53 protein-coding genes, 1 pseudogene and 1 riboswitch (2 of these 55 only partly in view) are annotated in these 57,671 nt (G+C 31.3%); of the genes and pseudogenes, 4 read left to right on the top strand and 50 right to left on the bottom strand.

The window, feature by feature from the left end:
• The 19 genes and pseudogenes from acsB to CLAU_RS07850 all read right to left on the bottom strand — a co-directional run.
• Positions 1-1,655, bottom strand: partial view of an acetyl-CoA decarbonylase/synthase complex subunit alpha/beta gene (gene acsB / locus CLAU_RS07760; protein WP_023162339.1) — the 5' portion only. It extends 472 nt beyond the left edge of the window; 1,655 of the gene's 2,127 nt are visible here — the first part of the coding sequence; it begins with the start codon at positions 1,653-1,655; its stop codon lies beyond the left edge, outside the window.
• A gap of 45 nt (positions 1,656-1,700) precedes the next feature.
• Complete coding sequence (gene acsE / locus CLAU_RS07765) at positions 1,701-2,486, bottom strand: carbon monoxide dehydrogenase/acetyl-CoA synthase methytransferase subunit (RefSeq protein ID WP_013240360.1); 786 nt, start codon at positions 2,484-2,486, stop codon at positions 1,701-1,703.
• A gap of 110 nt (positions 2,487-2,596) precedes the next feature.
• The gene (gene acsC / locus CLAU_RS07770; protein WP_023162340.1) at positions 2,597-3,949 is read right to left on the bottom strand and encodes an acetyl-CoA decarbonylase/synthase complex subunit gamma; all 1,353 of its coding nucleotides are present in this window, start codon (positions 3,947-3,949) and stop codon (positions 2,597-2,599) included.
• Between the two features lie 38 nt (positions 3,950-3,987).
• On the bottom strand, positions 3,988-4,932 hold the full coding sequence (acsD, locus tag CLAU_RS07775; RefSeq protein ID WP_013240362.1) for an acetyl-CoA decarbonylase/synthase complex subunit delta: 945 nt from the start codon (positions 4,930-4,932) through the stop codon (positions 3,988-3,990).
• An 18-nt stretch (positions 4,933-4,950) separates the two neighbouring features.
• Positions 4,951-5,724, bottom strand: coding sequence for an ATP-binding protein (locus tag CLAU_RS07780; RefSeq protein WP_023162341.1), 774 nt, complete (start codon positions 5,722-5,724; stop codon positions 4,951-4,953).
• Positions 5,725-5,862: 138 nt separating this feature from the next.
• A complete protein-coding gene (gene lpdA / locus CLAU_RS07785) occupies positions 5,863-7,245 on the bottom strand; it encodes a dihydrolipoyl dehydrogenase (protein WP_029170175.1) in 1,383 nt (460 codons plus the stop codon).
• Between the two features lie 34 nt (positions 7,246-7,279).
• Positions 7,280-8,161: a methylenetetrahydrofolate reductase gene (locus CLAU_RS07790; protein ID WP_023162343.1), complete on the bottom strand. Its 882-nt coding sequence runs from the start codon at positions 8,159-8,161 to the stop codon at positions 7,280-7,282.
• 23 nt (positions 8,162-8,184) lie between these two features.
• On the bottom strand, positions 8,185-8,835 hold the full coding sequence (locus tag CLAU_RS07795; RefSeq protein ID WP_013240366.1) for a methylenetetrahydrofolate reductase C-terminal domain-containing protein: 651 nt from the start codon (positions 8,833-8,835) through the stop codon (positions 8,185-8,187).
• A gap of 27 nt (positions 8,836-8,862) precedes the next feature.
• Positions 8,863-9,717 (bottom strand): bifunctional 5,10-methylenetetrahydrofolate dehydrogenase/5,10-methenyltetrahydrofolate cyclohydrolase, encoded by an 855-nt coding sequence (locus tag CLAU_RS07800; protein WP_023162344.1) that lies wholly within the window; start codon positions 9,715-9,717, stop codon positions 8,863-8,865.
• A 102-nt stretch (positions 9,718-9,819) separates the two neighbouring features.
• Positions 9,820-10,452, bottom strand: coding sequence for a cyclodeaminase/cyclohydrolase family protein (locus CLAU_RS07805; RefSeq protein ID WP_013240368.1), 633 nt, complete (start codon positions 10,450-10,452; stop codon positions 9,820-9,822).
• 21 nt (positions 10,453-10,473) lie between these two features.
• Positions 10,474-12,150, bottom strand: a complete 1,677-nt coding sequence (locus tag CLAU_RS07810) for a formate--tetrahydrofolate ligase (protein ID WP_023162345.1) — start codon at positions 12,148-12,150, stop codon at positions 10,474-10,476.
• Positions 12,151-12,927: an ATP-binding protein gene (locus CLAU_RS07815; RefSeq protein ID WP_029170176.1), complete on the bottom strand. Its 777-nt coding sequence runs from the start codon at positions 12,925-12,927 to the stop codon at positions 12,151-12,153.
• Between the two features lie 298 nt (positions 12,928-13,225).
• Positions 13,226-15,121: pseudogene (gene cooS, locus CLAU_RS07820) on the bottom strand (anaerobic carbon-monoxide dehydrogenase catalytic subunit).
• Positions 15,122-15,653: 532 nt separating this feature from the next.
• A complete protein-coding gene (locus tag CLAU_RS07825; protein ID WP_023162348.1) occupies positions 15,654-16,064 on the bottom strand; it encodes a universal stress protein in 411 nt (136 codons plus the stop codon).
• A 217-nt stretch (positions 16,065-16,281) separates the two neighbouring features.
• Complete coding sequence (locus tag CLAU_RS07830; RefSeq protein WP_013240373.1) at positions 16,282-16,629, bottom strand: NifB/NifX family molybdenum-iron cluster-binding protein; 348 nt, start codon at positions 16,627-16,629, stop codon at positions 16,282-16,284.
• Positions 16,630-16,716: 87 nt separating this feature from the next.
• Positions 16,717-17,172: a DUF134 domain-containing protein gene (locus tag CLAU_RS07835; RefSeq protein WP_029170177.1), complete on the bottom strand. Its 456-nt coding sequence runs from the start codon at positions 17,170-17,172 to the stop codon at positions 16,717-16,719.
• A gap of 317 nt (positions 17,173-17,489) precedes the next feature.
• Positions 17,490-18,320, bottom strand: coding sequence for an Mrp/NBP35 family ATP-binding protein (locus CLAU_RS07840; RefSeq protein ID WP_023162350.1), 831 nt, complete (start codon positions 18,318-18,320; stop codon positions 17,490-17,492).
• A gap of 111 nt (positions 18,321-18,431) precedes the next feature.
• Positions 18,432-18,653 carry a hypothetical protein gene (locus CLAU_RS07845; protein WP_023162351.1) on the bottom strand — a complete coding sequence of 74 codons (222 nt, stop codon included), beginning with the start codon at positions 18,651-18,653 and terminating at the stop codon, positions 18,432-18,434.
• Positions 18,654-18,756: 103 nt separating this feature from the next.
• A complete protein-coding gene (locus CLAU_RS07850; protein WP_023162352.1) occupies positions 18,757-19,629 on the bottom strand; it encodes a LysR family transcriptional regulator in 873 nt (290 codons plus the stop codon).
• A 107-nt stretch (positions 19,630-19,736) separates the two neighbouring features.
• On the opposite strand from CLAU_RS07850, the gene CLAU_RS07855 reads away from it, so the two are divergent.
• Both CLAU_RS07855 and CLAU_RS07860 read left to right on the top strand, forming a co-directional pair.
• Complete coding sequence (locus CLAU_RS07855; RefSeq protein WP_023162353.1) at positions 19,737-20,732, top strand: YeiH family protein; 996 nt, start codon at positions 19,737-19,739, stop codon at positions 20,730-20,732.
• A gap of 503 nt (positions 20,733-21,235) precedes the next feature.
• Complete coding sequence (locus CLAU_RS07860; protein ID WP_023162354.1) at positions 21,236-22,096, top strand: 4Fe-4S binding protein; 861 nt, start codon at positions 21,236-21,238, stop codon at positions 22,094-22,096.
• Positions 22,097-22,188: 92 nt separating this feature from the next.
• Here the strand turns inward: CLAU_RS07860 and CLAU_RS07865 are convergent, their stop codons facing one another.
• From CLAU_RS07865 to CLAU_RS20860, 7 genes are all read right to left on the bottom strand, one after another.
• A complete protein-coding gene (locus tag CLAU_RS07865) occupies positions 22,189-23,109 on the bottom strand; it encodes a SufB/SufD family protein (protein ID WP_023162355.1) in 921 nt (306 codons plus the stop codon).
• Positions 23,110-23,841: an ABC transporter ATP-binding protein gene (locus tag CLAU_RS07870; RefSeq protein WP_023162356.1), complete on the bottom strand. Its 732-nt coding sequence runs from the start codon at positions 23,839-23,841 to the stop codon at positions 23,110-23,112.
• Between the two features lie 279 nt (positions 23,842-24,120).
• Entirely contained in the window at positions 24,121-24,537 is a 417-nt protein-coding gene (locus CLAU_RS07875; RefSeq protein ID WP_023162357.1) for an MOSC domain-containing protein, read from the bottom strand.
• Positions 24,538-24,777: 240 nt separating this feature from the next.
• Entirely contained in the window at positions 24,778-25,596 is an 819-nt protein-coding gene (locus tag CLAU_RS07880; protein ID WP_023162358.1) for a class I SAM-dependent methyltransferase, read from the bottom strand.
• Between the two features lie 5 nt (positions 25,597-25,601).
• Positions 25,602-26,465, bottom strand: a complete 864-nt coding sequence (modD, locus tag CLAU_RS07885) for a ModD protein (protein ID WP_023162359.1) — start codon at positions 26,463-26,465, stop codon at positions 25,602-25,604.
• A 361-nt stretch (positions 26,466-26,826) separates the two neighbouring features.
• The gene (locus tag CLAU_RS07890) at positions 26,827-28,281 is read right to left on the bottom strand and encodes a hypothetical protein (RefSeq protein ID WP_023162360.1); all 1,455 of its coding nucleotides are present in this window, start codon (positions 28,279-28,281) and stop codon (positions 26,827-26,829) included.
• A 188-nt stretch (positions 28,282-28,469) separates the two neighbouring features.
• Complete coding sequence (locus CLAU_RS20860) at positions 28,470-28,637, bottom strand: hypothetical protein (RefSeq protein ID WP_023162361.1); 168 nt, start codon at positions 28,635-28,637, stop codon at positions 28,470-28,472.
• A gap of 161 nt (positions 28,638-28,798) precedes the next feature.
• On the opposite strand from CLAU_RS20860, the gene CLAU_RS20865 reads away from it, so the two are divergent.
• Positions 28,799-28,945, top strand: a complete 147-nt coding sequence (locus CLAU_RS20865; RefSeq protein WP_023162362.1) for a hypothetical protein — start codon at positions 28,799-28,801, stop codon at positions 28,943-28,945.
• On the top strand, positions 28,942-29,547 hold the full coding sequence (locus CLAU_RS07895; RefSeq protein ID WP_023162363.1) for an HDIG domain-containing metalloprotein: 606 nt from the start codon (positions 28,942-28,944) through the stop codon (positions 29,545-29,547). Before CLAU_RS20865 ends, CLAU_RS07895 begins: the two co-directional genes overlap by 4 nt.
• A 197-nt stretch (positions 29,548-29,744) precedes the next feature.
• Here CLAU_RS07895 and CLAU_RS07900 read toward each other — a convergent pair whose 3' ends face one another.
• The 24 genes from CLAU_RS07900 to CLAU_RS08005 form a co-directional block, all read right to left on the bottom strand.
• A complete protein-coding gene (locus tag CLAU_RS07900; protein ID WP_023162364.1) occupies positions 29,745-30,977 on the bottom strand; it encodes a hypothetical protein in 1,233 nt (410 codons plus the stop codon).
• A gap of 21 nt (positions 30,978-30,998) precedes the next feature.
• Positions 30,999-31,083, bottom strand: a riboswitch (cyclic di-GMP riboswitch).
• Positions 31,084-31,235: 152 nt separating this feature from the next.
• Positions 31,236-31,589, bottom strand: a complete 354-nt coding sequence (locus tag CLAU_RS07905; protein WP_158453201.1) for a CPBP family intramembrane glutamic endopeptidase — start codon at positions 31,587-31,589, stop codon at positions 31,236-31,238.
• A 313-nt stretch (positions 31,590-31,902) separates the two neighbouring features.
• Positions 31,903-32,454: an AAA family ATPase gene (locus tag CLAU_RS07910; protein WP_023162366.1), complete on the bottom strand. Its 552-nt coding sequence runs from the start codon at positions 32,452-32,454 to the stop codon at positions 31,903-31,905.
• 726 nt (positions 32,455-33,180) lie between these two features.
• Complete coding sequence (locus CLAU_RS07915) at positions 33,181-34,200, bottom strand: hypothetical protein (protein WP_023162367.1); 1,020 nt, start codon at positions 34,198-34,200, stop codon at positions 33,181-33,183.
• A complete protein-coding gene (locus CLAU_RS20735) occupies positions 34,200-34,361 on the bottom strand; it encodes a hypothetical protein (RefSeq protein WP_023162368.1) in 162 nt (53 codons plus the stop codon). The genes CLAU_RS07915 and CLAU_RS20735 overlap by 1 nt, the downstream gene beginning before the upstream one ends.
• A 44-nt stretch (positions 34,362-34,405) precedes the next feature.
• A complete protein-coding gene (locus tag CLAU_RS07920; RefSeq protein ID WP_023162369.1) occupies positions 34,406-34,660 on the bottom strand; it encodes a DUF1653 domain-containing protein in 255 nt (84 codons plus the stop codon).
• Positions 34,661-36,223: 1,563 nt separating this feature from the next.
• Positions 36,224-36,766 (bottom strand): hypothetical protein, encoded by a 543-nt coding sequence (locus CLAU_RS07925; RefSeq protein WP_023162370.1) that lies wholly within the window; start codon positions 36,764-36,766, stop codon positions 36,224-36,226.
• A 122-nt stretch (positions 36,767-36,888) separates the two neighbouring features.
• Entirely contained in the window at positions 36,889-37,125 is a 237-nt protein-coding gene (locus CLAU_RS07930; RefSeq protein ID WP_144289724.1) for a hypothetical protein, read from the bottom strand.
• Between the two features lie 409 nt (positions 37,126-37,534).
• Positions 37,535-38,017 (bottom strand): hypothetical protein, encoded by a 483-nt coding sequence (locus CLAU_RS07935; RefSeq protein ID WP_023162371.1) that lies wholly within the window; start codon positions 38,015-38,017, stop codon positions 37,535-37,537.
• Positions 38,018-40,000: 1,983 nt separating this feature from the next.
• Positions 40,001-41,443 carry an ATP-binding protein gene (locus CLAU_RS07940; protein WP_023162373.1) on the bottom strand — a complete coding sequence of 481 codons (1,443 nt, stop codon included), beginning with the start codon at positions 41,441-41,443 and terminating at the stop codon, positions 40,001-40,003.
• 422 nt (positions 41,444-41,865) lie between these two features.
• Entirely contained in the window at positions 41,866-44,562 is a 2,697-nt protein-coding gene (locus tag CLAU_RS07945; RefSeq protein WP_023162374.1) for a phospholipase D-like domain-containing anti-phage protein, read from the bottom strand.
• 21 nt (positions 44,563-44,583) lie between these two features.
• Positions 44,584-47,529, bottom strand: a complete 2,946-nt coding sequence (locus tag CLAU_RS07950; protein ID WP_023162375.1) for an anti-phage-associated DUF1156 domain-containing protein — start codon at positions 47,527-47,529, stop codon at positions 44,584-44,586.
• A gap of 17 nt (positions 47,530-47,546) precedes the next feature.
• Complete coding sequence (locus tag CLAU_RS07955) at positions 47,547-48,116, bottom strand: DUF3780 domain-containing protein (RefSeq protein WP_023162376.1); 570 nt, start codon at positions 48,114-48,116, stop codon at positions 47,547-47,549.
• Positions 48,116-51,217 (bottom strand): DUF499 domain-containing protein, encoded by a 3,102-nt coding sequence (locus CLAU_RS07960; RefSeq protein WP_023162377.1) that lies wholly within the window; start codon positions 51,215-51,217, stop codon positions 48,116-48,118. The genes CLAU_RS07955 and CLAU_RS07960 overlap by 1 nt, the downstream gene beginning before the upstream one ends.
• A 20-nt stretch (positions 51,218-51,237) precedes the next feature.
• Positions 51,238-51,471, bottom strand: coding sequence for a TIGR04540 family protein (locus CLAU_RS07965; RefSeq protein ID WP_029170161.1), 234 nt, complete (start codon positions 51,469-51,471; stop codon positions 51,238-51,240).
• Positions 51,472-51,658: 187 nt separating this feature from the next.
• Positions 51,659-52,339: a peptidoglycan recognition protein family protein gene (locus CLAU_RS07970; RefSeq protein ID WP_023162379.1), complete on the bottom strand. Its 681-nt coding sequence runs from the start codon at positions 52,337-52,339 to the stop codon at positions 51,659-51,661.
• Positions 52,340-52,391: 52 nt separating this feature from the next.
• The gene (locus CLAU_RS07975) at positions 52,392-52,631 is read right to left on the bottom strand and encodes a DUF2922 domain-containing protein (protein WP_023162380.1); all 240 of its coding nucleotides are present in this window, start codon (positions 52,629-52,631) and stop codon (positions 52,392-52,394) included.
• A 34-nt stretch (positions 52,632-52,665) separates the two neighbouring features.
• A complete protein-coding gene (locus tag CLAU_RS07980; protein ID WP_023162381.1) occupies positions 52,666-52,890 on the bottom strand; it encodes a DUF1659 domain-containing protein in 225 nt (74 codons plus the stop codon).
• 83 nt (positions 52,891-52,973) lie between these two features.
• Positions 52,974-53,138, bottom strand: a complete 165-nt coding sequence (locus CLAU_RS20025; protein WP_023162382.1) for a YvrJ family protein — start codon at positions 53,136-53,138, stop codon at positions 52,974-52,976.
• A 40-nt stretch (positions 53,139-53,178) separates the two neighbouring features.
• A complete protein-coding gene (locus CLAU_RS07985; RefSeq protein ID WP_081650150.1) occupies positions 53,179-53,715 on the bottom strand; it encodes an RNA polymerase sigma factor in 537 nt (178 codons plus the stop codon).
• A gap of 427 nt (positions 53,716-54,142) precedes the next feature.
• The gene (locus CLAU_RS07990; RefSeq protein ID WP_023162384.1) at positions 54,143-55,096 is read right to left on the bottom strand and encodes a hypothetical protein; all 954 of its coding nucleotides are present in this window, start codon (positions 55,094-55,096) and stop codon (positions 54,143-54,145) included.
• A gap of 416 nt (positions 55,097-55,512) precedes the next feature.
• Entirely contained in the window at positions 55,513-55,851 is a 339-nt protein-coding gene (locus CLAU_RS07995) for a hypothetical protein (protein ID WP_023162385.1), read from the bottom strand.
• 202 nt (positions 55,852-56,053) lie between these two features.
• Entirely contained in the window at positions 56,054-57,286 is a 1,233-nt protein-coding gene (locus CLAU_RS08000; RefSeq protein WP_023162386.1) for a hypothetical protein, read from the bottom strand.
• Between the two features lie 198 nt (positions 57,287-57,484).
• Positions 57,485-57,671, bottom strand: the final stretch of a protein-coding gene (locus CLAU_RS08005) for a hypothetical protein (RefSeq protein WP_023162387.1). Its footprint extends 281 nt past the window's final position; the window shows 187 of its 468 coding nt (coding positions 282-468); its start codon lies beyond the right edge, outside the window — the gene reads right to left on this strand; its stop codon occupies positions 57,485-57,487.

Raw genomic sequence — 57,671 nt, forward strand, 5'->3', positions numbered from 1 at the left:
TTTGAAACAGTTTCATTTACTTTTTCCCAAATACCTAAATTTTCATCAACCACGCCTTCTTTTGGAACGGCCTGACATGGTCCTGTAGGATTTAATTCAAGTGTAGCTTTAGCATCAAGCCATGAAACTGCACCGCAAAGTCCAAGTCTTTCAGGAGTTACTATACATACATGTGCAGGTGCAAAGGATTGACACAAATTACATGAATAGAAAGTATCAACTTTTTCATCAACTAATGATTCAAGTCTTGCATCTCTTTCTTTATATCTTGGTACAGCATATTTGCCTTCCAATTCTTCAGCCTTACCTGGATCAGTTATTATAGTTACTTCACATTTATCTACAACTGAACCAAATTCATCTAACATTTTAGCATATATTACTTCACCAAAATGTTTCAATCTAAATCCCTTTTCAAAAGCTTCCTTACCTATTCTTACCCAAGTAAGATTTCTCTGACCAACATGCATTACTCCTTCTATATAGTTTAAGAAGTAGTGAAGTCTTCTTTCAAGCACTGGCTCAAAATCCTTCTGCATATTTGTTCCACTTACTTTAATAAGCATTCCAAGAGGCATTCTTCCAGGAGCCTTATCTATAGTATCTATATCTGGTCCTATAACTTCTATCTTGTGATCTTCAACTTCTCCCTGATCTGCACACATAACTAATTCCCAAGCTTTAGTCTTATTTCCACCAAACTCTGCAAGCATATCATTCTTTCTTATTCTTTCACCTTCAAATGCTGCTGCAAAGGAAACTGGAATTGGGATCTCAGTTATCTTTATCTTTATATTTCTAGCTTCTAATGAAGTTTTAACCATTTTATCATAATCTTTTTGAGTTAACAACAATGTAGGAACTTCTGGTACAACCTGATCAGTTAATACAGGGAATCCAAGTGCTATAGCTCCTGCACCAGCTGAAACTACAAGTTCACTTAATGGTCCAAATGCATTTACAAAAGCAGGTACCCTTTCTGCTGTATATTTCAATATGTCATTTAACTGACCACCCTTAATTCCTCCGAATATAAGTGCAGCTCTTATAGCTATAGTTACAACGTGAATTACAGATGTAACATCATATCCAAGTGGAATAACTCTGAGGTCAAGACCCATCTTAACTTTTCCTTCTATTGCCTGATCAATTACTTTTCCAACTAAGCATGTTAAAAGACCTTTTGATTGATAATCCTTTATAATTTTAGCTGCGGTTTCTGAATCTGGACATTCTCCTAATATAACTGCTACACCTGGTATATCTCCGGTAACAAGTGGTACACCAAGAGAACGAATTATTGGGTCAGATATAAATCCTACACATGGTTCTGCATAAGGAGCATCGGAAAGAACATACTTTGCAGCTTCTATAATTTCTGCTGCAACAGCTGTTGCAAGTCCTGAATTTAAAAGCTTATCAAGCATTTCCTCCTCAACTATCAAACTTCTTACTATATCTAATGCACCTTCTAATTCTCCTACATTAGTTATCTTTTTTCCTGTAGCTGCAAAAATTACTGGTAATGAATATGCAGTATCAGGAAATGCTACTTTATAGTCTCTACCCTTCTCGTCAACAGCTTGCTTAACTATGCCTTCAGCAGCTGCTAAAGCTTGCTTTGAACCAGTGAATACAGTTTGAAATAAATTCATTTTTAGCCCCTCCTAATTTAAAATATTATATATTATAACTCTAAATTACAACTCTAAGTAAGAATCTGCATATAAAACAGCACCATTTACAACATCACAAGTCTTTATTGTCTCCATTAATCTCTTATCACATGGATTCATTATTGCAGAAGTAAGACCACATTGTATTGCCATAGCTGCAAAAGTTGCATCCATTATTGGTCTTATTTCCTTAGGTGCTCCATTTGAAACATTACTTAATCCACAGCAAGTTCTAAGACCCATATCACTTATTAATTTAATAGCCTCTAATACTTCTTTTTGTTTATCCTGCATGCCCTTTATTACTAAAAATAATGGATCAAACAGTAAATCTGTAGGCTCCATTCCAAGACCCATACCTTTTTCAAGCATTTCTGTACAATATGCTATTCTTTCATCATTGTCTTTTGTTATTCCTTCTTTTGCACAAAGTGCTATGCTCATAGCATCATACTCTGCAGCTAAATCTATATTTCCAATTCTTTCTCCTGCATCTGCAGAATTTATGATAGGTTTTCCTTTTTCTCTATTGTAAACTTTAAGTCCTGCTTCTATAGCCTTCTTATTTGTTGTATCAAGTGCTAGTGGAACATTGTCAAATTCACTTTGAAGAGCCTTAACGCCCCACTGCATTATTTCTTCTCCATCTTTTCTTGCTGGTCCTATATTAAAATCTAGATAATTAGCTCCTGCATCCAATTGTTCTTTTGCTCTTTTAAATATTGGTTCAGGATTTCTCTCCTCAATAGCCTTCCTTATAGATGGAGATATGCAGTGAATTCTTTCGCCTATGATCATAAATTTATCCATGTTCAGATGACCTCCTATTTACCTTAATCTTTATAAACTAGTATTAATTTATATTGTCAGGCAATAATTAAAAATTTTTAATTATTGCCTATTTTTTACTTAAATAATTCTTACTTAGCAGTTAACTCTTTTAATAACTTAGGAATAAACATAGCTTCTGTACTACTAATTACTATATTCCAGTCTGGAAGAAGTTCCTCTAATTCACCTTTCAAAACTGCAACCTTTCCTGGGATTAAAAGAGTTCTGTTCTTAGTCTTCTCTGCTATTCCACATTTCTTTATTTCATCAGCTATTGCAGCACCAGTAAATTTACCTGCAGCCCAAGATGTAAGAACAGAATATCCGCCTGCATCTGGTATAACCATCCATACTGGAACTTTAGATCTCTCAACTTCTCCTGAAACTAGGAAGTAAGTAAGAGCAAAGTCAACAGTACATAATACTGGTGAGTTTTCATCTGGGTTGTTAATTCCATGTATACCCAAATCAACTGTCATTGGTTTTTGTGGATCTGTAAATACATTCTGTCTTATACTATAAAGAGGAAGTGCTCTTGAATAATCCATATCACTTAAAACAAGTAATGAACCATATTTCAAAGTAAATAATGTAGATAAAGCTACTTCCATAAATTTATCAGCTTTAGTAAGTTCATCTAGGAATATTATAGAAGGATATCCAAAAGTTCTATCCTGACCTTCAATATTTATTCTTCTAATTTGAACTGTATTTTCAAAAGCTTCTTTAATGGATTTTCCACCTGGATCAAGTACTAAGTTCTTATATCCTAATTTTTGTATTTCTTCTACTAAACCATAAAGAGCTTCCAATCCGTCTGCCTTTACACCTAAAGCTAATTTATCTCCTTTTACAAGTTCAACCATTTCTTTAAAATTATCTTTATTAGCTCCATAAACTAATGGATTTTCATCTTTAACTAGTGGAAGAGCTTCTTTCATTACTGCTACATCTTCACAAACTAGGGCATAAGCTACTTTTACTCCACTTGCTTTTATTTTGTTTATTAAAGCAAGATATTTGTCTTTATTTCCTGCATATTTTATTGCAGCAAATTCGGTTTTCATTTGTTCACCGATTCTAACATAATCTACATCTTTTATATGTTGGATCTTAGCATCTACTTCTGCATCATCCATACTATCGGAAAATGCAACTGCAAATCTATTTCTATTTACAAAAGTTTTTTCATGACGGAATAAAACAGTTTCTCCACCTAATTTATATTCATTATCTCCCTTACCAATAGTTATTGTCTTCATAATTGGTGCAGTAGCTTCAGCTAATTTTTCCATTGCCTCGTCACTCATATGAGGACATTTTCCTATTTCCACAGCTCCTGCTGCTACTTTCATTGAAAAAGCTAGACAAGTAGGGAAACCACAATCCTTACAATTCTTTTTTGGTGTTAATTTAAATATATTTAATCCTGTTAAAGCCATTTTTAATCCTCCTTATTTAATCCCAGTATAAATTTTAATTAACCTAATAATTCCTTAATAAAGTTTCTAATTACTTCTACAGATTTTGGATGACGTAATATTACAGCATCTGTTCCTGATGCTAATACTCCGGATGCTGTTGCAACTTCCATGGAAACTGTTCTGTCTTCCTGACTTCCCCATTGTGGTGAATCTTCTTCTGAATCCATTGCTTCTTTTACTTTGCAAGCTTCGAAAGAAACAGGGCTTATTATAGGAACTTGAAGAGTTTTATCATCTTGACCAAGTGCTGCAAGCTTTACTCTGTCTAAAGTTGATATAACATATTCATAACCATATCCACCTGCTGCACATCCTACGTTGTCAACAAACTTTGTATTGTCTATTCCAAGTTGATTCATTAAAATATTTATTTGTTTTGCAAGGTTTATATCAACTGAAGATTCAGCTACAACTTTGTCATTATAAGCCATTACACCTGCAGCTCCTACTGACTTATAGTTATCTTCTACTGCTGACATTAAAAGTATATTGTGTCCTTCAGTTTCCTGAGCAACTTTTTCAAATAATTTTGCATCTTTTTCATGATTTCCTGTACCTGCAACTACTAATGGAGTTTTTATAGCTTCAACTACTGCTTTAGCTGTTTTAGCACAATCTTCTGGTGCAGCATCTGTACCGTTTGGATCAGCACTTATAAGTCTTAGGCATATAAAATCTGGACTATATTTTTCTTCTACAAATTGTGCCCATTTAACAGGGTCTTTTGCAACATCCTTGTATATGTCCTTTAAAGGATCTATCCAGTCTTCTGGATATACATCTAAAATTTCCATACCTACTTTTGGGGTATTTCCTGTATCTCCATCAAAAGTATAAAATGGTAATACTGATTCTCCTCCTAATTTTAATGCTTTTTCTCCTGTTCCAATTTCAACTTCACCAATTTTGCCTGAAAATTTTTGTGTTGGTTTTTTGAACATAATGTATGCCTCCTTAATTTAATTTTCAAATTGAATTTTTGATAGTATTTCATTCAATGCTTTTCTGCATGAAGAATCCTCTGGCAGCTCTACTAATGCTTTTCCATCTGAATCAAATTGATAGACCATTTGGTCCATCGGCACAACTCCTACTAAATCCAGTTCTTGCTTTTTTATTTCTTCTTTTATTCCTGAATTCAATTTACCTTCTGGAGCTCTATTTACGATAAGAAAGATTTGGCCAACTGTTAACTTTAATTCAGCAACTAACTGTTTTATTCTTCCAACAGCCTGTATACCTCTTCTGGAACAATCGCTTATCAGAAATAGAGTATCAATAGGATCTATAAGTTTTCTACTTAAGTGTTCCATTCCCGCTTCATTATCAACTACTATGTAATCATAATTACCAGAAAGTGAATCCACTTGTGCTTTAAGTATTCCATTAACATAACAATAACATCCTGGCCCCTGGGATCTTCCCATAACAATAAGGTCATAACCGTCTCCTTCAGTTACTGATGCATTTAATTTATACTTTAAATAATCTGCTTTCATCATACCTCCAGGAAAATTATCCCCTGCAAGTGATTTTTTATTTACATCTTCTTTTATTTGTCCAATAGTCTCTTCAATTTCTGTTCCAAGTACTTCATTTAAATTAGCATTTGCATCAGCATCCACTGCTAAAATAGGTCCTGAACCTTTTTTTATTAAATAATCTATTAAAAGACCTGTCAAAGTAGTTTTACCGGTACCACCCTTACCTGCTACAGCTATTTTATATCCCATAGTACAACCTCCTTATATTGCTGTGTTTCAGATTACTTATAAAAAGCCTATTATAAATTTTATGCCTCTTATGTAGAAAACATCTTTAATTATATATTATATGTATAGGGCACGATAGCCCTATACACATTAAACAATTTAATCAACAGAATGAACACATTGTTTGTGTACATCATGAAGAGCTTCCATCATTGCCTCAGATAAAGTTGGATGTGGATGAATAACTTCACCAACTCGTTCTGCTGTTAAACCAAGCTCACAAGCAACACCTAGTTCTGAAATCATATCTGTTGCTCTATCACCTACAATAGCAGCTCCAATTATTACGTCCTTTTCGTCTGTAATAATCTTTACAAATCCTTGTAATTTACCCATAGCTTGAGCTTTTCCAAGCCCCCTAAAGTCAAATTTTCCAACCTTGTACTGGATTCCTGCTTTTTCAGCATCTTTCTCTTTCATACCTACAGAAGCTATTTCTGGTTCTACAAATGTACAACCAGGTACTGCTTTGTAACTCATCTTCTTCTTTTTATCTAAAACTGCATTTTGAACAGCTACAATACCTTCTCTTTCAGCTACATGTGCAAGAGCAGCAGTAGGAATTAAATCACCTATTGCATAAACTCCCTCTACATTAGTTTCTAAATATTCATTTACAATTATTCTTCCTTTTTGATCTTTTTTAATACCTATATCATCCAAACCTAAACCTTCAGCATAAGCTCTTCTTCCAACTGCTATGAGAAGTGTTTCAGCCTCTAAAACTTTTCCGCTTCCCAATGTAGCAGTTACCGTATCACCTTTAACTTCTACACTAGTTATACCATCACCTACAAAATATTTAATCTTATTTTGTTTGAAAATTCTCTGAAGTTGTTTTGCAACATCTTCATCTTCAAGTGGTGCAAGATGTGGAAGAGCTTCAACTACCTTAACTTCTACTCCCATACTATTTAGGAAATATCCTATTTCACAGCCTATAGGACCTCCACCAACTAATATCATTGACTTTGGAAGTTTTTCTAAATTCAAAACTTCATCTGAAGTTATAACCTTTTTACCATCATACTTGAATACTCCAGGTGTAACAGGTACAGAACCAGTAGCAAGTATAATTTTATCTGCCGTTATGGATTCTTTAGATCCATCCTGCTTTGTAACCTCTACCTCTTTATTGCTTATAAGTTTTCCTGTTCCCCTTATAAGCTTTACCCCTCTATGTTCAAACATATATTCTATGCCTTTTACAAGTTGATCTACTACTTTATCTTTTCTCTTCATAATTGCATCAAAATCAGGTTTTGCTTCACCTTCAACATTAATTCCAAATTTTGATGCTCCTTTTATTACGCTTAAAACATCTGTGGAAGCAAGCAGTGCTTTTGTAGGTATACATCCTACATTTAAGCAAGTTCCTCCTACAGCTTTCTTCTCAACTACAGTAACATCTGCTCCTAAAATTGCAGCTTGCAGTGCAGCTACATATCCTCCTGGTCCTCCACCAATTACAACTAATTTCATTCCTAATCGCCCCTTATTTTTTAATCCTATATTTTTATAATCCTGCTTCATCCAATATTAATGGCACATTTTCTTCCGCACCAATTGCCATTATATGAACTCCATCGCAAAGTCCTGATTCTTTTACGGCCTTTATAAATTCTCCTGCTATCTTTATGCCTTCTTGAACTTTATCCTCAGCATTCTTCATTCTATCTATAAGTTCATCAGGTACGAATATACCAGGTACGTTTTTATTCATGTATTTAGCCATACCAGCTGACTTTAAAGGTATTATGCCTACCATAACTTTAGCATCTACACCTTGAGCTTTAGTCTCTTCTTTGAATTTCTTTAAAGTTTCCATATCATAAACAGCTTGAGTTTGAAAGAATTTAGCTCCAGCTTTAATTTTCTTCTTCATCTTTATAACTTGAAGCTCTAACGGATCATATCTAGGTGTAACACAGGCCCCTAAAAAGAAATCTGGTTTCCCTTTTAAATCAGTTCCACCCATGTCTTTTCCACCATTTAAAATGCTTGCCACCTGTAATATTCCAACACTATCTAGATCATAAACTGGCTTTGCACCAGGGTGATCTCCTGTAGCAGTATAATCCCCAGTAAGAGCTAAAACATTTTCAATTCCAAAAACACCTGCAGATAACAATTCTCCTTGAATTGCTATTCTGTTTCTATCTCTTCCTGTTATTTGAAATACAGGCTCTAATCCTGCATCTTTTAATACTTTACAAGTAGCTAAAGATGTAGCTTTTAATGTAGCAGACTGAAAATCCGTTACATTAACTCCCTGAACTCTTCCTTTTATCTTTTTGGCACATTCAATTAAATGAGAAAGATCCGTTCCCTTTGGAGGTGCCATTTCAGCTGTAATTGCAAACTCTCCCTTTTCAAAAGCTTCCTTCAATAAGCTCATTTTTTTAATCCCCCTTCTGATTATTACTTAGCATTTAAATTTATTTTTCTAGGATGAGCACTTATTTGATAATCTCTTGGCTTTCTTAATTCTGTCAAATTATCGAGCTGTCCTAGTTCTTTTAATTTATTGTATATTAATATCCAAGCACAATCATTTTCAGGATCAACTTCACATTTACCATCTCTTGCACCACCACAAGGTCCATTCAAAAGTCCCTTTGCACACATTGTAATTGGACATATTCCCCCTGTCCATCCAAGCTGGCAATTTCCACAAGCTTTACAAGCTTCTGCATATTGTCCAACTCTTTCTACTTCACCTATAAACATAGTGTTATTACCTGGATAAACGGGAATCTTTACTAACTTGGCCACAGTTTGAGTTCCATCACCACAAGCTAGGGATACTACTGCATCTGCTTCTTTCAATTCAGCTTTTAAGGACTTTAAATCTTTTCTTGTTTTTAAAAGATTGCAGGAAGGATCAAGTATTTTATATCCTAAAACTTTTTTGCCTTGTTCTTCTAACTTGGCTTTCATTGCTAATACTTCTTCTTCTCCGCCTACTTTACAAGTAGTTGCGCATAAAGAACATCCTGTGATTATTACTTTTTCACTGTCTTTAAGGTAATCCAATAATTCATCAAAAGATTTTTTTTCTGAAATAATCATATTTATTCCTCCATTTATTTCACAGGTTTATAGGTTATTTTGTAACTTACATGCTTTTACAATATGCTGTGCAAGTATAGATGACGTAACTGAGCCTACTCCTTTAGGAACTGGCGTTATCATTGAAGCTTTTGCTTCACAGTCTTCTGTATCTACATCTCCACATAACTTTCCACTTTCATCTACATTTATGCCTACATCTATAACTACGGCACCATCTTTTACATATTTTGAATCTATCATTTTAGCTTTTCCTATGCCTACTACCAGTATGTCTGCCTGGGAACAAACCTTTGGCATATCAGTAGTTTTTGAATGGCATACGGTAACTGTAGCATTTTCATTTAAGAGCAGCATGCACGCTGGTTTTCCAACTACCATAGATCTTCCTACTATAACTGCATTTTTTCCCTTCATAGGAACTTTATAATGCTTAAGGATTTCTATAACCGCAGATGGTGTACAAGGTGCAAAACCTGTCATATCTTTTTCCATCAATTTAGCAACATTTACAGGACTAAAGCAATCTACATCTTTCTCAGGGGCGATTATATACTTTATAACACTTTCATCTAATTGCTTAGGAAATGGTCTGAATACCATTATTGCATTTACAGTCTTGTCCGCATTTATTTTTTTCAATTCTTCAATAAACTTGTCCTGTGATATATCTGCTGGTAGCTCTTTAACGACTGCCTCTATTCCAATTTTTTCGCACTTTTTTAGAGCTCCTTTTTCATAAGCAAGGTCACTTCCGTTTGCTCCAACTCTTACTAATGTAAGCTTTGGAGTAATACCCTTTACCTTTAAATCATTAACTTCTTTAGTTAAAGTTTCACTTATAGCATCTGCCACTGGTTTACCTTTAATTATTTGACCCATACTTATATCTCCTTCATATTAAAATTAGCTATCTGTACCATACTAAACTAATTTACAAGTGCCTCCAGAAGAAATTAAAATTTCTTCTGGAGAATAATAATTTTATTTGGAAAGTGCACTAACTACTTTTTCATATACCTTATCTGCAATCTTAATGCCTTCTTCAACTAAAGGTTCCGTCTCCGCTTTTACCTTTTTAACATATTCCTGATCTTTAATAGAATTTATGTTGATTATGACATTAAGCTGTGCTCCAATAATAGCAGCTCTTAGACACTGAACTCCTACACCAACATCACTTATTGCAAGTTTGGAACAGTTATCTACAAGTGCCTCATGGAGTTTTATTGCTTCATAAGCTTGCTTAACAATGCTTACTGGAACACTGCATGCTTGTTTTAGACACTTTTCTAGAGTTTCTTCTTTTATTTTTTTCTGCTCTTCAGTGTCTTTTGGCATTCCATAAGCCTTTGAAAGAGGTAGAAAACACTCTGCATCTGCATCCATCATCTTTAAAAGCTCTGCTTGAAGCTCATCAGATCTTTTAAGTATGCCTTTTACCTTTTCGTCATACTGTGCATACTTTTTCTTTCCTATTGTAAGGTTACATACCATGCCTCCAAGTGCCATTCCTATAGCACCTGTAATAGCTGATCCTCCGCCTCCACCAGGAGTTGCAGCTTTAGATGCAAGAACTTCTATAAAATCTGTGCAACTTTTATCTGCTAATTTCATATTGTTTCCTCCTAAATGTTTTTAGAATAATCCGCTTATTACTCCATTTTCATCTACATCTATTTTTTCAGCAGATGGAACTTTTCCAAGGCCTGGCATCTTCATTATTGAACCAGTTACTGCAACTACAAAACCTGCTCCAGCAGAAATTGTAACCTGTCTTACTGTAATATTAAATCCTGTTGGTCTTCCAAGTTTAGTCTGGTCATCAGTTAAGGAGTATTGAGTCTTTGCTATACATACTGGTGTTTTACCAAATCCTAATTTTTCAAGCTCATCAATTTCTTTGTCTGCCTGATTTGTGAAAGTAACATCATCAGCACCATATATCTTTTGAGCTACTGCTCTTATTTTATCTCTGATTGGTAATTTTTCATCATAAGCAAACTGGAAGTCATTTTTCTCTTCTTTTATAAGTCTAAGCACTTCTTTGGCAACTTCTATTCCACCTTCGCCGCCTTTAGCCCAAACTTCTGATAATCTTACATTTACGCCTAATTCTTTACATTTATCTTCTACTAATTTTAATTCTGCCTGCGTATCTGTAGGGAATGCATTTAATGCAACTACTGCTGGTAATTTGTATACCTTGGTTATATTCTCTACATGTTTTAATAAATTTGGAAGTCCTTTTTCAAGAGCTTCTAAGTTTTCATTATTTAAGTCAGCCTTTGGAACTCCGCCGTTGTATTTCAATGCTCTAACTGTAGCAACTATTATTACTGCATCTGGTTTTAATCCTGCCATTCTGCACTTGATATCTAAGAATTTTTCAGCACCTAGGTCAGCACCGAAACCTGCCTCCGTAACTACATAATCACCAAAGTGAAGAGCCATTCTAGTAGCCATTATTGAGTTACAACCATGAGCTATATTTGCAAATGGTCCGCCGTGTACAAATGCTGGTGTTCCTTCAAGAGTTTGAACTAGATTTGGTTTTAATGCATCTTTAAGAAGTGCTGCCATAGCTCCTTCAGCTTTTAAATCATGAGCTGTTACAGGCTTGCCATCTCTAGTATATCCTACAACTATTTTAGCAATTCTGTTCTTTAAATCAATTATGTCACTTGATAAACAGAATATAGCCATTATTTCTGAAGCAACTGTTATATCAAATCCATCTTCTCTAGGTGTACCATTGGCTTTTCCACCTAATCCATCAACTACAAACCTGAGCTGTCTGTCGTTCATGTCTACGCATCTTCTCCAAGCAATCCTTCTTGGGTCTATGTTAAGTTTATTGCCTTGATATATATGATTATCTATCATTGCTGCAAGTAAATTGTTAGCAGCAGTGAGTGCATGTATATCACCTGTAAAGTGTAGGTTTATGTCTTCCATAGGTACTACTTGAGCATATCCACCGCCGGCAGCTCCACCTTTTATACCAAATACAGGTCCCATAGATGGTTCTCTAAGTGCAACAACAACAGATTTTCCCATTCTATTTAATGCATCTGCTACACCTATTGCTGTAGTAGTTTTTCCTTCTCCAGCAGGTGTTGGGTTTATAGCTGTACATAATATAAGTTTTCCATTCTTACCAGGTGTAGTCTTTAACAAGTTGTAATTTACCTTTGCTTTGTATTTACCATACAATTCAATATCATCTTCGGAAATATTTAATTTCTTTGCAATTTCCTTAATGTCCTTCATTGTGCATTCTTGAGCTATTTCGATGTCTGATTTATAAGTCATTTAAAAAACCCCCATTTCTAATTTTTGTTTTATATTTTTTACCTCCTTAACAGTTTCCTCATTGGAATCGTAAGGAGATTGATTGACTCTATCAGAACTTCCAACTGTGTCACTATAATGTATAAATCCAAGACATTCTTTTTCATCTACATTTTCCAATACAAATTCTTCGTCCTTCTTATTTCTAATTTTATTTGCTACCACAAATATCTTTTCTATTCCTATATCCTTAGCTAATTTTTTAACATGCTTGAACGTCTGTATACTTCTTATTCCAGGTTCTACAACAACAATAAATACATCTACACCTTGTGCTGTTCCCCTTCCCAAATGTTCAATACCTGCTTCCATATCCATTATGACGATATCTTTGTTTTGGAGCATTAAATGTGACGTGAGTTTTTTAAGCAAAACATTTTCCGGGCAGAAACAACCTGTTCCGCCTGTATCAACTGTTCCCATAGTTAAAAGTCTTACACCTTTGTATTCCTTACAATATCTTTCTGGTATATCATCAACTTTAGGATTTATTTTAAACATTTTTCCAAAGGATCCTGGAGTAGAATTTGTTCTCTCTGCTACTAACTTTTTCATTTCTGAAATTGGAACAATCTCATCTGCTATCTCTTTAGGAAATCCTAATGCTAATGCCAAATTGGGATCAGGATCTGCATCCACAGCTAAAACATTATATCCTTCTTCTGCATATATTCTACTCATTATCGCTGAAAATGTAGTTTTACCTACACCACCTTTACCTGTTATAGCCATTTTCATTTTCATATGTAGTCCCTCCCATTTTGAACAACCATTTTATATAATTTATTTAAAACACAAATTTAATATATACTTTTATCTGCAAATATATTCCCTTATAATTTATGTATTTGTAGATAAATTATAAATTTTATTCTACATTATACCATCTATAAATTAAAATTCTTCTCAAAATGATATGTAATCTTGACTTCATATCACTTTGAGAACATATTTTTATATCATATTGAGCCATGCAAAATTAAAATTAGCTTTTAAGGCATTTTAACTTTGGCATGGCAATTGCTTGTCTTTATTATTAGATACCTAATTTTTTACGTTTTTCATTCATCCTATTTACAATTTGTTCAACTGCTTTATGAGGATCTGTTTCTATAAAGAATTTAGCTCCTACCCAGTCTTCCATCTTATTAGTAAGAATGTCAACAACTTCTGGGCCGCCTGTTACTGGAGGTGCTACTCCAAGCCAAGTATCTATACCTGAAGTTACTACATAAGTACCTATTGCTACGGCTTTTTCTGACATCCATTCAGGTGCTACACCTGCAACTGGAAGGTCACTCATGTCAACGCCCAATAAATTAGCCACTCTTCCAACCAAATCTAATATACGACTTATATCAACACAAGAACCCATATGAAGTACAGGTGGTATGTCTACAAGTTTACATACAGTAGCTAGTCCTGGTCCTGCATATTTTTCTGCTGCTTCTTTTTGTAATAAGCCATATTTTGCTGCTGCTTGAGCTGCACAACCTGTAACAACAACAATTACATCATTTTTTATTAATCCTTTTATAGTTTCAATGTGTGCAGAATCTTGTACAACTTTAGGATTATTACATCCAACCACAGCTGCAGCACCTCTTAATACTCCTGATACTAAAACATCTGCCAAAGGTTTTACAGTTTGCATTGGTCCTATTTGTGTATTTACAACCTTGTCTAATTTATTTATAATTTCTTCAACACTGTATCCCAAAATTGCCTTTCATTTCAATTCAGGAATCATTACTTTGCTCTGATCTCTATTTTTAAAGTTTAATATTGCTTCTTTTAGAATCTTCTTAGCTGAATCAAGTGGGTTTTCTTCATCAAATTCCATATAAATTGAATCTGTGATGTGTGCCTTTGGTGAAGTTGTTATAAACTTAGTATGATATGACTTGGACAATTTTGCTAGTGCTGGCATAATACACTGTACATCAACTATAAGTCCATCTACTGCTCCTGTAACTACAGCCAATTCCTGCTGCATAAAGTTTCCTGCTATTTTGATGCCATGTCTCATGGAAACTTCATTTCCAGTACAGCACATTCCACATAAATTTATTCCATCAGCACCTACTGATTTAGCAAGTTCAACTAACTCTGGATCTGATGCTGCTTCTACTACCATTTCTGAAAGAAGTGGTTCATGTCCGTGTAAAACTACATTTACAGAATTCTTTTCAAGTACTCCAAGATTTGCCTCTGTATCAATGGAATGAGGTGTTCCAAACATTATATCACTGAATTCTGTTCCCATGAATGAGCCCATCCATCCATCAGTTAGTGAACATCTCATAGACATTTTAATCATAGCTTCTGCATCTGCATTACATCCTATATGTGTTGAATGCATAACTGCAGCTATTTCTCTATCAACTGCCCTTGGATATACACCTAATTTTCTCCACAATTCTTTTCTCTTTTCTGGTAAAGAAGGTGGTAAAGTAACTTCTCCAAGCTGTTTACCATAATTACTTAATCCTTCTTTTGCTACATCATGAGCTATGTCATATATATCTCTTCCCTCAGTTTCAACATTAAAGCTCTTTGCAACTTCTTTCAATTTATTTTCATCTTTAACTTTTATATCTCCATCTTTACTAGTGTGATACAAGCTAAGTGCTATACTTCTACCATGATCTGAGTGTGCTGCAGTACCTGCTGCAACCATTCTTGCAAAATTTCTAGATACAATTACATCTGCTGTAGCTCCACATATACCTCTTTCTACACCTTTTCCTGGCACTGGACTTACTCTACATGGGCCCATGCTGCAATTTCTACAGCAAACTCCTGCTGATCCAAATCCACACTGTACCTTCATGTCTGCTTTTCTATCCCAAACTGTTTCGACCCCATCTTGTTTTGCCTTGTCCAATAATTGTAAAGTAGCCTGATCAATTGATTTTGCTTTTTCTTCCATTTTAATAATTCCCTCCTTAAAGAAATAACTTCAATTTTTATTGTAATTACTTCTTAAAATAACTTAATTTTACCTAAAACCCTATTTTTTATTTTAATTAATTGTAATAAATACAATTATAATTATAACCTTTTTACTACATAAAATAAATATATTTACTATAAAAGTGTTAAAAAATAAACATCCATTTAAGTATAATCTTGGTTATTGATATTATTAATAAATTATTTGTGAATTTAACGAGAAAATAAATATTGTTATTTGAAATATACAATTGCATGTGACATATTTTGGTTTTTTAAGCACTACATGGATGTAAAAAAATCAAGAAACGTTTACAATATTACTACATAACTTCTTCAATTACATATTACCATAACAATGTACAACTTGAAAAGGATTTTTTAAAAAAAATTGAAAAAATTTTTTAGGCAAATTACTACTGTTTAAGTCCAGTATTTAAAAAATATCTATACTAGTTTGGTATATATTTAACAAACATTTTGAAGTTTAGTCTAATTTCTAAATTGAACTATTCTGGAACTATTATGACTATCTTTGGTGAATTTTTAACAACTTTACTAGTAACAGAACCAACCATTCTAGCTAATCCCTTTTTAGTAGACTTAGTCATTATTATAATGTCGAAATTATCCTGTGAAGCTTTTTTTAATATTTCATCTCCAGCATATCCAAAATCAAAGAACTTGTTTACAGTATATCCCTGAAGTTCTTTTTCTGCCTTGTCTAAAACAAACTCCCCTGTTTCACGTGCTCTATCAACTTTATCTGTAATCACCATATCATTTACTATAACTATTTCTGAAATATTCATAAGTGTAACTTCTACTTCATCTTTCTTAAACATTTTTTTCAATAGATCAAGAGAATGCATACTCCTGTCAGTTCCATCTAAAGGTATTAATATTTTAGTTTTTGCCATACCATACACCTCTTTCTATACCTTAGTAAATATTTATATTTATCTTATTCTATATTAGAACTCATCTTTCCTGCTTTTATAAAACTTTATTTAAATTTTACTGTTGTATCTGCTACTGGATAGACTATTCCTCAATTTTTTCTTAAAAAGTCTCTAAACAAAAGATCAACTTATACTCTAGATAAGTTGATCTTTTGTTTAGAGACTCTATTTTTGTTTAGTGTTCGCAATGATGATTGCAAAGCTCATTTTTATCTTCTAATTTTCCATCAATATAACTTTGAACAACATCTCTGTATTCTCCAGATGCTCCTTTTATTACTTTGAGACCACACTGCTGTAATCCCATCAAAGCTCCTCCACCAATGCCTCCAGTTATTACTAAATCAACATTATGTTTTACTAGTAAATTTGCAAGGCCCTCATGTTGATGAGCTAACTGAACTGTAGATACTTCTTCAACATTTCCAATTTTATTGTTCTCAACAGTCACAATTACAAAACTCTGACTCATACCAAAATGTTGGTTAACCATATTTCCGTTATTAGGTAATGCTATTTTCATAAACTTTCCCTCCATTTTTGTCATATGCTATTTTCATTATAACATTTTTAATCTTATTTGCAACACTTTCAAATAGTTTTTCCATAATTAGACGTCATTATCATTTTTTATATTTCTACACCATTTTTTACAAAATTTCGCCTTTTTATTACATATAACTTCTTCTGATCCACAATTAGGACACGCATACCTATCCTGTTCATATTTTATTTCATATACATTTCCGCAATTTAAGCATTTAAATTTGCAGTAGTTTGTTGTATAGTTTCCACCATTTATTCTTATAGCGTTCCCTTCCGTTAAAGCAACGGCTACTTTTTTTCTGGCACTATCTATGATATTTTGGAAGGTTTGCCTGGATACCTGCATTTTTTTCGCACACTCTTCTTGATTCAATTCTTCAATATCCTTTAACCTCATAGCTTCTAATTCTTCTACTTTTAAAACTGTTTCATCAATTTCACACTTACGTTTTCCCAAAGGTACAAAATAAGTATTTTCCGGGAAAAACTCTACTCTTCTAAATTTTGTTGGTCTTGGCATTTTAACTCCTCCCTGCATTTACTACATAATCCTATAAACAGAGTTCTAAGTCATTTTCTGCTTCTATTTTTTATTTAGTCCCAGATAATCAAAGTTTGAACTTTGACTATCTATATCAATTATACTATTACAATTAAAACATTTAAAATGCATATACAGGGGTTTTCTACTAAACATTTCCATTTCCTAGTAACTCATTCCATATCCTTTTTAAACTATTTTATTTAAATCAATTCCATCAGGATATGCCTAAAAATCTACCCATAGTTACAAAAACGTTTACGGGTAATTTATAATTCATTTATAAGTATTTGTCTTTATTTTTCTAAACTCTTCATTACGTTATCAACGATAGGATAAAAAACTTTTTCAAGGTCTTCATCTTCATCTTTATATGTAGGGTCTGATAAATTACCTATGCTATTTAAAACAGGAATTTCTCCTAAAAGCTTCAAATTCATTTCTTCTAAAAACTTAGTTGTACTTTCTCCATTAAATAGTTTTATTTTTTTACCGCAATCCGGGCAAGTTATGTAACTCATATTTTCAATAACACCTAATACATCAATATCAATTGCCCTTGCCATATTTACAGCTTTTGAAACTATCATTGAAACTAAATCCTGGGGAACAGATACCATAACTATTCCATTTATAGGAATAGATTGCATAACTGTCAGTGCAACATCACTTGTTCCTGGAGGCATATCAATAACTAAATAATCAAGTTCTCCCCATAGTACATCCGTCCAAAATTGTTTAACTACACCCCCAATCATCGGTCCTCTCCAAATGACAGGATCATTTTCATTGTCCACTAATAAATTTAGAGACATAACCTTTATACCATCATCTGTATCTACAGGATGCATTAGTTCTCCATCTGAAATAACTTTTTTATCTTTTAGTCCAACAAGCCTTGGTACACTTGGGCCTGTTATATCTGCATCTAAGATTCCTGTACTATATCCCAGTTCCTTTAAACGTTTTGCAATAAGAACTGAAATTGAAGATTTTCCTACTCCACCTTTTCCACTCATAACACCAATAATTTTTTTTACTTTGTTTAAAGGATTATTTTCAATCATGCATTTCTGCTTATCCTTATCACATCCCCCATTAGATGGGCATGAATTACATTCTGACATAAAATCATCTCCTAAATTTATAATTAGCATTTGCTACTTATATAATAACTCCATTTATAATTATTATCAAATGCCAATTATAATAATCATTTTTCCATTTAAAACAAAATATCAATCACAGCGTTTTTTTCGCAATAATTCTTCTAACTCATTAATGCGTTTATTTATTTGTTCTATCTCTGCTTCATATTTTCCTACTGTAGCACTAGATAAATGAATGCCTTTCTGTCCTAGTACAAGTGATCTTTCTTCTTCTATATCTTCAAGAGAGTCTTTAAATTCTGCAAGTTTTTTTTCTAATTCAGGAATACTCATTTTTTCAAAATCATACATTATAATCTACACTCCTTTTTATTATTAGTATCCTGCACAATATCACAATCATTAATTCACGATTACTGCTTTCCCAACTAAATGAAATTCATTGTTATCTTTACTACTTTATTGTACATAAATCTATAAAACGTTTCATTGTCTCTGTTAAATATTTGTTTTTATGATATATGATTTTAAACTTTCTTTTAAATTTAATACCTTTAACAGGTATTTCGCAAAGGGTACCAGAGGATAATTCATTTATCACTGAATTTCTAGAAATAACTGACACTCCCAATCCTTCTGCAACTGCAATTTTTATAGTATCAGTATTGTTACATATCCAGGAAGCCTTCCATGATAATTCATTTTCTATCATTTTATCTTCAAATGTCTTACGAGTTCCACTTCCTTTTTCACGAATAATAAATTTTTCTTTTTGAAGTTCGCAAGATTCCACATAAGGAAGTTTTGCAAATCTGTGGCAAGCTCCACAAATAAGTATCAATTCATCATCCATAAATGGTTTGTTTAAAATATCTGAATTTGTCGTTTCTCCTTCTACAAGACCTATGTCAATTTCATCGTGAAGAAGCATTTTTTCAATTTTTGTAGTATTTTCTTCATACACTTGTATATCAGTTTCTGGATATACTTTTTGAAAATGTGAAACAAATTTAGGTAAAACATAAGCTCCAACAGTAACACTCGCGCCAATGCGGATAGAACCATTTTCATGCAAAGTTTTCATATCATTTTCTAATTCCGTATTTAATTTGATAATATACCTAGCATAACTCATCAGTTTTTCTCCTGCCTGAGTCAGATAAAGTTTTCTTGAAAGCCGTTCAAAAAGTCGTATGCCATAGTGACTTTCAAGTTCAGAAATTGCCTGACTAACTGCTGACTGAGACATAAAAAGTGTTTCAGAAGCCTTAGTCATATTCATTTTGTCACATACAGCAACAAATATTTTAAAATGTCTTAAAGTCATAATATTCTCCTTACACATTAGTATATACTTATTACATTCATTAAATAATAATATTTTACTTATATAATGTCAAGGTGTATTATGAATTGCAGATAGGGGGAAATCTTATGAAAACAATAACTAATAAAGTATCAGGAATTATACTTGCACTAATTATAGCTATTCCAGCATGGCTACTTGGAAACGCTTTTTCTATTATAGGAAGCCCTGTGATCGGAATTTTATTTGGAATGATTTTAGCGTTTTGGAAAAGGCCAAGCTATTTTAACGAAGGTATAACCTATACTGCCAAAAAACTACTTCAATATTCCATTATCCTTATGGGTTTTGGCATGAATCTTTTTAACGTTTTTAAAGTAGGAAAACAAACAATTCTTTTAATGACTTTCACACTAACAGCAGCATTTATTACTGCTTATATTGTAGGTAAATTATTAAAGATAAATGGGAAAACGGCAACTTTAATTGGCGTTGGTTCTTCCATATGTGGTGGTTCAGCTATTGCAGCAACAGCTCCTGTTATTAATGCAAATGAACAAGAAGTTGCCCATTCTATATCAACCATATTTCTTTTTAATGCCATTGCAGCCTTTTTATTTCCATTCCTCGGACATTTATTTGGCATGAGTAATCAATGCTTTGGGCTTTGGGCCGGAACAGCTGTTAATGATACTTCATCTGTAGTAGCTGCTGGTTATTCTTACAGCAATGCAGCAGGCAATCTTGCAGTCATAGTAAAACTTACAAGAACCCTGGCTATTGTTCCAATTACATTGGTTCTGGCTATTTACACTTCTAAGAAGGAAGCTAAAAATAAAGAAGGCTCTTATAGTCTAAGTAAAATATTTCCCTGGTTCGTACTTGGTTTTGTAGCTGCATCAGTAATTAGCACATTTATTCCATTACCAGCTGTATTTACTACGTTTTTATCACAGGTAGGAAAATTTATTATTGTAATGGCAATGGTATCTGTGGGGTTAAATACTAATATTATAAAACTTGTAAAAAATGGTTTGAGTCCAATTTTATTAGGCTTTATATGCTGGATAGTTTTAGCACTTACTTCACTTGGCGTTCAACATTTCATAATGGGAATTTTTTAAGTATATGTCAGTAAATATTTATAACTCAACTTTCGCACATATAAAACTTTGACTTAATATAAAAATATTGCGTAGCAATATTTTTGAGAGGACAGTGAAGGAGGAAAACTCACCTTCATTGTCCTCTGTCCTCTGTCAATTGTCCTCTTGAAAAAGTTGCGTCGTAATTTACTTAAACTGCGAAAATTAAGTTTACAATAGTTTAAAGAAGTCGAATTTTATGAAAATTAATATCTCCATTATCTTTAACTTTTACACTAATATCACTTAAAAACATCATATGTCCATTAAGGTTCCAGTAGAAATTCAACTTAAGATATCTTTGTCCTTATATTCTTCCAAATATATATTTCCTTATTTAGTCACAAGTGATATTATGAAAGCAAGTAATATTGATAAATAAAACACAAAGATACGTCATTTCTTGTTCAGAATATGGATTTTCTTATTATAGCAAACTTATTAAAAATGAATGATAACTTTAAAGGAGATGTATAATTAATATGGTTAGTGCAAAAAGACAAAAAGAAATGAAATCATTAGGATTTTTATTACAAAATGACAAAGAACATTATTCTGTCAGATTTTTAAGTAAAGCCGGCAATTTTACAGTAGAAGAATTAAACAACATTAATAAAATTGCGGAAAAATATGGACGAGGGTATTCAGGACTTACAACAAGACTTCAAATTGAAGTTCCATGGATCAAGGATGAAGATGCAGAAAAAGTAATTCAAGAAGCTAAAGCTTTAGGTTTACGCCATGGTGGTACAGGCCAAAAAGTAAGACCTTTAGTTTCCTGTAAGGGAACTGTATGCCTCCATGGTAATATTGACACCCAAGCAATTTGCAGAGAATTAGACCGCAAATATTTTGGAACTGATACTCCACATAAATGTAAAATAGGAATAGTTGGGTGTGCTAATAACTGTGGAAAGGCTAATATAAATGATATCGGAGTTATGGGAAGATGTGTACCTAAATTTGATTCAGATAATTGTGTTGGCTGTGGAGTTTGCGTAACAAATTGCCGACAAAAAGCATTACAGTTAGTAGACAAAAAAATAGTTCATAATAAAAATTTATGTGTAGAATGTGGTGAATGTGTACGAGTATGCAACAGTAATGCTGTTACTGCTAAAGAAAAAGGTGCAGAAATATTTGTTGGTGGAAGATTCGGAAGAGGAATGAGAATTGGAGACTCACTTGGCAAAATATTCAAGGAAGAAGAAATAGTATCAGTTGTAGATACCATTATGGAGTATTATAGACAAATTGGCAATAAAGGTGAAAGAATTTCAGGAGTTATGGATAGGATTGGAAAAGAGAAATTTGTAGCTAATGTGTTAAACAAAATTGATTAATTATTCTACATAATAATCAGTGAAATCATAAAGCATGTCAAGAATATCTTTTAAAAAAGATATTCTTGACATGCTATTTTTACATCTTTCGGCTATTTAAGAAATCCTTTTAATATAGTATCTTCCGCTTCTTTTTCCGAAAGTCCTAATGACATAAGTTTTATAAGCTGATCACTAGCAATTTTTCCTATAGCAGCTTCATGTATAAGTTGTGAGTCTGAATGAAATGCTGATATTCTAGGTATAGATTGTACCGTTGCTTCATCCATTATTATGGAATCACATTGAATATGACCCATGCATCTCTCATATCCAGACATATTTAAATGAAATAGTTGTTTTGACTCGTCTCGTGCTACAGAACGAGAAATTATTCGTGCAGAAGAATCTCTTCCTACCATTTCCACATTTATCTTAGACTCTGCATCTTGATTTTTATATGTAAGAAGTCTCTCTGATACTACAGCTCTAGCATTTTTATGAAGCTTTATTTCTGTATCCCTTTTAGTACTGCTTACTCCTTTTATTTGGACTAGCTCTAATTCAGCAAATCCTCCTTCTTCAACTTCTATTATCGTTTTAGGATTCAATATTCTCTCACCATTCCCACTGCCTTCTCCAAAATGTCTCTCTACATATTTTATGCGAGCACCTTTCCTGACAAAAAATTCATGGACTCCATCATGCTGGGACTTTTTATCACCTGGATTATGTATACCACAACCTGCCACTATAAGTACATCTGACCCCTCACCAATTTCAAAAGTGTTATATACAACATCATTTAACCCTTCTTGTGTTAAAATTACAGGTATATGTACACTTTCACTTTTAGTACCAGGTTTTACTATTATGTCTATACCCGGCTTATCTTTTTTTGTAACTATATCTATATTGGCTGTAGTATTTCTTGCAACCTTTTCTCCATTTCTTCTTATATTATAAGCACCAATTGGCAATTCATGAAGTCCTGACATTTGACTTAACATACTTTTATCCAATTCATCCAACATCTAAAAAGTACCTCCTTTTTGACAAACCTCGCCGCATTTACAATTATCATTCTTTTTTATTTTATCAAGTATATTCTCTTTTGAAGTTATTTCTTTAATTTGACCATCTGCAAGTATGATAACCTCATCTGCTAAATTTAAAATTCTCTCTTGGTGAGATATTATAATTATAGCTGTTTCTTTCTTTTTATTCATATCTTCAAAAGTTTCAACTAATTTGTTAAAACTCCATAAATCTATTCCTGCTTCAGGCTCATCAAACAATGCAACTTTGAGGTTTCTAGCAAGTATAGTTGCTATTTCTATTCTCTTAAGTTCACCACCGGAAAGACTTGAATCAACATCCCTATTTATATAATCTTGAGCACAAAGTCCTACATCCTGAAGTAATTTACATGTATTTACCTTATTATCCCCTGCAGCTAGGTTTAGCAATTGATTTACTTTTATACCTTTAAATCTTGCAGGCTGTTGGAATGCAAAGCCTATACCCTTTTTAGCTCTCTCGGTAATATCTAAATCTGCGATATTTTCTTCATCTAATAATATATCTCCCGAAGAAGCTTTATATATTCCCATTATTGTTTTGGCTAAAGATGATTTACCACCACCATTTGGGCCAGTAATTACATATATTTTATTCTTTTCAAACTTTAAGTTTATATCTTTTAAAATATTGATTTTTCCATTATCATTTTTTATTTCAAGACATAAATTTTTTAATTCTAACATCTATCTAATCCTCCTTATTATATTAAAATTATTTTCGTGCCCTATGTATAATTATAGCATATGCTAATTATATATCAATTTCAACTTAAAAATATTACGAAGCAATTAATTCATAATGCACAATTAAGGGTAATTTTCTTCCATTAAAACTTTAGAAAATCTAAAATTAATCTTAATACGTAAAAATGCATATAAAAAAAATGATATTGTTCTTATTATAATCAATATCATTTTAGTAAAATATATGTTTTATTTTGAGAATGCCTTATCATTATAAAACTAAATAACTTCTACAGGATCACCAACATTTATTCTTCCACCTTTAACTACTATACCAAATCTACCTTCCCTACTAACTATATAAGGTCTGCCATATTCTTTGTATTTATCTTTTCCTATATAAAGTATTTTAATTACAACTTCTCCAATTCGAATTGAACTATCAACGCCAAGATTGTTAAGAGGAATACCTGATATAGTGATATTTTCAGTAAATCCACCTTTTTTTACTTCCTCAATTTTATCAGAAGGAACCCTTTCCAAAGCCTCTACAGGTAATATACTTATCTGCCTATCCCAATTTCCTGCATGTGCATCCCCCTCAATACCAAATTCTTCAATAACATTAACTGAGGGAACTTGAACTTTTTCAGTTCCTCTTTTTTCACTAATATTTAAAGACACTACTTTTCCCATTAAACTCTGCCCCCATATTTAAATTTTTATTTAATATGTTTTACATAGTATTTAATTTGATACTTCTTATCTAAATTATCTTAAACAGTATATGTTTTGTTTACCTATATATAACAATATCAAAGAAATTCTAACAAATCAATTAATTTCAGGTAAAAAATAAGCTTATATTGTGATTATAGGAACATCTATAATATAAGCTTATTTTTTGTTTATGCATGAATTATTTATACATCACTGCTACTTTTTCCAACAAAACCATGCCACTTTAGAAGTTATCTTTTCTTCTACAATCCCATTTATTGCTTTGCTTTCTATGTAATCTCTAATTAAAACTTTATCTTTTTCTGTTAGAGACTTTTTTCTTCCAAAATTAAGTAAACATTTTTTGTAAAATTGATCTACAGTCTGACTTTTACTCCAATCTGAATCTACATAAGTTATCTTTGGATAATAGCCCATATTCCATAGTATATTAAGGGCACTGTACATTTTATTCCCATAGGGCTTATCATTATGGCATCCTAAAATTATCTCAGAAATCTCATTTTTTAAGCTATCTTTTCTCTCTACAAATCCACTTAGAAAATACAAGTTTGTGCCACAATCAATCATTTTTATAAGATCTTCACAGCTATCTACAGCTGGTGTCATAGATGCAAAAACCAAATCAAATTTTTCTTTCCATCTAAATTCTTCTAAGTTTAAGTCTGGCCATGCCTTTTTTACAAATTTTACATTATTTCTGCACTTTGCTTTTAAATTTTTTTGGGCATATTCCAACATATTTTCAGAAATATCTACTGCAGTAACACATTCAGATATTTCCGAAAACTTTCTAGAATAAAATCCTGTACCGCATCCTATATCCAATACGTTCTTAAATTTATTATTTTTACTTGCTTCAATAAATTCTAGTATAGAGATAAAATCTCTACTCTCTTTTTCCTCTATATCTTTGCTATTAAACTCTTCAGCCTTTTGATCCCAAAATTTTTCTTCCATATCATATGATTTCTTTGAAATACTCCATAAATTAGAAAAAAAGTTTATGTCCATTCTTTTTACCACCTTTGTGTATATTCTTCAATAGGTTCTATTTTGCATCCTATATCAATAGGTTTTGCATAATAAACACAGGTTGTTACAACAGCATCAATTCCTGTTTCAACATAATCTTGAATATTGCTTTCATTAATTCCACCAGCAGCTAATATAACCATAGATGGATTAATATCTCTTAGAATACTTATATTTTCCTTTAACTTATTGCATGGAACCTTATCAAATTGAATTCCATCAATTCCATTTTTACAAAGTTCAACTGCATCTTCTAGTGAATCAACTTCAGCTATTACTTTTTTTTCACAAACCTTACCTTTAATTTTCTTAATCATCTTAGCTAATTCATGAATACCGCCTAAAAAATTTAAATGCTGTTTAAAAATCAGTATTGTCTCCGATAATCCTAATCTATGGGGAAAGCCTCCCCCTGAAACAACTGCTTTTATAGCTAATTCTTTAGTACCAGGTATATTTTTTCTTGTAGTTATAACAGAAACATCTGAATTTATATTAACTGCCTTATCAACTAATTTCTTTGTTTTAGTAGCAATGCCAGAACTGTAGTCAATAATATTTTGACAGATTTTCCATGCCATATGTAAGTCACTGGCACTGCCCTTTCCTTCAAGAAAAACCTCATTTTTATTTACTAAACTGCCAGAAGATTTTATTTTTGTCAATTCTATATTTAATTTATGAAATATTCTCGCAGCTTCTTCCGTTCCGCATATCACTGCCTCTTCCCTTGAAAAAAATTGTATCTTGCCTTTTTTATTACCAATTTCTAAAACTAAAGTAGTTAAGTCAATATAAGGAACATCTTCTTTAATGAATTTGTCAATGAGTTCATCTGAAATATACATTTGTAACGTCTCCCCTCTATTAAAACATTTTAATCACAGACTATGACCTATAAAATCTTCCACATACTTTGATTTAGGATGATTAAATATTTCACCAGCAGTGCCTATTGGTAAAATTACAACAGACCTTGCAAAGCAATTTCATTATAAAAATAAACAAAACTAATTAATACTAAATTTAATTAATTGATATTATTGATTTTTATCCATTTATGTTAATTGTATCAAAAACATAATACTAAATCAATTATGTTCAATATCTGCGTTAATAGAAAATGGTCCATACTTTAACTTAAAATATGGACCATTTTATGTGTACTTTAAATGAAATTTTACGTATATATAAAATTTTTTTAAAGCTTCATTTCTGTGTATAATCTTTGTAATCCGGTTTAAACCACTTTATAGATATACTTACTTTACCTGTTTCATCCTTAGGATTTACTTTTAAATCATCATTATCTATCTTAGATTTATTTATTAATAACACTGTATTTTTAGGATTATCACAATAAAAAGTAATTCCTCTTATATTGTCAATTGTAGGAATATATCTTCCAAATATGGGGTCATTTATGGAAGTTATGTTAATATAAGTTTTGCCGTTTTGAGTTAATTTCTGATAGGTTAAGTACTTATGTATATCAGCATAATTTAAAACTCTGGAAGTCTTCGCAACAAGTATTTTATTGTTGTCCTGGTATTCTTTTAATAGTTTCAGTGAGCTTATATTATCTTGTGTAAATAAATCTTCTGTGTCAATACCCAAGTGTTGTGCCACTATACTGTACTGTTTATTATTTACTATACTGTCAAGATTGGCTTTCGTGAGCTGTTTGTGAATATATTTTGGAGTCCAGATCCAATCTATTTTATTATTTACTAAATCATTTGTATACCTATGGAATCCCCACACTTTTTTGCCATCTCTCAATGAAATTTCATAGAGTGGATAATTGTGTCCAAATTTGTGATCTGACCATGAATCCCAAACATATTTAATACCACTTTTTAAAGTTATGTCTGTATGATAGTAAGGTGATTTAGGGTTGTCCCCTTGTTGATAACTCATAAAATTTCCAGTACCATATGCACCAAAATTTTGTTTATTAGCTTTATTACCATGGTTTATCCATACCGTTTGTTTTAAGTTTTCAGAATTCAAAACGTTCCATGCATTTTCAGCCAAATTTCTATTAAAAAGAGTACCTCTTTGATTTTCAGTTGAAAAATCTCCAAAAGTATGGATACAATCTATCCATCCTGACTTAATATAGTGAGTTATCTCATCAGCATTATGTTTTTCAGTTTGACTTGTCCCATTAAAAAATGTCATTATGCTTTTCACATTATGTCTTCCATGAACATCAACTACAGAGTTGCTGTTATCACCCATATACATCCAAAATGAATCTCCAATATCTAATCCTAGTCCTTGCCCATATGATGTCTCAGATTTGGTATTTAAAAACTTGTGATATGTTTTAAATTCCTCCAATGTTCCATCATCAATATCAGAACATATTGCAAGCATAGAACTGTAAGGGTATGGAAACTTCCTCAAATCTTTATTCTGGGAATCAGTAGTTTCAGGAATTGAATTTAATGCATTTTTAGGTATATCATCCTGAGTTTTTTTAGTTTTATGGGAATTTGCAGAAGCTGATACTTCTACAGAATTAGTCAATTTTTTTTGAAGGTGAAATTTATAGCTGCAAAAAGAAGCCACTATAATTACTAGTGTAAAACAAATTAAAGTTGTAGTCTTAAATTTTTTATTTTTCTTAATTCTTTTTGTTCTTCTTGATCTTGGCATAAGTCACATCCTCATATAAATTATTTGTTAATAAAAAGAGTACTATGTCTCTTTTCACTTTCTCATAATTATCAAATTTAGTCTACATTATGTTAAAAATCCTATATAAGTATAAACTTTGCCAACCTGTATGTCAAACATTTAATATTTTCCTATATTGTGGAATATAGTCAAGATAGTGAACTAATTTATTTAGAAGAATTGTTCCAACACCTTCCACATCTTAAACAAGCTTTAGTAGAATAATCATTACAATATCCAGACTTACTCTGCTTAAATTCTTTTTCCACTTTTATTATTCTTTTTAACCAACTTTCTTTATTTGTGTCTTTAAGTTTTAATTTCATAAGGCCCATAATTTAACCCTCCCTAAACATCACTAATTATCATATTGAATATAAGCATTATATTATAAAACACCTATATAATCTGTGATAAATGTTACCCTCTTTTCTAAAGGTTTGATATTAGAATAAATATTTTTCATATTGGAATACTGATTAGAGAGGTGAAAGATATGTCTAAAAGTAAAAAAAATGAAAACATAAAATCCAAAAACGTACAAGAAAAACTAAGCAATGCCGTTAATTCTACTCATAGTGATAACCAAAATGAAAATCATAACACAAAAAAAGAAGCATTAGGCTCAAACACTAAGAGATGATGAACTTGAATAGATTGTACCTCAATATTGAGTATCACTTGCTGAATGATTCGAAACCATCAGATTATTTAAAAGGACTCTATAATGATCCATTATTTCAGCAGTATCCCTTTGATATGCTTTACAAATTGAGTATTACGAAGCAATCTCCAAAATACCACCCAGAAGGTACTGTTTGGAATCATACTCTACTTGTAGTAGACGAAGCGGCAAATGTAAAATCAAAAAGTAAAAATCAAAAAGTATTTATGTGGGCATCACTGCTTCATGATATTGGGAAACCTTCTACCACCAGGGACAGAAAGGGTAAAATAACTTCCTATGACCATGATAAGGTTGGAGCAGCTCTATCAAAAGAATTTCTGCTATTTTTTACACAAGATAAAGACTTCATTGAAGAAGTTTGTGAGCTTATCAGATACCATATGCAAATACTATTTGTAGTAAATAATTTGCCCTTTGCAGACATACAGGGTATGAAAGAGCACACAGATATCCATGAAGTGGCTTTACTAGGCTTATGCGATAGAATTGGAAGATTAAATAGCGATAGAAAAAAAGAGAATCATACCCTTCATCAGTTTCTCCAAAAATGCAAATAAGTTTACTTTTTTAATGTGTCATTTCAAATAAAAAAGCCGTAAAGTTTTTTATTTGCTCCCCTTAAAGTAGACAGATTAAAAAATAAAAGTCTGTTTATGGATAGGGGAGCATATTAATATCTCCAATACGGTCTTTTATAAAATTATTTGCTACAAATCAATAAATCTTTTATGTATTCCTAAATTTAGACTGTTTATTAGTGTGATCCTTTGCCATTATTATCATTACTACCAGAACCAGCATTAGAGGTATTAATATCTGTTGAAGCTGGCCGAATATATGGCAATGTATAACTTACATTCACATCTTCTCCATTAAATGCTACTGTATAGAGTAAATTTTGATCACTGTATCCTGTACCATTTGTAAAGTTGGTGCTTAAATATTTAGAGAAGGATTGACCATTAATTTTATAAGTTAAAGTATAATTTTCCTGAACATTTCCTCCGTTAGCATCATTTCCAGTCCATTTAGAGCTAATACTGCTGGGTTCTACTAAAACATCACTTACAACCGGAGCTGGTGCTGCTGGTGCAGTAAATGTAAAATCTTGTGAATAGTCTGGTGACCTATCATCCTTTGCAGTATAAGTATAAGTTGTTGAAGGATCTATTGATATAAATTCTTGATTTTCTTCAATTTGACCATTACTTAGATTCTTAATAAGAGTGAAACTCAAATTATATTTATTATCTGACCAATTCCAATTAGAATCAACTACCGGTTTTATCTCAAAACTTTTAATATTTACAGGTGGTATTTGGTTACCTACATTAGCAGGTCCACCATCATACGTTGGATCTTCCCCTAGAATTGAAACCGAACTTTCGCCAGAAACAGTTCCTGTTACTCCTTTAGAAGTTTTTGTTCCATCATCCCAAACTTTTATTAAGTCATAAGAATAGGGATATTGATTTTGATTTCTGTCATAAGCTCCAAAAGTAAAATTGCTATACTCAAAACTATTAACATAAGCTACATGAATATTTTGTTTTTGATCAGGGGCAGATGTATGAGTTTGTCCAGCTGTTTTTCCATTTTTATAAATTGTTTTTGCACTAAGTTTATAATTTACATTGCCTTTAAATGCAGATGGATCTACTTTAACAGAATAAGTATAAGTTTTGTCGGCAACATTTGTAACTGTGATATTACTATCAGGAATAGGGCTTCCATTAGGATCTGTAACGGTAAATACCAACTGAGGTCCATCAATAATAATAGTTCCCGTTAATGTAACTTCCTTAGTTACATTATGATAGACTTGACTTTGAATTGCTGTAGGCATAATCATCCCAGTTTTTATATTTTGTTCTGTTCTGCCTGTAACAACGGTATTTGTTGAAGCTGGAGCTGCAAATACAATAGAAGATGTGTTTGAAACTAATAGGCCTGCTAAGATTGACATACATACTAATTTTTTGTTCATACTATAATCTCCTCCTAGTAAATACTACGAGGCCGGTTACACTACTAGCTCAATATAGCTTAAGTGTCCAAAATACAAGCTATACTTCATCACTTCCATCTAATCGTATTATATCATGGATTTAATACGAATAAAATTAGTATAAAAAATTTTTTATGTCCAAAAATTTTACTATTTGGGCTTTATTAATGTTAATTATATCATAACCTATACAATAAAATATGATTACTTACATATAAGATATCTGTAATTGAAAAATCAACTTAGTGTCCTTACCCAATCACATAAAGTATGAAGTATAGCTGGTGCGGTAACATTTTCAGTTTTAATCATCATATATCCCAAAAATAAGCTAAAAAAGACTAGATAAAATATACTCGTAAAGGCTCCACTTAAAGACAGTCCAGCACTAAAAATTCTTTGAGGTAAGTGCATTAAAACCATCAAAGCAGAGGAAATCATCCACCCTTTATTTTTTCCAAGCCATATTATTAAATGAGTCTGCAAATACCCTCTAAACATAAATTCTTCAAAAAATCCAACTACAGCAAAATTTAATAGTCCCCAAAAATAATTAATGTTTAAATGTGTTATTGCTTTAATAATACTCATATCCATATAAACTAAAAATGATAATATATATATATTATACCTGTTATTATTCCTATAATAACTGACTTTCTTAGATTATGTTTCGACACACCCATGTTGACCCACGGCTGTTTTAAAAACTTTTTTGTTAATACTATAGGACTTATTATTACTAATGTTTTTTTGCTTCTTCAAATTCCTCTCTCCATTCTTCACAATGAGGTAATAATCTAACCTTATAACGCTCAACTCCTTGCATTCTTATGCCTCCCAATATGTAGATAATATTTTTTACGTCACATAATATAAATAATCTGTACTACAAATTACTAATTCATAAAGAATCCTGATTCAAATATTCATGGACTATTATTTCAGCATTCTTATTTAAATCTTCATCTCCATTTAGTCGAAGTACTTTACATGGTAACGAATTAGCCCATTGTGCATGTGTGCGCATACATGGAGAGCCATCGGTATCATATCTTGCTGAGTTATCAAGAAAACGGCAATGTTCTTCATACATATCGCCGCCTTCCATAATTCTCTTCCCATATACTTCATATTCTCTCTTATTAATTCTGGCAATTCTAGTATCAACGGATGCGGTAATATGTATTGCTAAATCAAATAATGGAACAAATGGTTTATTAAAGCTATCCATTGAGCCTGCCATCACGAAATGAGTTCCTTTTGATATATCCGTCATTAATCTGTTGATTTTTTCCTCATGAGTATACATAATAGTAAAAGGTTTATCTGTATCTTTTCTCCAAATATAATCGTCTATATCAAAATACGGAAAATCAAGTTTTTTTGCAACCAATTTTCCCAATGTTGTTTTTCCAGAACCAGATGAACCAAAAATAATAATTCCTCTTGCCATTTCTTTTAACCTCCTTAACGCCAAATTATAATTTGTATGAACATTCTTATATACTAAGTTATAGAAATAAAGCATCATTTATATTAGTACTTGGAACAGGTTTGAGGATAGGGGGAGGTAGTAGCTCTTAAGTGGTCTGACATAGATTTTGAAAATAATGAGCTTAAAGTTCAAAGAACTTTTAAAAGAGTATCTAAAATTAATATAGAAAATTCAGCGTAAAATAAAACTGCAATAATAGCAGTTGATAGAATTAATCATTTATTTGCCCTATAGTTTTAGGGCATTTTTTTATTTGTGCTTATATATTTTTTTCTGGGTTGTGTTATTTCATATAAAAAATGCTTTCACGAAATCGTGAAAGCATTGATATTTGGCAGGGGTAGTAGGTCTCGAACCTACAACCTACGGTGTAATAGAATGGACATCATGTTAAAATTATACAAGTTTATAAACCTTTATATATCAACGCCCTTCAGACATAGCTTGTCCTTCAAATAAACCTAAATACATTACTTTCTTCTCCCGGTTGTGTTACGGTTGTGTTACAGATTTGAGTGTAAATCTCTATAATTTTCTAGAATACAATTATATAAATAATTTCATTACATGGACCTACCTGCAAGATGAATGGATCACTTTTTTGCTTAATCTATGTTTTCTATAGTACGTTCTACTATATTAGCAAAATAATTTATTAAAACCTTTTCAAAAGCTTTTAATAAATTATTTTGCTACACTTAAATTTGTCTTTTTAATCTCACCTTTCTGTTCAATTTGATTTAGTTTCATTAGATATAATAAACATAATTCAATATTGATTCTCTTCTTAAACACAGAAAGAATATTTTCTTTAATATTATATTTTACTGTATTTATAGCATTCTTATTTTTTTTATTAACAAATCTTTTAGAATATGTTGCAAATGAAATAATAGCATTTATATACGTTGTACTATGAAAAATAATTTGTATTTTATAGCAAGCTATAGAACCTTTTAAATTGTGATTTTCATCAAATTGATCTTCTTCATCTTCAATATATTTGTTATGTTTTTTCGCATCTTCTTTTGAATTCCAGAATATCAGGTCTTGTCTAAAATCTAGAATCTGTTTAAAAGTGGAATTATCATTTAATAATTCAGTAGTTGAAATACTTCTTTCTGCGTATACACTCTCAGCAAGATACCACTCTTTACTTTCCTCCGGGAAATTATAATGTAGACACACATACATTTCATTACTATTTATTTTATAATCGCCATATGATAATGTCTTGCATAAAGACTCATTCAAACATTTTATAATTTGCTTTAGCTGTTCTTTGGGTTTACTAACAATCTGTGGTACTTTAATTTTATTATTCTTTATACCATATATTTGTTCTAATAGTGTTGCATATTTACAATCACATATTTCATTAGTGCTGGTACTTATCGTTTGCAATACCTGTAATCCCATTTTATCTTTATTATTATTTAATTCCTCATATTCATAGCACCTTTGGGCTAAAACTACTACTAATGAAAATAATATAACAATAAATGTTAAAATTGATCCCGGCCATGTAAGCGTTCTTTTATTGCCTGAAACTGAAATTAAATTTAAGTCTTGTCCACAAAAAGTGAGTATTAAAGAGAACCATATACTTGCAGTTGACATTATTAAGGATACTATTAACCATCTTTTTTGATTCCACTTATGTAAGGCAATTAATTTTCCTTTTAAAGACTTTCTTATATTCATCAATAGCTCCTTTTTCTATCTAATTTATATACTTCGAAGTAATGAATGTTCTCTTTATTTTTCTCTTTATTTTTCTCTTTATTTTTTATTTTATATACTTCCAAAATATTTTTATTTCTAACAACAGTTAGTTTTAATAACTTTAATACATTTAATATCAAACTACCACCCACCTTAATTGAATATAATATATAAATGAATATTTTTATTTAACTAATTCAAATCTCCATTTTTGTCTTATTTCAGGGTACTTCTCATGATCTACTTCACTAACAAACATATTTATTGGTCTAGCAAACACACCACAATCACCGTAAAGAGCTTTATATATAACTAATTCCTCTTCTGTTTCAGTATGTGTTGCGAAACCTAATATCAAATAATCCTTATTTTTAAAGTGTCTAACCATCTTTCCTTTATGATTTCGTAATTCTGTTTTTCTTTTTTCTAATTCATCCATATCTTTTCACACTCCTGAAATACATCTTAATATATAACTTTATTATAATCTTTCTGATATTTTTGTAAAGTTTGCATTATATTGTGTATTTTGTATGGAATATTAGTTTAATAATTGCGTTTTTATTCGTATAATAAAAGAAAGAATACCATGAAGTTGCAATTTTCCAAATAGCTATGTCCAATTTAGTTACATAAAGCTGAAGCACTGGCCAAGCTTTAACTCTTCGAACACTCAGACAAAAGCTTGGCCAGTGCCTTTATTTTTTATGGGATGCTCCGCCCCAATCCCAGGAGGTAATGCTCTACGGTCTTATAATAGGCTCGGTTTCCCTCGCACGGAAGCTTTGGACAAGCACTTTCTTTTTCACTTAATTTACGCCTCAATAATCACTAAAAGTAAAACATCTGTTATATACAAAACTTAACCCTGCAGCGTTCAAAACAAAGGCTAGTCCAAAGGCAAATTATATAAACTCTTTTGCACAACGCTTTAAATAAATACCGCTTTTATATCTTTATAAAATGAGTTTTTATACTTTTACAAAATAAAAATACCATAAACATATATCTATAAATTTAAAATATAATGCTATAACTTTTCCCTTATCACTAATAAAAATTATTATATATAAATATTACTGTAGACACACTTCTAATTGCACTTATGTACTTTTTAAATAATAAACCGCTGTATATTTTCTTCAAACACCAGCACTTTTTTAGTCCTCGTCAGCCTTATAATAGTTAGATTCCTGCAAAAAATAAAAGGAAGGCTTCCTGCGGATAAAGTGCTTCCTTAATAATTCATAAAAAGTTCCTGTTTTAACTGTACTGCCGATGTATTCCTCTGGGGTCTTCCCTTTACGCACAAAATATTTAATTAAATTGGATTTTTCACGCACGGTTGGCGCCTTTGACAAGCCCAGGGCTAGTCCACCTTATACATGCCCTTTGCAGGGCAGGCATAAGGACGGCTTAGGTATATAAAATAATTTAAAACGCTACTCTTATTTAATAATCAATAGACATAATTTTTATGCAATTTAGCAATTTCTTTAATAAAGTTCTTTATTTAATATTGATAACTTTATAGAATTTCTGCTAAAAGGTCCATCCTTTATAAATTGACTATTTCCTCACCAATCCACATGATGTGGTTGTTTCATAAAATTACTTTTTTACATTTTTTTGTGTCATAGTATATTTTTATGTACTCTAAAACTATTGATATATAAGGAGTGTAAAAATTTTATTATAACCTTGCATATCTTATTAAATTTTATTACAATTTCTACATTGGCGGAAGAATGGCGTAAAACTTCGTTCTTTCCGCCACTTATATTTTAAAATTTTTGCTAATTATATAATAGAATAACATCCTAATAAAACTTTAAAACATTTTACTAAAACAACACTTTAAATCATGTACCTCATAAAAGTATCATATCTGTATGACTTTTGCTATCTTACTCATATTTTCTAAAAAGCAATTAGTTTAAAATTTCTACTTTTACACTCTCCATTATTTTCTTAAAAATTTCATATAGTCGATAAATAGATATTAAAAAATCCAAAAATCTGGATAGTCATCATACTGTTTTACTAAATTACGTATATTTCTTTGTAACGAATCTATATCTTGGTTATTCTCTAATATAAATTCATGCACTAAATTAATAACTTCAGCTACAATACTAGCATGAGTATATTTTACTGGATTTCTACTAGCTACAACACCTATACAATTTTGATCTTCAATACCGCTCACAAGTGTTTCTGGTGAAAGTGCACTACATGCACAATATACAAGGATAAATCTTTTATTATTATTCCCTAATAATTGTGTAAATATCGTTGGATTGTCTAATAATTTCCATCCAAAACCACAATCTAATATGGTATTAGATTTTCCATTTCTACCTGCATGCCCAACTACTACTATAACTTCATGCCCTTCACCATCAATACCTTGCATAGCTAGAAGGTCCTCTCCTCTTATGTCCTTTATTTTTGTTTCTGCATTTATTTTAGAAGACAAATCATTACAAAATTGATTCTCAAATTTTCGTTGATTACCAGTAATATTTATAATTAATACTGACACATTAATCCTCTCCCTTTTTACCTTAATATAGTATATACTCTCAAATTAGGCCAAAACCTTTTTTTATTATATACAATTCATAAACACTTACAATCTCTTAATTATACTATTTATTCTAAAATTTAACCCCAGTAAGGCCATACTATTGCCAAAGCAGCCATTCTGTCAGGTCCATATCTCCTTCCTTCAGTAGCAGAATTCATTACTTTTCTTAAATAGACATTAAATAATAATGGGATGCTCCATCCCAAACCCAGGAAGCAAAACTCCGAAGTCTTATAATAGTCTCCCTTTATTCCAAAAGAAGCTTTGGACAAGCTATTATTTTTCTTCCTACTCGTTTCGTTGCAACTTTGCAAGCCTTATGTATTCCTCTAAAGTCATAAGCTGCACTCCTTACGTTCAAAACAATAGCTTGTTGAAAGTAAATTAATTAAAAATTTTACTAAAAACTATTTACTTTATTTCTAATTTATCATTTCAATCACAGCTGTCTAATACATAAAATTGATGACACTTTTAGCATGTAATATTCATATATATCGAAATTTTTTATACATGATTCACAAGGTTTAATAACTGATATGAATTTAATGTACTAATTCTATTTGCTAATAAAATAATATCTACATTGTTAAATAAGGATGCATATATTCCAAAACCTCCTAATTCTATTTCTTGTTGGCATACCATGTTTACCAACTACTTTTTCCATGATAGAAAGGTAGACTTTTTTAAAAAAAGTCTACCTTTAACAGCTAGTAACCTTTATAGCAACATATACTCTTTGGCAATACGTGTAACATTTTCCTTTGCCTCTTTCCTAGCATACTTCTTCTGTATGCTTTCATTTAATTCCCCACCTAATACTATATCTGTTAACGTTTGAATTAACTTACAGTCGTTGATAATTACCTCTGCTTTTTTCACTACCACCGTGGCCTTGCCATTATTTCTAAGTAAATGTCTTTGACTATCAAGGAAATCTTTGAATATTTGCATTGTGGCTAAAGTTTGTGAAAATACGTTTAAAGCTTTTGAAGGGTTTTGAAGGGTATCCCATGATTCAAGAAACACATTAAACTGATTCTCTGTAGTTTCAACCTTCAATATTTTTCGCGCCTTATTTACTTTTTTCGCACGCCTATTAAACTCATTCATTGCTGCATCAAATTGCTTTTGGTAATCTCTATAGTTAATTTTACCACCTTTTTTAAAAACCATCGGTATTATATAAGTAATTTTTCCCATTCCATTCAGCTCCTTTTTTAAATCCGTTTTCAAATTTCATATTAAGTATAACAAACAATTTATCTTTAGTCAATACTTAATTAAAGATTTGTTTTCGGATTTAATTTAGGATTATATGAAAATAATTATATTTTGTTGTAAATCTTTTAATTACTTAGTTAAAAAGCGACATTAATTTTAATTTATATTGTAAACAAAATAAATGACGTAAAATCCTCATTACTTGAAAATTTCACATCATTATTATTAATAAAATATCTATGTTATAGCTTTTCGAAGCTTATTGTCATCTCCTGTGCTAAAAGCTAACTCTTGACCATTAATTTGAATAGGTATTCTTAATCGTCTCTCTTTAATTTGAATATTTATCTATCAGCGTACCCTGAGACGCGATAAACTTACTTATTTTTTCTTCTCCATCTGTTAAGCAATATAAATATCTTGGTCTATTTGTAGCTTTAGATATGTTATCTGTATTATTTTCTAGAACTGCACCATCTCTAAATAGTGTGTAAGGAAATATGGATAATTCCGAATTAACTTCTTCATTTATCTTAAATTTAGACCCTTACTAATATTTAAGTAAAGCGACTATCTTCCTCCTTGTTTTCCCCATAGAATAAATATATCATTTAATAAATGAGCAAATATTATGGATTTCAAAGAAGAAAATAGAGTAGAGGGAATATGCGTAACTGATGGAAAAAGGGAACATTATGCATATCTAATAGAGCTAATGTACAGATGATGGAATGGGAAGTTTTAGATAGTGTACCTTTTATACATAGTTATGAAATTATTGAAGAATTAGCTTAAGAAATTTGATTAAAGCAACCGTCCAAACAAAATGACTTTCTATTGTATAAATATTTTGGTTTACATAGGGTGGACTTGCCTTGTAACACCGTCCATATAAGTAATCTCCACATATAATCATATCTCCACAAGGTGTTAGAAGCATGTCCACCCTTTCGCCTGTATACTACAAATTGTTTAAAAATATTTTAAAGAGCTGTCTAAAACTTCATGCATATAAAAGTCCCTTGAAGACTCCCCTGAACGCTTGTTTATTTTGCTAAACAATAGATTTGACGACTGTATCAAGCTTTGTAAAAGCTTGTACTTTCGTTAAATCTCCCTTTGTTTAGCGAAGTAGCACAAGCGAAAGACCCCAGAGGAATGCCGGAAAGGGGTGGACTTGCCTTGCTGCGAAACCTTATATGGACATGTCTTTTCAATGCTTGTACATGAAAGGTTTCTGCAGGGAGCATGTCTCACCCCTCTGCACTCTGCCGGGTACCCAAATAAAGGACTAGTTAAAATCGTGTATTTCTTTGCTTTTAGAAGGTCTGGATAAAGGAGGAACTTATAAAAGCAAAGAAATACTAGATAGAAACTTGTCCTTTTTTGGGTGGCAGTCAAAGTGCCTTAATATATAAAAGTGAATTATATGTAATACCAATTTTACTTGCGTAAGAGTTTAGCTTCTTTTATAACCTAGAATTCATATCTAGATTAGTTGAACTTAATAAATCAGGATTTATTTTTTATCATATGATATTTCTATAATTTGTAGGATTAATATTATATATTATTACAAGAGGGGAATTTACTTTGTTATGATATGATTTACTGAGCAGAATATTATGTTTGCCTTTGGACTAGCTATTTTTTGAACGTAGTAAATAATAATAGCTAGTCCAAAGCTTCACTGCGACTAAAAGGAGCCTATTATGGGACTTCGAAGGATTGCTTCCTGGGTTTTGGGGCGGAGCATCCCATTAAATTGATTGCTGTGGATATGCTTTAATTCTGACTGCAGGAAAAGTTAAAGCATATCCACAGCTTCATATTTTAAATAAAATACTGAAATGACACACATTATAAATAAACACAGCATATTCTATTACTATCTGTATAGATACTAAATTTGACTTACCACAAATTATTTATACTTAATACACTTATAATTATTAACTATCTTTAACATTCCTTAAAAATGTAATATTGGTGTGGATCAGTAGTAGACGAAGCTACTTTCTTCAGTATTCCTTTATTTACAAGATTATTTAATAAACTTCTTGCATAGGTAGCACTCCTCTTTATTATGTCTGCATATTCTTTAGTATATAACTTTTCTATTGAATAAGCCATTTCTATAGCTTTTTTCTCATCATCTGAAAAACTATTCCAATCAAAATCTATTAGGTTATTAACCCTTTCCTTACGTCTTTGTCTTCTCGTTATAATATTATTTTTTAAAACTAGTTTTACAGAGTAGTTTGGTTCATCATAAATTGGATCATCGAGAAAATATTCCTTCATTTCTTTATATATTCTCTTTACTCCCTCTCCAAGTTCCCTTACCCAACCTAACTCTGTAAGTACTCTTGCTACTCTTGGGTTTCTTGAATATCTAACTTCTTTTATATTTCCTTTACTTACTATATTGGGAAACTTGCCTGGGCTTATTATTTCCAATCTATCGTCATACATAAATATTTTTATATCATCACCCTGTATATTATACGCTCTATGAGTAACAGCATTAATTATGCCCTCTTGCCATGCAAATTCTGGATACTCAGGAACAGTAATAAACTTTCCATTCATAGGATTAAGTGCTGTAAATTCTCTTAGCTGTGCTTTGACTACATTTTTAGCTATCTCTATTTGTTTCGGGAGTGGCCCCTCTATCATTTCTTGTTTTACAATATTCATACCTGTTCCAACTTCTGCACTGCTGCCTTCATATCTAAAAAATCTAATTCTCGCATTTGGTAAAAATATGCTTGGATTTTCTGCAAATAATAAAACACCTGCTACTGTTATTCTAGGACCTTCCTTACTCCTTCTTGCAAGCCCTCTGGCATAAAGGAGCTTTTCATAATCTTTGTCCTTATATTTAACTGCTTCTGCATAACTTTTAAGTACAGTCTCATCTAAATCTTCCATTGTACATTCTGTAATTATTTTATCTTCAAAAAGCCTTTCACCTTTATCATATTCTAGGTTTAATCTTTGTTCGAAATTAAGCTTTTTATTTTCATCTCCAACCCTTAAATAAGCTTCATCAGCTGCAGTTTTATGTACTTTATCTATGCTTGCCTCAACATGAATAAGAAGTATTCTATCTTCCTTGCCATTATCTTTAATTACATTTACAAATTCACAATTTGCTTTAACAGGTGGTATACACTTATCAAAACTGCATTGAATAAAATCGTTTATCTTAATATTTCCCTGACTATTTATACCTAATATTTTTCCATCCTCAATTCCTATAGCTATGGTCCCTCCATCTGCATTTGCAAAGGCAATTAAAGTTTCTGCTAATTTATTTATTTGTATTTTGGATGACTTTCTATCGAAGTACTGGCCTTCTCCCATTTTTATTATTTCTTCTATTGGCATTTTAATATTCATTTAAGAGATTCCTCCTTTCTGTTTCAAGTAACTCTATATTACTTTCAAGTAAAATAACTTTAGTGTTAAGTAAATCTATATTTATTATAAGCTAGTAAGGGTTTTTTATAATAAATAGCGCTAAAAACTAGCATTTATCTTATATATCATAATATATTTGCTTTCAAGTAATCAAGCTCTTGTGTTAAGTAAAAGTTACTTTGTTTCAAGTAGATTGAAGATATTGTAAATAATATATTCAATATTAAAGAGAAAATTCCTTTTTAATAAATGAAAACTGATCCAAAAATTTAAAAAATAAAAGAAAGGCTTGCTGTAAATAAAGTAATTCCTTAACACCTTTCCATTAAAAAAAATAATCTTTTCCAATACTTTGTTTCTAAACTTTCTCATAATTTTTTATTAATACATATTGCTACTTATTACCATGAGTTCATCAAACATTTCCTTTTTTCTTTACTATCAAGCACTTCTGCACAACTTTCCCAATCAACTTTTCCAACACCACTTTCATACCTAAGACTAAATGGATGACTTTTAGGTACTTCATCAATAATTCTATTTGCCTGCTCAATATCATCTAATGCAACTTGTATCCATACATCTTCTAAAACATCCGGTATCTGGCCAAATATATCATAAACATTTTCTAACCTCTCAGACAACATATCATGAACCTTATCTTCAACAGAATCTTTATATCTCATATTATAAATATATATAACATCATTCACCTGACCAATTCTTTGAATACGACCTTTTCTTTGTTCTAACCTCGTAGGATTCCATGGTAAATCTAAATTTATCAATGAACCTAGTGTTTGTAAATTTAACCCTTCGGATGCAGAATCAGTTCCCAATAAAATTCTTATTTCGTATTTCTTAACCATTGCTTTAATTTCTTCTTTTGTTTTTTTAGTATATATTCCATCTACAATTATTCCTGATTTTTCTCCGCCAGCATATATACCTATTATTTCTCCTTTTATATCATTTGATAAATTTTCTGCGACCCAATAAATTGAATCATAGTATTGAGAAAAGATAATACACCCTTTATCTTTCCAATTTTTATTAATTAATAAGTCATAAACTAAATCATACTTAGGATCTCTTTCTTTATTTATATCAATAGTTTTAATAAACTTTTTAAGACAATCTCTTTCATCATCAGTTAAATCCTTTATGCCTTCTTCCTTTACATTAATATCCTCATCATCTTCATCATCAAAGAATATTCCCCATTGCAACATTTTTTTAGCTGTATTTTCTCCTGCCACCATAGTGCTTCCTATTCTTTTTAACAATAATGTTTTGATAAATCCTCCTCCTTTACACCTTTTAGAAAGTAATTTTGAAAATTTTTCTGCATAACTATAAGCTTCTTTAAGATATACAGGTAATAATATAGTTTCATTTTCTTTTTCTCCAAATAATTTAACCTCTATTTTTTTTAAATATGGTTCATTTGTTTCTGGATTTATGGTATTCTCTAAAAAATCTCTAGTTCTTCTTACAATATGTCTTATAAAAGGATTATGATTTTCAATAAAACCTTTATCTATAATACGTCCGATTTTTCTTTCTTCAGGAGTTCCTTTTAAATCATTCAAAACATCTGGATTAATTACGAAGTCATCTTCACTCATATGCAACTTTCTTCTAATCCTGCCAAAAGTCATTTCTCCTTCTTCTTTTGAAGGAAATGGATTTCTTAGCCATTCCCAATTTTCAAGACTTAATCCTTCAAGTTTTTCTTTCCCCATAATTAAATTCATTGCCTTCTCTGGATTACATCTCCATTTACTAAATTTATCGCCTAGAACACTTGAATTTTTCTGAGAAAGAATATTTAATAAATCCCAACATTCTATAGGATACATTTGAACAGGTGTAGCTGTTGCTAAGAGCATACTCTTTGTTTTTTTTGAAATATTAAGTAAAAATTTCATTAAATTATTAGACTGAGGTTTTTCATTTTCTTTGTCGCTGCCTAAATTCTTTCTTCTAGCTCTATGTGCTTCATCTACTATAATACATTCAAAATTCATTGACATAATATACTCTGCGCACTCAGAATTGGCAGTAATTAATCCCTGAGATATAATGCCAACTCTTCTAGGACACTTTTTAATAGATTTACTTCCCTCTGATGGATATTTTAAACCACTTTCATCAATCCATTCTCTACCTGACCAAATAGCAGACGGCATGTCAAGTAAATTATTCATTTCTTCTTGCCATTGCCACATTAAAGTTTTGGGAACAATAATCAATATTGGTTTGTCTCCATAAAGTGCCATTAATTGCGCAGATAATGCTAATTGTATAGTTTTACCAAGTCCAACCATATCAGCTAGTATATATCTTGCACCATAAGATTTTTTATGATCGTTAAACACAAGATTTACAAAATATTTTTGATGTTCCCATAATCCAAATTCTTTTCTATAAACTGGTGATTCAACAACAACAGATGCAGGATTTGATTTTTCTTTCCACTTATCAACAGATGATATTTTCGTCCTTTTAGATATTCTATCAATATCATCTATAACAAATTCTGAAATAGGAACTGAAAAAGGACTATTCCATAATGCATTAAATTCTTCCTGAACCCATTTAACCGATTCATCGGAATCATCTTCCCAAAGTAATTCATAATTTAATTTCCATGCTGAAAATGTTTCATTGATACTTCCTATAAATGAAGTTTTCAAACCGTTTTTTAAAGTAATAACTCCAGCCTTTCCATGGATCAAACCAAAATATGCATTTGGTAATACCCTAATTTTCAATTTTTTACTTTTTAATAAATTGTACAATTTTTCTAAATTAGTTGTGGACTTAAAAGGTATTTCCTCTAATTTAAAGTCACACCACTCTTTTCTAATAGCATCTTTAGCCAACACAGCTGTAGCTACGTCTTCTTTATTTAAATTTGAATTACAAATTACTCTAGCTTGTCCTTCCATACTTTTAATATCTTCACCAGCCAATTCTAAAATAGAAGAACTAAAATATCCTGCTATCCTATCATAAGCTTTAGCCCCTTTTAACTTATCATTTAAAAATGCCCTATCTAATTTTTGTCTTCTTGAAGAAAATCTTCTAAGCAAACTAATACCCCCCATTTTAAACTATATACTGTCATTTTCAACTAAATTTTTTAGCATAAATGCTTCATGGGCACATTCCTTCCACTGTTTCATATTACCTATAAATTCAGTTTTAGATAAATAATCTAAAATGTTCAATATACTTTCTCTCTTATCCCAGTAATTGTTTACTTGAGTTTTAAGCCAATTTCTACCTTTAACAGTATCTTCTTCTTTTAATCCTATATGTATAGATACTAAAATATTTCTAATAAGTGAATTTCCAAAAGCTGAATTATCATTTAAATGTTTCATATCAAATTCCTTAGGTGTTTTTACTCTCGCTGAATTTGCTTTTTTACTTGCCAACATTTCACTATAATCATTAACTCCAAAACCACGTGCCAATTCCTGATATGCTGATATTTTATATACATTTTGCTTTTCAAGTTCAATTCCTTTCAAATATAGTCTTTCCTCAGGTATAAGAGTCTTCCATATAAAGCTATCAAATTCATTTGGAATCAGACAATCATACGCTATTTTGACTGCACCATGAATGATTTTTTCTATTGGTGAAACCTCTTTACTATCTCTAGATTTTGAGAGTTCATATTTTACATTTATATCTTCAATATTTTTATAGGATGTTAGAACTTTAAGTGATGCTGCATATGCCGCTAACAAATAATCAGGATCACTAAAATTAGGATCTTCTTTATCATCTAATTTTCTCATGCTATCTATTTGATTTTTAACTTCAGTTTCAATTTCTGAACTTAGTTCATCTAAATATGCAGTTTCATTTGAAGTCTGTTTTCTCAATACTAAAAGTACTGTTCCTTTAACATAATTTCCATCCTTTAACCCGCCTGAATCCGTTTCTGTAGCAATATTCCACGCTGCAGTTACTTGTAAACCTGCCGACCAAAGGATCATAGAAAGTTCTGCCCATATTTTAACATCCTGATGTGTAAACATAACTATCTGCAATCCATTATCAGGCATATGATTAGCTAAATTACTATAAATTTCAATCATACTTTCATCAAAGTATTTTCCCGTGCCGCTAATTGCCAATACTCTTTTACTATCTGTATACCAATCCGGAAATACATCTAATATCATCCTTTTGTCCCATGATAAAAAGAACTCTGAAAGTTCATGATAATTAACTGCATCAGCATATGGAGGATCTGTTATCCATATGTTGCAGATTTCTTCAATATTTCTAGCGTCTTTCAACTTTATTATTGAATCACTATTAAATTCTTTATTTCTTATATTTAAAATCCACGGATTATATAGTGTACTCAATCCTCTAGTTGCATAAACATATAATCCATTTAAAGCTTGATTTGAAAACGTTGTTTCTCCTTTATCATATGAAGTATGCCACATACATAATTTAGACATTCTATCTAGAATTTTATTAAGCCCTAACAAAAAAAAAGATTTACAAGTTCGGCTAGTCTTACACTTGATAATTACTTCCTGAAATAAACCCAATATCAACAATTGTCTATTATTAAATAATTGATGCCAATATTTCCATCCCTTTTCTCTTATTATTTGATTAGTATTATATCCTGGTTCAATCTCACTATTAGGAATAATATTTTGATTTTGCCATTTTTTAAACCTTTCTTTCAATAAATTTTTAACCTTTTCCTCCCTTTTTAAATCCATTTTGTCAGGTGCAACATAATGTATTTTCCCATAATACGCATCTATAGCTGGAGCAGGTTTCTTCATTACCTCTTCCCATGTTTTTGTATTGAACTTTTCAATATATTTAATGCAATACAATCTTTCTGTAAAAACATCATCATCTCTTGGAATAAACTCATGCTTGTCCCATTTTCTTAATCCGTATTCAATACTTCCATCTTCAATTTTTCTATCTTTTCTTATTGATGAAATAGGTGTTTTTTTATGGCAATGAGGACAAATTAAATTTCCTTTTTGTATTGTTCCATTATTTCTCGCATTTTTCATTTCTTCCTTTGATGCATCATTTTGTATGATAATATCAAAATCATTATTTTGCTCATTATATTTTAATACTACAATAGTCTTAAAGCTACTACTCACTATCCAATTAGGTGACAGAGGAACTTTACATCCACATTCGGGGCATATAGTTTCATTACAGTATAAATAATATTTTGCCCTCCATCCTTTTTCATTTTCTTCAATTTGCCATTCTTCAACTTGTTTTGCAACATCATCATATACTTTTTCCTGGAATTCTTTTAATTTTTTTACTTCTTCATCCGATTTACTCAAAATATTTAAATCTGCCCATGTTAAAAGACCTGCCAACGGATTTAAATCTGAACCATACGCATCACAGCCTATCCTTCCAGCTTCAAAAGGTATACTTCCCCCTCCACAAAAGCAATCCCCAACCCTTGGAATTTTTCCAAATTTTTTAATACCTAATTCTTTAACTAATTCTTGCATATTTCCGACATTAGTTCCTAGATACTCATTAATCTCTTTCCATTCAATAACGGCTTCATTATTTATTTCTTCAGTCCTTAAACAATATTTAAGTTTTTCATCATAAGAAAGCCTATTAAATATATTGATTTGAAGTTTTTCTTTATCTTCTTTTGAAATACCTTTCTTATACTTGGCCAAATATTCGTCATTTTCATTAATAAAGTATTTTTGCTTTTCATCTGATTCTGCATTCTTTAATAACTCTCTAGTCGAAATCGGTTTGTTCTTCCTTAACTCTAAGCCTTTGTTGTCCATGGCTAATATTTTTAAAAATATTTCCATATCTTTTTTGGGATTATCAGTTACAGGAAGCAATATACCTAAAATTGCAGCTCTTACAAGTATTAGTGGCTTTCTTCCCCACCATTTTCCGAGTCCAGTAAGGGTCTGGTTACTCCCTGCTTTTCTTTCTTTATAGCTTTCTTTTGAAATTTTGGATACTGGAAATTGTACTTCTATAAATGATTTATCATAAGACATATAGTATTCTCCTTAAATTACTCGTTTTTCTTATTAAACAAAAATTCAAATAAATCCTCTTGATGCTGTTTTTTATTATCTATTGGATTTTCTGTTAAAGCATATCTTATAGCTTTTCTCCAACCTTTTCTATCATATAACCCACCTGTTGCTCCATTTGCCATTGTGAAAAGCCACCATCTTTCTTCAGGCTCAAGTCCAAGCCAATTTCTAATGGCTACTGGTATAACACTCGGGTCACTATCTTCTATTGCCCATATTAATAGCAGCATTTCTTTGCCAAGAAGATTTTCAATGGGTATCTGCCCGGTTTTCCACCTTCCAACTACAATGTTTTGTTTTTTTAATCTATCATTAAATTCTTTTTTCAAAGTCTCTTGTATTAACTTCCATTTATGTTTTGATATTTGTGCTTTAGGTTTATCAATAGCTTCATTTACAGATTGAACTACTCTATCATTTTCCCAACGAAATCTTTCATAAACCATAACATTGCCATCTTTTGATTTTGGTACAATAACTAAAAAATGATGTTTTGATTCTTCTGGAATAAAGCCAAAACCAATTGCTGACTTTTTTTCTGCCATTATTGTATTATCTCCGTTTCTCTAAATTCTGATAAACTTAATCCCTTTTCATTGACCCAATCTATAAATTCTTCACCTTTGTTAAACTCAACAATATTATAATCTAAACTTATATTTGCCTTTGTATCATTCATAAATGAAGATTTTAAGTTATCTATAGTTTGACATAATTTATTCAAATCAACCTTGGTACTTTTATCCATAGATAATTGTATCCAACCTTCTTCACTATTTTCGTCTTTAACTAGATTGATTTCTATGTCCCGTATTGTTGCATTAAATTTTTTTAAAGATTCAATATCTTTATATGTCGCATTTGTATCCTTACAATTAAAGTCTTTATATAATTTTAGGGGCTTTGAATTATCAATATTAATTTCTTTCCTATTCTTTCTATCAATCTTTATAGTCTCAGTTTCAAAATACTCTTCCTTATATTCTGCTACTGCTTCAACAAATGCAGTATTCTCAGAAATCATAAATTCACCTTCATAAACTCCACCATTTTCTTTAGGATTTGAACCATCTGTCGTATATTTAATTATTACTTTAGGATGTGATCTAAGAGTTAAATATATTCCATCTATTTTATCTGTTATCTTGTATTTTATTTTCACCTGATTTCTCCATGTAACAGCTTTTCCAGTAGGATGTTCATTAGAAGAATCAATACATAAAAAAGACAACTCTATTTCATGTGTTTTAAAATTAATAAGATTATCAACCCGTGATGATGCTGTTGTTGCAATTCCTCCAACTTCATAGTAAATCTTATCTCCATAAACAGGAAATATTTTTAATGTTGCTTCTCCAGTTTCATAATTTACATTTATAGTTTGAATTTTAACACTCGTTGGATCTTTCTCAAAAGGTCCTTTTTCTATATATCCTCCATGCTCTCTCCATCTATCTTTTTTAATACACTCACTTTTTATAGTTTCTAAAGCCTTTAAATGGTGCCATTGCCATGAAGTATTTGTAGCCGCTCTTTCCTCAATTTCATTCCACGTCATTTCTTTTCTTGTAAAAAGCCTATCTTCACATTTTTTTATAAATAGTTCTCCTGAACTATCTTCCGTAAATTTCATTTTATCTTTTAATGCTTGTCTTATTTGTTCTTCACCATTATATTTGCTACTTTTAAATTGCATTAAAAAGTATGTTTCAGCTATTCCATTTTTATTAGGGAAATATAAAGTTACAAATGTCTGTCTTGCACATTCAAGTACTGCCATAATCTTCTTTATTTCCATATCACAGGCTATTTGATATTGTTGATTAGACTCAGATACTTTTTCATCCTTCATATCTGCTATTATCGTCCGTATGGCCTTAAGTTCTTTTGCAGCTTTATATAACCTGTCCATAGTATCTCTTTTACCTGATAAAAACATAACTCTATTTTTATATGGGGTTGAATCATAGAATTTCTGTAAATCTGGATGAATCTTTGCACCACTATATGGTTCGAATAATACCAATGTCACTTTATCTATAGACAAATTTATTTCATCAATAGCAGGGAATACCTCCACTTCTTGATAACAATCTTTAGTTGATGGTACAAACTTTTCTTTTAATAATTTTTTTAAATCCATTTTAGCTTGTTCATTGTTGTACAATTCTACCAATGATTGCATTTGAGCAATCATATTTTTAGTATTTTTAAAAAATAACCTTCCATCCTTATCGTGGTCTAAATACCATGCTTTCATTTCAAATTCTTCTAAAGCTTTTTTTATACCAGTTATATCTTTTTTAGGTTCACATAAATCTCCTATAATTTCAGATAGAGATAACCCTAGTAACGCATGCGGAACATCCGCTAAAGATGCAACTAAAATCAACTTAGCAACATCCTGAACGACATTTTTTCCGTATACAGCATCAATTTGTTCCGCAATTGCATTTCCTCCAGATGCTATATCATGAGATATTGCATTAGTTAATGATTGTTTTAACTGCGTTACAGTAGTTAACATATTTCTATCATTTAAGTCAAAATCAAAAACATTTATCATGTATTTACTCTTAGCCTTACAATTTTCACCTGTATATAGCTGTGCTACAATTTGTCTCATTAATCTAATTAGGCCACGAGTTTGCTGGAATCCTGGATTTTCTTTAAATCTAGCATATAAATCTTTTATCGAAGGGTGAAAAGGATATGAATCTTTTGCTGCTATATATAATTGATCTCCTGACATACTAGTAAATCCCATTTGTTTAGCCTCATTAACCGATTCTTTATATGCCATTGCTACATCATTAATTTCATTATCATCCGGAACTTCTTTAAATAACCTTTTTTTAAGGATATAATAGACTTCATCTGATCCACTTCCAACTGGCTCTATATCTAAAGCTGAACGATTAACTTCATTTTCAAGTTCTTTAAATGTAGATTGAAGTAATTCACTTCCCGATTCATAAGTAGATTTCAAATCAGAAATCACAAGACACACGTTTGAAAGTTGTTCTTTTCCAAGTGCTGAAAACAAATTTGATAATGCCGTTGTAGTAACAACTGATAAATCTGAATTTCCAATCATTCTTGATTTAGCATTTTCCAAATACGGTGGCAATTCATCTAAAAGTATTAATAAAGGTTCCCCTTGAAGTAATCTTATCCATGCATTTTCTCCTGGTGCTGCTAAAGGTGAATAATAATCTTTAAATACTTCTTTTTTCCCTAACTGTTCAGCAATAGAGCCCCATATTCCATAAGGTGCATCACTTTCTCTACCTGTAAACGCAACAACTTTAATTTTTCCTAAATAATCATTTTTATAGTTTTGGCCCATTATTTTTTCCCTAAACTCAGGATATTTTGCCAATAATCCTAATGCAATCATGTTATGAGTTTTTCCACCACCCATAGCTTGTGTTAATTTAATTACTGATGTTGAATTTTGTCTTTTAAATCTTCTAAAAGCAGTTTCAAATAGTATATTCATACCCTGAGTTATGAAATTTTCATCAAAAAAATCATTTGGATTTATTCTATTATCAACTAAATCAGATAAATTTAATACATCATCCCTTTTTGTTTCACTAAATACACTTTCTCTTGGTCTGCATAATTCAAATAATGTCTTCATAACTATCCCCCTATACAGTCTTATATCTTAGCTATTTTTTTAATCAACTCAATTCTTTTTTTCCCACACTTTTGCTTAATGATTGTTGTATAATTATTTTCTTTTATTATTTTTTCTTTATTATTTTCAAATATCTTTTTTATACTTTCAATCATAACATTTTCTTCAAGTTCATCATTCCAGTAGCAATCTATAACTTTACACAAAGCATTGGCAACTTCCACCTGGTTTTTGTAAAACATTTTAACTTTCAAATGAATTTTCACCAACTTTTATATTATTTTTATATTACTTTTATATTCTAATTATATTCTAATTAGAAACAAAATAAAAGAAGGGAAATCTCTACGTAATCTTTCTATTTTATTTTATAAAAAAAGAACCTATATAATAATGTCTATATTATAGGTTCCATTTTAGACTTTCTTTATTTATTCAAATTTATCCAAACAGCTTATTCCATGTATTAACTCCAACAATGCCATCAACTGCAAGTCCGCTGTCTCTCTGAAAATTCTCTACAGCCTTAAGGGTACCCCCTCCAAAGAATCCGTCAGCACCGCATCTTCCAACACTGTAACCTCTACTCATAAGCTTTTCCTGAACAGCTTTTACATTACTATCCTCCAAACCAGGATTCATTCTTATAAGGTATCCAGGGTAAATTAATTTACCACCGCTTACTGCATCCTCATTCCTTATCCTGTCCAGCGGAAAATTCTCTCCAGGACAGTCTGTAGAATAAAGCTCCCTATGTCCATATACTTTACTTATTTCATACTTACTTAACATGGAGCGGGTTAATTCTAATAAGGCACTATACTGTGTTTGTCCTATAGCCTCAACGTTGAAATCTCCCTCAGCGCATATTCCTATAGATTTGGAATTATATCCTGGACAATGGGCACCTACAGCCTTTTCATTTCTTCCCGTATATATAGTACCATCTTTCCTTACAAGATAGTGATAACCACAGCCACACCAGCCATTTTCAAGGTGCCACCTGTGGATGTCCTCTATGCTGCACACTTTTGCATCCGCATGGTGGAGCACAACTGCTTCTGGATTATTGCCCCAGCTTAAATTACTCCTAAAACTTAGATTAGAATTTATTATGTTCAAAACGCCACCTCCAAAATTTAAAGGTCCTGCACATCTGCAGGACCTTTATGATCTATTTCATTTCAAATTCTTTTGAGTCTGTTGTTACAACCTTAGCATCCTTCTTGCCAACCAATGCACCATTCTTAGTAACAAATATTTTCTTTGCAATTATAAGATCCATGAGAGATATAACCTGTTCCTTGGTAACTGAAGGCTGTCCATTTGCATCTTCTTTTACATTGTCTACACTCAGAGAAAAATATTTGCCTTCCTCCTCTGTAGTAAACCTCATATTAAGTCTGTTTGCCATTTAAACTCCTCCTTTCCTGATTTTTGCCCACTTACTAGGCGTTAGTAATTACGGTGTTGTCCACTTTTTGAATCTCATTTACAGGATAAGTAAGTATGTCACCTACAGCTTTTACTACATCATATACATCCTGATCTGCTGCATCCATTGCAATCTTGCCCAGTGTAACTTTTTTAAGTATCTCTTTACCCTGTTTGTTAAGCCCTGTCTTTTCTACAATAGAAAGCGTACTTGAAAGCTTTGTTGACTTTGCTGCCATAACAATTCTCCCCTTTCTTTAACTTTTACTTATATATATGCCTTTCTTAAAATTAGTGCAGAAAAAAAGAAATAGGCTTTTACCTATTTCTTCTCCTGGTTTTTTATAACGGCTGATATATCTTCTCTTAAGTCTTCAATAGATTTGACTAAAAGGTCAATCTTATTTTCAAACCTTATGAGCAGATATATACTAACTGCTATTGGGAACCCTACGGTGCTGATTAAACTAACCAGCTGGTCATACATAAATATCACCCTCCCTCTTGCCATTATAAAAATATATATGCTATTTCAGATATTTTCTCAGTTTATTTAGGGCAGATTTTTTTATTTCTATAGCATGTCTATATTTTATGTTAAGCATTTCAGCGGTTTCCTTAAGTGTCCTGCCTTCCATGTACACGGATTTAATTATTTTTATTTCTATATCCTGAAGGTTGCAAAGTGCAAGTGTTATCTTTTCTGCCTGATCAAATGCAATAACTTCATCTTCAAGGGTAAAGTCATAGGGCTGAATTGACAGCACCCCTTCATCCTGTACTTCTCTAAAGTGCTTTATATGGCGTTTTAAAAGGGCATTGAAGTTATTTACTATGGAATTTGTACAGTAAGTTGTAAAAGATCCTTTCCCAATTTTGTAGAGTTTTACTGCTTTTATTACAGAGAGGTAGCCATGCTGCACTAGATCATCAAAGTCATAGGAAGGAATATTGTATTTACATGATTTTTTTATTATGAAGCAGCTGAATTTTGCAATGATAGAATCCATGGAGTTTTTGTCGCCGGATTTGGCTTTTCTAACAAGCTCTTCTATGGTAACCACCGCCTTTTTATTTGATTATACAGGTAAAAAGGCAGTGGCTAACCATTCTTTGACATAATGGAAAACATTTATTTTTAAATTTTATCCTAATGTATTCTCAAAACTAAAATACTTTGCTCTAGCAATAAAGAACTAGTCCTAAGTATCATTATAGTTCTATCCGGTGTCTTTCTCGGTCTTGGATTTAGTTTCTCATCAGGATATTCAAGTGATACAGCTCCAACCAGTTCTTATAGCATCAAATATTTTATTAAGAATATCTATTGGCATTTCTTTAGATTTATGCTTTCATATACTCCTCTTATTGTAAATTGCTTCTATGCTCATTTATTTCATCTCATTGAATTGAAATTTAGCAACTTAGCATTGCATTATATAAGTACTATATTATAGAGCACATAGCTAATTCCATTTTGAATAATACCCATCAAGGCTCTTCATAATCTTGCTTTTTCTGATTTTCATATCTTTTGGAAATTTTCTCCCTCAACCCGTTTTCATCTAACTTTTTTTGTACTTCTGGATATCTTTTTCTGATTTGATCTATTAGCACATTCATTTCATCAATAAGATCTTTTTTCACCACTGTTTCTGATGAACCAGCTTTTCTTAATAGCTTCCAATCGCCTGTTATTAAAATATTCCTTTTCCTATGATAAACTGTAGCAATAACCAAGTCTTTATATCCTGATATTATATAATACTTTGTTCTTGTTGGAGTATAAAATGAATACCCCCATATCATGAAATCAAACAATTTCACAACATCCGAAAACCCCAATTCACTCAAAGTATACATATAATTTTTGACTTCTGATATATTCTCGGGTAATTTACTTTTTTCGTATTTTTCAATCTCTGCAATAATTTCACCAAAGCACTTACCCTTTAAATCAGGCATTTCAAAAGTTGGTTTTGCAACACTCTCTTCTGGGTTTTCATCTAAATACCTCTCATAGAGAAATCTTCTCAGTTTATGCTCGTACTCCCCTAGATAAGCTCTCTCACTGTCATCTTGATATGAATGCTGTACATACAAGTCATCATATAGAATTCTCCAAGCAACTGTCAAAGCATAGAAATCAGTATCTTTGCTTACCTCTGGAAGGTTATCAAAAGGGTTCTTCAAATATTTATCCAAAAACTGATTTACAAATTTCGTCTCATATTTACTAAAAAACTCTTCACAATCATGGCAAAGCATGGGCTTCTTTTCCCCATCCTGAAAAATCTTTTTCGGCTCATAAAAACTACGGAACCTAGAATTTTCAAAAGTCTTTGCTCTTTTATATACTGCTTTAGGGATAATATGACTTTGCATCAATTCAACATTTTCTTTCTGGCACAATGCACAAGTCCCAAATACTTTTTCTTTTGACATAGCGCACTCCTTTCTTCATGGTGTTTTGGAAATCGAACAAGGGCACCTTATTATTGTTCATCTTCCTGTCATATAAGAGGCTCTGACCCCAAGAACTCCCAGACCACCTGCATTATTTCAAATATCCATAAGGCCACTCTTATTCCTAAACTCAAGAATGAAATAAGGTCAACACTTACTTCAACTGGAATCTCGAAACATATAAACGTCTCTCTCACAAGTAATGTATTGTTACAAATTTCTGTTTATAAATAAACTTTTCTACAAATTACTAATTTATAGTACTCAACTTTAAATTGGAATTTGTGGGGATTCGCAAGATTCTCATTTTCTGCACCTTTGGAATCAGAATAGACAATGCCAGCAATTTGTGGAAAGGGACATTGTATATCCTTTAGGTGTCTTTCTCTTTATTATTATTTTATAGTGAATCCGTTATCTTCCGAAAAATATATTCCAATTTTCTCTTCATTAACTTGATTCCTAAATTTTTCAAACAACGATTCTGTCATATTTTTTTTATCATAAAAATCTTTTATTTCATACCTCAAATCAACTTCTTCTTTTTCGTCCCCATGTTTCAATAAAAATAAAGTTTGTGCTGGTTTGGTAGCAATCCAATTGCCATTTCCTTTCCCCAAATTCTTAACATTATATCCTTTATCTTTATATTTTTGTGCTTTTCTCCAATCTCCTTGAAATGTGATACTTTCTGATGAAATATACCTTGAGTTAATTATTTTACATTCACTCATTTTTAACACCTCCACTAATACTGATAATATGTAAGTTAGAACTGTTCGACAAATTTCTATTTACATTACTGAACCCTAAACTGAAATTTATTTCTTAAATGTTATGTGTGAGTATAGGCTTAGATTTTTCTATTTCAAAATCCTCCTTATTTCTTTTGGTAATTATAAGATACAACTTATTCATTGTATTGTCATCGGACAATTATTTTAGAGTACTATGTCCAGCGTTCTTTTTTCGTTCTACTCTATCTTTAATAGCCATAATTTCATTCAATACTTCTTTATCAAGTTTTACATCCACTTTTTCATCACAGATATCTCGGATTTTCTCTTTATCCTCTCGTATACTGTCTTCGGTAAAACGTATTAACTTCTTATAGTCATACGGTGTTACATCTGCGCAAGAAGCAACAATTTCTGATCTAACAATTTTATCAAGAGAATCTAATATCTTTCCTTCCAGCAAATCATTTTTATCTAAAACAATATTTAATTTGGCCATAATTGACTTATATCTCATACTACTAGATACATTTCTCTCAGCCTGTGCAAACCACTGATACAGCTCATGTTCAGTTAACATTGAAATATCATATTGCTTTACTGCAAGATATGTTGCCGGGTATGATAGCTCCTCATTCTCTGTAATATAATGATATTCTTCATTTTTTCTACGCGCATCCAAAACCTTAATCATCAGCATATCAATCATATCATTTTTAAATGGACCTTCACCATCATCCGCCATTTTAATTTGTTCTGCATCATTCTTTGCAAATAATCTACGTATAATCTTTATACGTTCATTCCATTCGTTCATCCATCTACGAATTCCAATTAACCTGTCCATACATTCTAACATATACTGATATCTGATGCTCGGATCAGCATTATACATTAAATTAAGCATGCAAGTAAGCTCATTCGTAATGATTGGCATGAGCTTCGCTTCTAAATTAGCATTCAAATAAGAAGGATCCTTCTGTATCTTTGCTTTATCCTTTTCCTTCACATATTTACCAATATTATGAGCAATTTGAGCATGTAATTGAGTTCTGTCTTCAATTCTCTTATCATTTTTATTTCCACCGAAGTAGTCTGTATCAAATAAAGCAATTAAAATATCATGGTATTCTGGTTTAAATTCATATGCATTATTGTCTCCAGTTCTAAATTCACTAGCCTTCAATATTCCATGACTCATTTTGCATAGCTTATTAATATATCTTCGTATGCATTTCTCATCAATACAATCCGGTTCTTTTAAACCTCTAAGATGACTCAAGTACACTGCTACTTCTATTGCTGAAATAGATTCTTTTCCAATCTTCGGCAGTACTTTATCTAAAGAAGGAACTGGTGTCTCTCCATTTTTAATATGTGTACTTTCACCTTGCTTAGCTATTCTATCACTTTTTCTTATTCCTCCAGCCAATCTCATCACCTCCAACTAATAAACGCTAACATAGTAGCACACCAACAACTTAATACAATATGCTGTTTAGCTTATTTCTAATAAGCGCAGCGAATTTGCTAATATACCTTATGTCGCATCCAATTGCCAAAGTACTATTTATAGTACTCATCCTTAAATTGGAATTTATGTGTGTTCTTCAGCAACTAGAATCTTATATTACCTTTTACTAAGAGCCGCCAAAATCATATAACCTCTTACCTGTATTAAAATGCATATAATTTTGACTATATCTTCTATGTCTTTCATTTCTGTACTCTTTTTTCCAAAAGAAAGTAACGTCAAATCATTTTTCTTATCAATCATCTTATTCCATTCTTCTATCCATTCACAGTATTCTTGAGCA

Origin of the sequence: Clostridium autoethanogenum DSM 10061 (assembly GCF_001484725.1) — a bacterium.
In the GTDB taxonomy this organism is placed as follows: Bacteria; Bacillota; Clostridia; order Clostridiales; family Clostridiaceae; genus Clostridium_B; species Clostridium_B ljungdahlii.

Bases quoted from the DNA above. Each gene is read 5' to 3' on its own strand.
- acsE (WP_013240360.1), bottom strand. From the start codon at position 2,486: ATGGATAAATTTATGATCATAGGCGAAAGAATTCACTGCATATCTCCA.
- acsC (WP_023162340.1), bottom strand. From the start codon at position 3,949: ATGGCTTTAACAGGATTAAATATATTTAAATTAACACCAAAAAAGAAT.
- acsD (WP_013240362.1), bottom strand. From the start codon at position 4,932: ATGTTCAAAAAACCAACACAAAAATTTTCAGGCAAAATTGGTGAAGTT.
- CLAU_RS07780 (WP_023162341.1), bottom strand. From the start codon at position 5,724: ATGGGATATAAAATAGCTGTAGCAGGTAAGGGTGGTACCGGTAAAACT.
- lpdA (WP_029170175.1), bottom strand. From the start codon at position 7,245: ATGAAATTAGTTGTAATTGGTGGAGGACCAGGAGGATATGTAGCTGCA.
- CLAU_RS07790 (WP_023162343.1), bottom strand. From the start codon at position 8,161: ATGAGCTTATTGAAGGAAGCTTTTGAAAAGGGAGAGTTTGCAATTACA.
- CLAU_RS07795 (WP_013240366.1), bottom strand. From the start codon at position 8,835: ATGATTATTTCAGAAAAAAAATCTTTTGATGAATTATTGGATTACCTT.
- CLAU_RS07800 (WP_023162344.1), bottom strand. From the start codon at position 9,717: ATGGGTCAAATAATTAAAGGTAAACCAGTGGCAGATGCTATAAGTGAA.
- CLAU_RS07805 (WP_013240368.1), bottom strand. From the start codon at position 10,452: ATGAAATTAGCAGATAAAAGTTGCACAGATTTTATAGAAGTTCTTGCA.
- CLAU_RS07810 (WP_023162345.1), bottom strand. From the start codon at position 12,150: ATGACTTATAAATCAGACATCGAAATAGCTCAAGAATGCACAATGAAG.
- CLAU_RS07815 (WP_029170176.1), bottom strand. From the start codon at position 12,927: ATGAAAATGGCTATAACAGGTAAAGGTGGTGTAGGTAAAACTACATTT.
- CLAU_RS07825 (WP_023162348.1), bottom strand. From the start codon at position 16,064: ATGGCAAAAACTAAAATATTAATACCTTTAGATGGAACTGACAGGAGT.
- CLAU_RS07830 (WP_013240373.1), bottom strand. From the start codon at position 16,629: ATGAAAATAGCATTACCTAATAACGGAAATATGGTTAACCAACATTTT.
- CLAU_RS07835 (WP_029170177.1), bottom strand. From the start codon at position 17,172: ATGCCAAGACCAACAAAATTTAGAAGAGTAGAGTTTTTCCCGGAAAAT.
- CLAU_RS07840 (WP_023162350.1), bottom strand. From the start codon at position 18,320: ATGTCAGAATGTAATTCATGCCCATCTAATGGGGGATGTGATAAGGAT.
- CLAU_RS07845 (WP_023162351.1), bottom strand. From the start codon at position 18,653: ATGTATGATTTTGAAAAAATGAGTATTCCTGAATTAGAAAAAAAACTT.
- CLAU_RS07850 (WP_023162352.1), bottom strand. From the start codon at position 19,629: ATGACTTTAAGACATTTTAAAATATTTGTTGCTGTATGTGACAAAATG.
- CLAU_RS07855 (WP_023162353.1), top strand. From the start codon at position 19,737: ATGAAAACAATAACTAATAAAGTATCAGGAATTATACTTGCACTAATT.
- CLAU_RS07860 (WP_023162354.1), top strand. From the start codon at position 21,236: ATGGTTAGTGCAAAAAGACAAAAAGAAATGAAATCATTAGGATTTTTA.
- CLAU_RS07865 (WP_023162355.1), bottom strand. From the start codon at position 23,109: ATGTTGGATGAATTGGATAAAAGTATGTTAAGTCAAATGTCAGGACTT.
- CLAU_RS07870 (WP_023162356.1), bottom strand. From the start codon at position 23,841: ATGTTAGAATTAAAAAATTTATGTCTTGAAATAAAAAATGATAATGGA.
- CLAU_RS07875 (WP_023162357.1), bottom strand. From the start codon at position 24,537: ATGGGAAAAGTAGTGTCTTTAAATATTAGTGAAAAAAGAGGAACTGAA.
- CLAU_RS07880 (WP_023162358.1), bottom strand. From the start codon at position 25,596: ATGGACATAAACTTTTTTTCTAATTTATGGAGTATTTCAAAGAAATCA.
- modD (WP_023162359.1), bottom strand. From the start codon at position 26,465: ATGTATATTTCAGATGAACTCATTGACAAATTCATTAAAGAAGATGTT.
- CLAU_RS07890 (WP_023162360.1), bottom strand. From the start codon at position 28,281: ATGCCAAGATCAAGAAGAACAAAAAGAATTAAGAAAAATAAAAAATTT.
- CLAU_RS20860 (WP_023162361.1), bottom strand. From the start codon at position 28,637: ATGGGCCTTATGAAATTAAAACTTAAAGACACAAATAAAGAAAGTTGG.
- CLAU_RS20865 (WP_023162362.1), top strand. From the start codon at position 28,799: ATGTCTAAAAGTAAAAAAAATGAAAACATAAAATCCAAAAACGTACAA.
- CLAU_RS07895 (WP_023162363.1), top strand. From the start codon at position 28,942: ATGATGAACTTGAATAGATTGTACCTCAATATTGAGTATCACTTGCTG.
- CLAU_RS07900 (WP_023162364.1), bottom strand. From the start codon at position 30,977: ATGAACAAAAAATTAGTATGTATGTCAATCTTAGCAGGCCTATTAGTT.
- CLAU_RS07905 (WP_158453201.1), bottom strand. From the start codon at position 31,589: ATGAGTATTATTAAAGCAATAACACATTTAAACATTAATTATTTTTGG.
- CLAU_RS07910 (WP_023162366.1), bottom strand. From the start codon at position 32,454: ATGGCAAGAGGAATTATTATTTTTGGTTCATCTGGTTCTGGAAAAACA.
- CLAU_RS07915 (WP_023162367.1), bottom strand. From the start codon at position 34,200: ATGAATATAAGAAAGTCTTTAAAAGGAAAATTAATTGCCTTACATAAG.
- CLAU_RS07920 (WP_023162369.1), bottom strand. From the start codon at position 34,660: ATGGATGAATTAGAAAAAAGAAAAACAGAATTACGAAATCATAAAGGA.
- CLAU_RS07935 (WP_023162371.1), bottom strand. From the start codon at position 38,017: ATGGGAAAAATTACTTATATAATACCGATGGTTTTTAAAAAAGGTGGT.
- CLAU_RS07940 (WP_023162373.1), bottom strand. From the start codon at position 41,443: ATGAATATTAAAATGCCAATAGAAGAAATAATAAAAATGGGAGAAGGC.
- CLAU_RS07950 (WP_023162375.1), bottom strand. From the start codon at position 47,529: ATGTCTTATGATAAATCATTTATAGAAGTACAATTTCCAGTATCCAAA.
- CLAU_RS07955 (WP_023162376.1), bottom strand. From the start codon at position 48,116: ATGGCAGAAAAAAAGTCAGCAATTGGTTTTGGCTTTATTCCAGAAGAA.
- CLAU_RS07960 (WP_023162377.1), bottom strand. From the start codon at position 51,217: ATGAAGACATTATTTGAATTATGCAGACCAAGAGAAAGTGTATTTAGT.
- CLAU_RS07975 (WP_023162380.1), bottom strand. From the start codon at position 52,631: ATGGCAAACAGACTTAATATGAGGTTTACTACAGAGGAGGAAGGCAAA.
- CLAU_RS07980 (WP_023162381.1), bottom strand. From the start codon at position 52,890: ATGGCAGCAAAGTCAACAAAGCTTTCAAGTACGCTTTCTATTGTAGAA.
- CLAU_RS20025 (WP_023162382.1), bottom strand. From the start codon at position 53,138: ATGTATGACCAGCTGGTTAGTTTAATCAGCACCGTAGGGTTCCCAATA.
- CLAU_RS07990 (WP_023162384.1), bottom strand. From the start codon at position 55,096: ATGTCAAAAGAAAAAGTATTTGGGACTTGTGCATTGTGCCAGAAAGAA.
- CLAU_RS07995 (WP_023162385.1), bottom strand. From the start codon at position 55,851: ATGAGTGAATGTAAAATAATTAACTCAAGGTATATTTCATCAGAAAGT.